Genomic DNA, 57,671 nt, shown 5'->3' with positions numbered 1-57,671 from the left:
AAGGGAAAAGTATCCCAGAGTTGAATGTTTCTATAAGTCGAAATTACGGAAAAGTGGTGGCGTCTATACATGAAGCTTCAGACAAAATGGAAAAATTAGAACGTTTTGAACTAAACATGGAATATTTGCTGGATACACCTTTAAAAAGTATACAACCATTTCTAAAACATCGAGAAGCTGATTTTAATTTTCTACAGACTACAGCGAATGCATTAAGCGCTAAAATTTCTGAGATAATGTCGGAGTCAAAGTTAGATTATGGCGTTTGTCATGGCGATTTTCATTATGGTAATATCTTTTCGGGTGAAAATGATGAAATTTCTGTTTTTGATTTTGATTGTTTTGGTTATGGATGGAGAGCGTATGATATTTCTGTTTTTTTATGGAGTTGCGTACCAGAAAATAACTGGGAACAGGATAATTTGGATAAAAGAGCACTTCTTTGGAAGGCATTTTTGGATGGCTATTTGAGTTTAAAACCACTTAGCGAAGCTGAAATAAAAGCTGCTTATGTGTTTGTTGCTATCAGACATATTTGGCTTTTAGGTATTCATGTCAATGGAGTTTCTGCTTGGGGAACATCATGGATACATGACAAATATTTTGATGAAGCAATCACTTTCATTAAAAAGTGGATCGCTCTACATAAAGTTTTAGATTAGAAATTTTACTTCTATCAAGAAATACCCATAAAAAAACGCTTTTATTCAACCTAAAAAAGGTGTCTAAAAGCGTTTTTTAATACGTATAAGAATTGAAATCAGACTATTTCTTGTCTAAAATTTCAAGAATAGGTTTTCCAGTTAATGCATTCGGACTCTGAAGATATAACAGTTGCGTTAATGTTGCTGAAATATCTGTAATATTCATACTGCGATGAATCTCTTGACTTGGAATATTTTTTCCGTACCATAACATCGGAACCTGAGTGTCATAATTGAATTGAGATCCGTGACTTGTTCCCATTCGTGCTTCTTTAATATCTACTGATTTAGGCAAATATCCTGGCTGCAGCACATATATTAAATCTCCGCTTTCTACATTGTAATGACCTCTTCTGACCATATCCATCCATTCGTCATCGCTTCCTCCAATGTATAATTCATCTTCCGTATACACACGTTTGATATGATCCCATTGTTTCACTTCATCCGATACAAAAGCAGCAACTTCACTGAGGTTTAAACCAAGTTTAGAAATCTCAGGTCTATTAAGATAAATGTTATTATTATCAATTTCACTCATCACATCCGCACCGTATTTGTAAACTAAAGTTTTGCGTAGCTCAGCCTCTGGTTCATCAGTGAAAAGATATCCTCCAGGAAGTTTATGATCAAGCATAAATTGAGGAACTGGAACTACTGCGTGATCGGCAGTAAGAAAAATGGTGAACTCATCTTCACCTACTGTTTCATTCAAATATTTAATTAATCGAGCAATCTCTAAATCGAGTCGGATGTACATATCTTGGAGCTCAACAGCGTAAGGTCCAAAATAATGTCCAACAATATCTGTAGAAGAAAAACTCATACAAAGCATATCAGTTTGATTATCTTTCCCCATTCCTTCCGACTCAATTGCTTTCATCGCTAAGTTTACTAAATGTGTATTTGCAAAAGGAGACGTTGTAAATATTAAATGCTTCGCTTCTAAGTATTCAGCTTCAGTTTTAAACTGATCTCTATCTATAATTATTTTTGTTAAATCGTATGGGAATACAGGTTTTGTGGTATTTCCTATTGGATACTCATAAGGTGAGTTATCCGGACCACTTGCTGTATATTGTTCAATTGGATAATACGTATCCCACGTTTTTTTAAGGCTTTCATCAGGATAATTCATTGCATTAAATTCTACAAGCCAGTTAGGTAGTTTCTCTTTGAAGAAAGAACTTGTTATAAAATTCCCCGTTTCATAATCGAGCCAATAAGAACCATCACTCAGATGTCCACCTGGTAGAATTGATCCTCGTTCCTTGATAGATATCGAAATCACTTTCGAAGTGGAATAGGTTAATTTTAACTGATCTGTAATTGTGTTTGCTTTCAAATTGAATGGAGAATAAATACCATTTTTCGTTGAAGAACCTATAGAATGAACCGTGGAATCTGCGACACAATTCTCAATTTCTCCTGAACTTCTCCGATACCAATCATTTGCAACAATTCCATGATTACTTGGTGTTGTACCTGTATATATTGAAGCATGCCCTGGACCCGTAAATGTTGGTACATAATTGTAATGCATATTGCGACAATTTGTGCCTTTATTCATCATCAACTTAAAACCGTCATCTCCAAACTTATCGTAAAATCGGTACAAATATTCGTAGCTCATTTGATCTACTACAATCCCAACAACTAATTTGGGAGATTCTTTCTGTTGCGCATTTAAGGAGAATACTACTCCAAAAATGATACTAAATAAAAAATGTTTCATGTTTTTTTGCATTGAATGTGTATATGTTGGTTGTTTCAAAATTGTTTGATATTTGGTAGTTAATAATAAGATACTAAAACAATTTAACAAAAATGACAATATAACTCTAAGGTTTTAAATTATTATCAAGTGAGATTTTATGTCAATACTTTTACACATTACTGGAAAAATAAAAGATAATGTTTGTTTATTAATATTTCACTTTACTGATAATCAGTAATTTTTTTAGCTGTAAAGTATTAATAATATTAAAATCAGTATTATTTAAAATACATAACGAGTTATTATAGAGTAATACTAGAAATTTTTATAAAATTGGTATTGATTTAATAAGCGCTTAAAAGGTTCGAATATTCCTCAAAAAACACATTAATTTCTTTCAAATCCTCCACCAAAAAGTTCGAACTTTGAAGGTTCGGGCTCACTAAAATTGCAAAAACATGTAATTTAAAAGATTACATGTTTTTTGTTTTTATACCCGAGCGGATAGTTTTATATAAGTTTTTTAATTTTAAATTTTTAAAAGTTAGATTTTTATGATAATGTTTCATCGAAAAAGTATCTTTCCCTGAAAGTAAAATTATGATTTTAAACATTATTATGATTAGTTTTCATCATCACGATGTAAGCTCAAACTGAGTTGAAAATTCATCAGATAAAACTCTGATTTTACGACCATCTTCACTAAAATTAATACTCCAATTTAAGGATTTGTCAATTTCTAGGGTTTTCTCACCAACTAGTTCTCCTGTATCTAAATTATAAAGCCAAATACTATTTTTATATCTGTACTCACCATCAATGGGTTTTTTTCTACCATTGAAACTAGAAACGATTGCTAATATTTTAACTTTAGGAGAAATAGTAAAATCATAATTGTCGCAATATGATTGAAAATAAGTTTTAGATCTCATTGTCTTATTGAATGTTTCAAAGACACAAAACCCGTAACGTGTTATAACAAGCAATTCGCGACCATCATCTAGTAATTTAAATACATCTGGGGATTTCCAGCTATGTTCCTCAAAATAAAAGGATTCAACAAGCTTGAACTTCCTCTTTGAAGAAAATAGAAAATTTCCTACATCAGCTATTACAGATATGTTAGTGCCTCCGCCTCCCATTGTAGCGGAAAAAGTTTGATTTGTTAACCAAAAACCAGCTCCTGCATAAACACATCCCCAAGTATAACCAATCTGTGATTCTGCACCAACAAGATATCCTATGATTCCTCCTAAGGTATCATATATTGGGTGTTTACTTCCATACCTTCCATTGTCTACTATAGGGTAACGAAGATTTCCTATTGAACTTGTGACTTCATTATACGATGTGTCAAACCAATCATCTTTCTTGATTTTCTCAGCGATTGAGAATTCAGAATCGGTTTCTTTAAAATGAACTTTAAAATCTGTCATTACTTAAATTTTATTAAAAAATTGTAAACTGGGTTCAATTTATTCCTGATGTTATGGGCACAATAATTTCTTACTAGCTAAATAAAAATACAATTCTTTCTCACAAAAATCAAGAAGCAATCAAAAGTTGGTAATATTCTAGACAAAAAGTATTTATTTTCTTCAAATCCTCCACCAAAAAGTTCGAACTTTGAAGGTTCGGGCTCACGAATAAATGAAAAGCAAGCTAAAATAAATAGCTTGCTTTTTTATTTTAGCGCATTTTTCATTTTCAAGGCGGAGCTTTCAGGAACTATAATCCAGTCGAGGGCACCACAAGAAATAAACCACATCAAATGACGTAGTTTTTTGTTTTTAGCTAGTTTTCTATTTATGACTAAACCGGTCTTCGTCAGGATACCAATAAGTGTCTAAAGCTGGTACCAAAGTTCCATTTTCATAAGCCTTGAATTGATCTTCTATTAGCCCAAAAGAGCCAAATTGCACAACTCTACCTTTTTCTTTTTCAACTAAAAATGGTCCATTTCCTCCGATTGATTTATTTAAATCACCTGTTTCAATATATAGCTTACTATTAAAAAAGTAAATATTACCATAGTCTTTTTTCGTAAAATCTGAATGCAACATTAACTTGATCGTTCCTTCATCTTCTAATCTTTTTAAATACTTTTCTGCTATTTCTAGCATTTCATTGTCTGTTAGCATAGTTTTTTTAATTTTTTACTGTTAGATATTTGAATCCATCTTTACCTACTATATTTAGGTATTCATGAGCCTTTCTACTTGATGCTGAAAATACAAAAAACTCACCTGTTTGAGGATCGCCTATATGTAGTTTCCCTTGAATTTTCTTGCCATAAAAATAATGTCCTATCGACTTTTCAGCTACTTCTCCTCTTGCTCCTTTTACTGTCTTTTTGTGCTGCATTCCATAGATCACAACTTCGTCACCGTTTTTCATTATTTGTTCTAGCCTAGGAATAGCTGATGTGTCAATCGTCTTATGTATGTCCACAAAGGAGCCATGTCCAAATTTTGGCGTAACTACATCAAAGGTTTGAAATCCAGATTTTCCTGCTTTATCTAATTTTCCGTGCCTTATAAAATCTTTCATTACCTCTACGGTATTACCGCAATTCGTTTTACTTATTTGAATAATTTCACCATCAACAACTTTGTGGTTAAAATGTGGCATAGCGTCTTCTAGATAATTTATGGCTTTTTCAGGATTCAAATGTAAGTTTAATTTTAAAAGTTTTTTATAACCTTCTTCAAACTGTTTTACTTTAACAGGGTCAGATGTAGCTATTATTGAATCTCCATAAGCTCCTCCTTTACCCTGTACTTGTTTAAGTTCATTTTTAAGTTGGATTTTTTCTTTGGGACTAAGCTTGCGTTTTTTTCCATTAGGTAAATCAATTTTTACCTCATCCAAATACTTTTTTAGATTTGGATGTTCCAAAACTTCTTTCGAGGCTTTTTTTAATCCATTACGAATAGCATTAGTCAGCTCACCTCCTAAAGACACCAATTCCAGATAAAAAAGAACTTCACTTAATGATTGCCCAAATTTAGTATCATTTAATCCACTAAGTTTTAATAAAGTGTTAATAGTTCCACTTGATATTTCTGCAAAGGCAGCAAATCCAGAAACAACTCTTTTAGCTTTATTTGCTAAAGTTAGTTTATGTCCTAATTTAGCAAGCTTACTCAAGTGTCTAAACTTAGCTAAGTTTCCAACACCTGAAAGTGTAGTAATAGCATCTATTAAATACTCTCCACCTGTTTGAATATTCTTCCAAAAAGCACTTTCTTGATTGGCCATAATAACAAAAGCAGGTAGTACTGTAAATTGTTGCCCTTCATTTTTGCTATACAAAAATTTAGGAACTTTACTATTTATGATGGCAATAGGATTAAAAATATGATAGATGTAGTCATAATACTTGTAAACTTTTTCAGTGCGAGGATATCCACCAGCTCCTGCTTCTATTTTTGTCTCCCCAGTATCTATTGCTAATAAAACATCTAAATCGGTTACATTGTTTGAAAACTTAATCGTTGCGTTGGTATGATAAAACCCTATGGTAGTATCTGATGTATATGGCAGTACTATAGGTGGAGCATCTTCTTCATTTTCATAAATAACTGGATTCTTTTTTGAATCAAAGCTAGCATACGAAGATTGACTCCAAACGCTCCAAAATAGATCGATAAACGATTTAAAATCATCTGTTTGTAATTCTTGGAATAACTTTTTAAATGGTCATTATAGTGCTATACACATTTGTTGATACAGAAATAATTTATGCTCAATTTTTGCTGCTCCTTAATATTAAAGAGATTTTCAAATAATAAAAATGGTGTGAAATTATCACAACGTAACGAGTAGCAGTAGAACGCAAAACATACAATGCAAATGCGGTCTCTATGGGAGTGAATGCTTCATCAATGCACACCAATGATGAGTAGTATATTATTTCCACAAATGGGGTTTTAATAGGCTAAGTATTTTATTTTTTCTGATCATCAGAAAGCAAAGCGTATAATTTGTAGGGCAGATTGACGTATGTTAGGAGACTGTCTCATGGTTATGAGGCAATCTTTTTTTAAACAATATTTTCCACTATGCAAACATCGGTGAAATAGCAAGTTGAAAATAATAATTCTAATGTTTAAAACAAACCCAAATCTCAATCCGCATATCGATACCCAAGATTCTTTGTGTTCAATACATCTTCAGCTTTCAATGCCGTTTCATCGTCGTCATCTTTGCTAAATGGGTTTAAACTCGCATTCAAAACAGAATCGGGCATCGTAGATTCGCCAAGATCTTTGCGCTTTGGTAGTCTTTGCCATTGATCCCAAAAACGATCTAACTGACAATGCGTAAACCAAAAAATAGGATCGTACGCTGTGCAATTAGTATTCGCAGACGAACCGCCTAAATAGATATGGCTTTTTATATCTGCTACATAAATTTTTGTACCAAAAGTTACAAAATCAATTGCCTTCATTGCTTTACGAGCTGAGTTTCGTGCTGACTTTAAAAATTTATTATTTGGCACATCATTTCTAAACGTGTATAAAGGAATGTTATATTCAGCCTTGTAAAATGGATTTGGATTTTTTGTGATTTTTTCAACACCATTTTTATCCTTTTTGGTGGTTTCATAATACTCATCTGCCAATAACGGAGGAATCCCTTCTTCTCTTGCTGTTTTGGAAGTGTAATCCCAGTAAGGCAACGTAATGACAGGTTTCGCATTAGGAATCGCCGCTTGAAGTGCTTTTTCAAAATCTGCAAAATAAGCGCGTGCCCATGGTAAAAAAAGCATATCATTTCGCATGTAATGACCGTCGTTGATGAGAATTCCGGCTTTTTCCTGATATACTCGGTTTTTATATAACTTTTCAAAAGCTTTTCGCAAATTCGATATTTCTCTTTCCGAAAGGTCATACACACTTTTCCGAACGTGAACGTCTTTTTTACTCATATTTTGGTTTTTTAAAGGTTAATAGTAATGATAAGAACGAATGCATCTTTTCAGTAAATCTTCAAGTAATTTACACAAAAAAATTAAGTAGTTTACGATCAAATTTTGAGTGCTATGCCTTTCCTCCTGAAATCTTTGGCCAAACAACCGTATCTGGCATCGTGCCTTTTTCAATCATTACTTTTGTCAATAGCTTATGCAATTCTTGACGTTTTTTCAGAACGAATCCTTTTTTAATTTTATCTTTTTTAGATCCGTTATAAAGTTTTATAACCTTCTTCAAGTCGCTATATGCTAAGTTGTATCTTTCTTCCGGATCGTTGGTCATGTCATACATTTCATATTCCATTTCCTGTCCATAATTAGGATCAAAATACACCGCATATTTCCATTTCTGATTGCCTTTCGTTTGAATAATACAACGAATACGGCAAGCGCCCATATCCTGAGGTGTGTCAGTTTCAAGATAACTATCATCAAATGTAAAATGAACATGATCTTGTACTTTTTTAGTTGGATTCTTTAAAATCCGCACCAAACTCTTCCCTTGAAATTTATAATTTTCAGTCTTAACACCCGCAATTTCAGCTATTGTTGGCATCAAGTCAATCAATCCTGCAAAAGATTCTGTCGTTTTTCCTGAAAACATCTTTCGATCGGTAAGGTGCGAAAATATCATGGGTACATTGATGGTTTGCTGATATGCATTGAACATTTTTTGACGTATCATACCGTGTGACATTGCCATATCTCCATGATCACTCACTCTAATAATTAAAGAGTTTCTTGTTTTTTTATTTTTTTTCAGTGCCTTTAAAACTTTATCTATTTCCTTATCAACCAAAGAAGTTAGGTATGCATAAAACTTCACATAGTTTGTAGCAACTTCTTCTGTTTTGATCGCGCCAAATCCTTGTAACATTTTTTGCCAAGTAGCCTGAATTTTGGGTTTTGTATCTAGTTTTTCATCCCATGTTGATGGCAATTTTACTTTAATACACTTAAAATCATCATCATATCCACCAAGTTTATACAAAGGTGGCTCTCTTGGAACTCCATAAGGATCTGTCATGGTTTCATTGCCTGGATACGACAATACATCATGAGGATTGACAAGCGAAACCACCAAAAACAAGGGTTTGTCATCTTTATAATTTTTGATGTATTCTAAAGCACTTGTTTTCAATCGTTCTGCATTTGATTCTTCAACGCTCATCCCTGGAAGTTTTTTACCATACAAAGCACTTTGACCTTCACCATCTACAAAGCGACCGTCATTATTGAAGCGTCCGCCACCAAAATTAAAAATATTAGCGTCGTCTCCAGCATCCGGATAACTCCATTCTTTCACACCATACAATTTATCTAACTGTGAAACATCTTTAGAAGTCCAATATAATTGATCGATATCTGGTTTTAGCGGCCCTTTTCCTTTCATTTTCACAAATTCCGTTGGTTTGCTAATATGCCATTTGCCTTTATACGCAACATTGTATCCTGCGCTTTCCATCATTTCAAACATATTGTCCATATTGTTTCGCAATTGCCCTTGCATTACTTGTGTATATCCTTTTGGTGGACTCTGCTTATTGAAAGGATCATCAAAGGCTAAAACTTGCGTTGCGGTGTGTGTCGCAGGAAAAGTTCCTGTAAAAAGTGTTGTCCGACTCGATGTACAGGTGCATGAATTGGTAAAAGCATTGTTGAATGCAAGTCCATTCTTTAACAACTTGTTCATTGCTGGTAAATTATTTTCTGTCCATACTTTATCCCAATTTTGTTTCCAAGTTTGCTGATCGGAAATAATAATGACAATGTTTGGCTTCTTAAGATTTTTTAATTTCCCCATGACTTTGTGTTTTATTTCTTTTAAAAATAGTTAATGATATGAATGCTAGCGGTTTTCCTCTTTCTATTTCTTATAATGATACAGTAAAACCAGAAGTTGTACTATTTAGATGTAGGTTGCCCGATTAAGACAACCTATACATCACTTTTTTTCGTATACTTTAGTAAGAATTAACCAATTTTTTAATACTTGGTGGAATCTAGTTTGTAGTATCAGTCTATCGTTCACCTTCGGAGTTGATAGGTCCTATAGTTCCTGAATGAAAATTTTCGAGACTACCTCCAAATATTTCAGGTCTATATTCACCCAACATTGGAGCTTCAACAGGATTTGCCATACATTCTTCAGGCGTTGCATAACACGGTAATCTTTCTGGACTTCCTTCCCACTCTGGATTAGGGTCACGATACCGAATTACAATAGCAGATTTTGGAGGTCCCAAAAGATATCCTTTAATGTTTCCCCAAGTGTACACTGGAGGTGTTCGCTGCTGCGGATCATCTAATTGTTCCTGTACAAAAGAAGTTGGCGCAAAGAAAACATAAGCATATCCATCATGAACATGATTGTAAAGCATGTGACTAGTTACGGTCCAAAAGTACAATACAGGATCTTGATAATTCGGATTACTAGTGCTATCTGGAGTATTTAAACTTACAGAAAGGTAACGGCATTCAAAATCTTCAAAAGTCTTTGGAGGATTATTATTTTCAATGAAAACATCGGGTAATTTTATACGTAGCACCAATACTTCTTGTGTTGGCGGGTTTTTCTCATCAGTTATCAAGTAATCTATACTACAACCAGGTGGAACTACACCTTCGAGCATTCTAGTTTCAGAACTCACTTTATCTGGTTTATACAGGTTAATTTTGTGATCGGAAGCTTGTGATTCTTTACCACTTTCTACATGTAATGTTGTTCCTTTATTGGAGTTAAAAGAAGGAAGTTCAATTTTTGATTGCTCAATTTTTGATGTAATTACTGATGGATCTGGATAGGAAAAAATACTAGGGTTTCCTTTAATATATGGATTTGGTAAAGGCGAAGAGACCATTTTTTTATCAATAATTTCGGTTTGAGATAAAAAAGTTTCGGTACTCGCATTGTAATAATACAACACTACACTAAAATAACCAGCCCATTGAAAAGTGCCAGAAACAGTTAAAGATTTTGAATTTCGATACTGAGAAGCAAATACTTTTGCTCCAAAATATTGTGCGTGCTGATCATATCCACCACCTTGTTGTCCATATTGGTAAGGTTTATATGTATATCCTCCAATATTAGTACAATTGGCAGAAAAAATATCAATCATGTTAATATCCATTTTACCATTATCCAAACGTAAAACGGGAGGTGTTACTGGTTGTTCCCATCCATCGCTTCCGCCATTGCTTCCATAAGCTTCATAAAAACGAGCAACTATAATAATTTGATCTGCATTTGTAGTATGGTCTATATCAAATGTGTGACTATAAGAGGGCATTTGCCCTTGTGCATTATCTTTCATATTCTATTCTTTAGTTTATTAATTTTTTATTTTAAATAATTATAAAACCTACTCTGTTTTTTAAGACTTTTCGGATTCCGCCTGTTGGTTCAAAATTTAATTGCAGCTACTCAATCGATAATTCTATTTTGAATCTGTACAAATGTCTACAAACTCATCATATTGTTTAAGAGTGGATTAGCCTGTTTCGAGAAATCAGGCTGAACTACTTGGTTGTATTCGCACACTTTATTTCGTGGTTGTTTCCTATGAATACCAATAGATTATGATGTAATAGCTTTCGTTTTAAGAAATGTAATCGTCGAAGTGACTTTTCATGTATATGTTACAGGTAATTTGACGGAAATAACTAGGTAATTCAACCTGTTTTGAGCGTAGAAACATTTTTATAGTAGGTTTATGTCCTATCTTCAACATGAAAAATGGATAAACCCTTAAACTAATAATTATGAAATCAACTATTAAATATGCTGTATTATTTGTAATGGCATTCACTTTGTTTTTATCATGTAATCAAGAAAAAACTGATAAAGAAAATCCAGTTACAAAAAATAAACTCACAAAAGAATCAAAGGATTGTAATAATGGAAGAGGTTACATAAAAAATCAAATATGCGAAAATGAAGCAATCGGTTATCTAGAAGATTATAAAACATATATAGATGATGTAGTCAATTATCTTGATGATCAAAAACATGGAACTCCTCTAGAAAATCGTAAAGCACTAAATTATGGTTCTGAAACATCTGCGCTAGAATTATTTGAAGTTCTTTTAGAGTTTAAGAAACACCGAGGAAATCTAACGGACGACGATAGAATATTTTTAATGAATGTTCGTAAACCAGAAACAAAATCAAAAAGTGACATGCTTGTAACCGAAGTTGTTTTAGTAATTCAACCCGCTGATGGAAGTGATAATTTTTATTTCGACTTTACACAACCTTGCCCAAATGGTTGTCCAGATTTACCTGGAATTACGTATCCTTCACTATAAGCTATTAAATACCTAATTATATAAACTTAATGGACACAGACGCTACATTATTACAGACTGTTTACTTTTATACCGTAAAAATTACATTGTTAATTCTGTGCATTAATGTAGCGTTCTGTATTTTTCATCGAAAAAAATTAAATATTCCGTTTCAACGCTTATGTTACTTTTTGATTTGGAATCTTCTTATTGAAATCCTAGCATATATAGTAATGAAATTAGGATATAATAATTTACCATTATTGCATATTTATACCTTGGGCGAATTTCTGTTGCTTTCTTATTTCTTTAAAAGTCTCCTTGAAAAACCTGTCTTTTTTAAAACAAGTTTTTGGTATTTTATCATTGGAGGAAGCTTTTTAATCATCATTAATTCCCTGTTTTTTCAAAGTATCTTTGGATTCAACACGTTTGCAAAAACCTTTGTTCAAGTTACCATTATTGGCTATGCCATCTTGTATTTTTACAATCTTGTGGAAAATCAATTGTTTTCTCTTGCTCTATCTAAAAGCTTACGACTGATCAATTCGGCGATATTGGTCTATTATTCAGGAAGTTTATTTATATTTATGTGCAGCAATGTGTATTTAGAAAACATGCAAATTTATGTCCCGTTTTGGGCTTTTAATGCCGTTTTAAATTTTCTATTTCAATTGCTTATCTTACTAGGACTATGGAAAGTATTTTTCAAGAAAACAACTTTATGACACTCATGGTCATTGGTATATTGATTATGCTAGCTTTCGCGATGGCATTCGTGCTATTTGTTAATCATTCACAAAAACGACTTCTAAAAGAGCAAATGCGCGTTCAGAAACTAGCTTATAAACATCAAGAAGAATTACTCCACGCGACCATTTTAACTCAAGAAAAAGAAAGACATCGCATCGCACGAGATTTACACGATGAAATTGGCTCAAAACTGAATGTGATTTTTTTAAATGTTTGTCGCTTGAAAAAATATGGCAAAGCAGATGAAGAAATTGGCGCAATTACCACCGAAGTAGAAACTGTTGTAAATACGACAATCAATTCCATCCGGTTTATTTCGCATGAATTATTGCCGCCAACTTTAGAAGAATTTGGCTTGATAGAAACGATCAGAGAATTACAACACAGTTACAATTTAATCGGAGATCTTCAAATAGATTTTACTGCTGAAGGTGAAAACAAGATTGATGATTCTTTAATTGAACTCAATCTTTTTAGAGTCTTGCAAGAACTCATCAATAATTCTATTCGACACGGAAAAGCAACCGAAATTGATCTTAAATTAAGTATTGAAAAAGAAGCAATTACATTTTCTTATCAAGATAATGGCATTGGTTTCGACAGTACAAATAAAGCACACAAAAAAGGGCTTGGAATGAAAAATATTGAAAGTAGATTGCGCATTATCAACGCAACATACGAAGTGAATTCGTCCTTAAAAAAGGGCATTCAGGTTGTCATTGAAATAGCGCAGCCCAACTCTAATTAAGACACTAAACCATGAAAACAATTTCTATTGCCATCGCAGACGACGAAGCATTATTCCGAAAAGGAATGAGTTTAATATTGAATGATTACGAGCATCTGAACGTAACTTTAGAGGCTGAAAACGGAGTCGATTTATTAGAAAAATTATTGCAGTGCGAAACCATACCCGATGTTTTATTACTCGATTTAAAAATGCCTGAAATGAATGGCGTTGAAGTCGCAAAAATAATACAGAAAAAATATCCGAGTTTAAAAATGATTGTGATTTCAACACATTTTAGCAGAGCTTTTATTATCAATATGATTGAATTATCTGCGGTAGCATATTTACCAAAAAACTCACAACCAGATGAGGTTGTAGAAACGATTGAAGCTGTCTATGAAAAAGGGTTTCATTACAATACCGAAGTGTTGGGAATCATTCGAGAAAATATCATCTCAAAGAAAAAACCCAAAGCATTATTTTCAACTGACCTCACCAATAGAGAAAAAGAAGTATTGCAACTTATTTGTGAGCAATATACAGCGCCAGAAATTGCCGAAAAACTATTTATTAGTGCCAGAACCGTAGACGGACATCGCAACAATTTATTATCAAAATTAGATTGTAAAAATGTCGCTGGCTTAGTCGTTTTTGTACTCCAAAATGAATTGCTCGATATTCCTTTGCTTCCTAAAAATAGGCATTAACCACTAAGAGAAAACCACGTAAAGTGAAATTGCCGAGTTTAATATTATTTTAGCGACAATTTTATTATTTAGGATCATTGCTCTCCTCTAAGTTTAGCTTGGTGAGTTCCGTAACTTTGTCATTTAGATCACCAACTAATTTCTGTACAGTAACATTCCGCATTCCATGATGTTGACCAGAATGAAGTACTTCATCATGAATTTCTATTTGCCTTTCTGTAGCTGGTCCTGCAGTTTTAATAGCTTGTATTCGCCGAATTGCAGTTTTTATGCTTCGCTTGAATCGTCTTCGCTTTTTCATACTATCTGCATGTTTATGTAAGACTGGCGCTCCGCTCCCTCTACGAACTAATTGTACTATAGATGTTTTTTGCACATCTAAATTGTCATTAGCCGTTTCTTGCATTTTGAGTTGCACAGCAGTTTTTTGACGATTGTCTGTAAAGTGGAAAGCTTGTGATTTGTCTTTCTTTTGGGCAACTGCATTTGCAGCAGCTTCAGTTTTATTTTTATTAGCTTTGTCTACGTGAGTGTTCATGATTGCTAGAGATTTCTTATGAAATATAATTAATTTTACTCTAGTAACGAACGAAGTGTCACACAAAAACACAACCTGTCTACGAATTGTATACGCTTGATTATGAATCTATTTAGATAGTTCTAAAAAACATCAAGACAAAATCTATTTAAAGTCAAATTTCCTTTGTAAAAAAAATAAAAAAATCTACTAAAATTATAAAAGCAAAAAGCCAGACAAATTTGCCTGGCTTTTCAATTGGATTGAGTTAGCAAAAATATGCGTATTGTCACAACAAGTGAAAACAGCAATTTTTATTGTATTGGATTGCTTCTAGGTTAGCTGAATGCAATACCAGTTTAATTTTTCTTTTTCAATTATTTTATGTTAAAAGCTTCCGCATTTAAGGTGAAATATTTGTGTCCTGTTTGCCAAAAAGCAAACGATAGAATATCTTGAAGCTCGGTTTTTCGTTTTTCTGAACTTGCATCAAAACCATGTCCGCTGTTAAAATCAACATTAAATAATATCGGTTTATCGGAAGCTGTTGCTTTTCGCATTCGCGCGATAAATTTCCCAGGTTGCCACGCCGGAACTCTGCTATCATTCATACCAGCCGTGAATAGTAATGCAGGATATTTTTCACCATTTTTTATATGATGATACGCATCCATTTCTAGCAAGTATTGAAATTCGGAAGCATCTTTTACGGTTCCATATTCTTTGATTCCGTTGAGTCCACTTGGTGTATTTTCAGAACGTAAGGTGTTTAGCTTCCCAACTCTTACAATGGCAGCCGCATATAAATCGGGGCGTTCTGTAATTGCGCGACCAATCAAAATTCCACCGGCACTTGAACTCCACGCTGCAATTTTACTAGAATTTGTATACTTTTCATGTATTAAATATTCTGTACACGCAATAAAATCTTTCCAAGTATTTGGTTTTGTTTTTTTAAAACCTGCTTTGTACCAAGTATCTCCTTTTTCTCCGCCGCCACGAACATGTGTTACTGCATAAATTCCGCCTTTTTTAACCCATTCCATCATCATGCTGCTCATTTCGGGAGTTAACGTGAAACCATACGTTCCGTAACCGTGCATTAATACATGATTGTTGCTGTTTTTCTGAGTTTTAACACGGTATATTAATGACATCGGAATAAGTGTTCCATCATGCGAAGGCACTTCTATTTCTTCTACCACAATATCGTCGTAGTTTGCTTGGGTTTGTTTTGGATATATATTTTCTTCTATAAATACTTTTTCTGTTGGATGGTACTTATAGCGTACTTCACTTGTGGTCCAACCACTAATTTCTATCCATAAATCATCATGATTCGCATCTTTTGCAATTAAATAGATCGCGCCCGCAGGTTTTGGAATTGGAATTTCCTCTATAACACCCGATTGTAAACTGTATAGTTTTGAAGACACTCCATTTTTGGTTTTTACGAAAAAGAGTCCTTGCTTGGTAATGATAAAGTCTGAAATGGTGGCATTTGGATCTTCTTCCACTAAAACCTCAGCGTTTCTAACGTCTGGATTTTTGAGTGATGTTTTACATATTTTAAAGTTTGATGCATCTTTTGCAGTCACAAAATACAGATCATCTTTATCGACAAAGAAATACGGAATTTTATCTTCTTGCGTAAATAATGGCTTCCAGTGTATTTTTTTATCATATAAGTTATCATATTCCGTATAGTAATATTCGTAGTAAGCGCTTGCGCCAGAGATGTTACTGAATAAATAGTTGTCATGTTGATTCTGAACTATTACTTCTGGAAAATCACCAACATTCATCGCTATTTCTGGATTGTTCTTTTTAGAAAAGTAAACGTTTCGTTTCTTCGGGTCGCTTCCTAATGTGTATAAAACCGTTTCTATATTTTGTAAATATTCATCTGAATCACTATTTGCGATTGGAATGTATTCGTAGAAAAACCCGCTATCATCCGACAACCATCGAACGCCGCCCAAAGCTGCTGCCCAAGTATTGTAGAGTGTTTGCGGATATTTTTTTTTGGTTTTTAGATCTAAAATGATCATTTCAGATATTTCTTCATCGTCTTTAGATAGACTGATCACTATTTTTGTATTATTCCAACTTGGATTAAAATAGTTGATGTAGTAATTGTTTTTTGATTGATTTTTGTAGGTTTCAGGATCAAAAACTAAGGTTTCTTCTCCTTTTGTTTGATGGATGCAATACAGTTTTGTAGCTTCTTCAGCAGGATCTTTTTTTAAGTAATAATAATAATTGTCATTTGTAATGGTGAGCTCTGTGATGACTGCGGAAGTATTATTTGTATTTGCTTGTAAAGATTCGCGTCCAGATATGTGTTTCAATATATTTTGCGCGTATGCTGCTTCACTTTTGTACCAATTGAGAATTTTGGCATCTTTCATGTTTTCAAGCGGCCTGAATGTATCTACAATCGTTGTTCCGTGATATACTTCGGAAGTGTTACTTTCTAGATACGTTGGGACTATTCTCTGAAATTGATTTTCTGTCGAACAGCTTAAAAAGACGATACATAAAATACACAGCACTTTTTTGCTCATAGTTATTGGGGATTAATAGAGTGCACAAGTCGTGGTAAGAGACTTGCACACTTTTAGCACTCTAAAAAAATCTAAAGAATTTCGATCTCATCTCGTACATGTAGTTGTATGTGTACTTGTATTTGCGATCTAGTGTCTCCTGTTTTTGAGTTGGGACGTTTTGTTCCGCGTCCGCCTCCTATAATCTTTTCTAGCTTCGTTACTTTTGCTATTTTTACTTTTGATAACAGCAATTTGTTTAGGGATTTGGTCTTGTTTCTCATTCTTCTTTGTTTTAATGTTATACTAAATGTATGAGATTATTACTATCAAATCCAAATGAAGTTATGTACTATTTATAAATTTTAAGTGATTAATTTTAATTTAATTAACTGAAAATCAATTAATTGAACTTTTTATTTTGTTTTTTAGCTGTCGCACAAAGAATGATGGTTTTATGCCTGTTTTTTTGTAAAAAGCGGCAGAAAACGACTGTTGCGTTTTAAATCCACACTCTTCGGCAATGGCTTTTATGGTGTATTCTCTGAATCGTGAATCGTTTGTAATACGCGCTACTGCATATTCAATTCTGAGTTGATTCAGGTAGTTTGCAAAATTTACTTGTTTGGTTTCATTGATGACTTTTGACAGATAGGTTCCATTGGTATTGAGTTCTTTAGCTAATTGTGGCAAGGTGTATTTTTTCTTTGCAAATTTATCCGTTGCTTCAAACTTCTTCAGTTTGGCCAAAATGTCATTGACCAAATCTTCGGGTAATTCCTTTATTGTGTTTTCAACAGTAGCAACTTGTTCATTTTTATTAGTAGATTTTTTTGATTGTTTTTCTTCTTGTGCTGCTAGTAGTTTGTGAAAACGTTTTTTGTGTATGACTTGTTTTCGGAAGAAATAATAAATCGCGCCAGCGAACGCTAATAATAAGGATAGCAATACAATAACAATAACATTATTTTTTTTATTAATCGTATCAATGAGTTCATCTTTTTCTTTTAAGAATTTCTCAACATCATAATCCTTTATATTTAGGATTAAGTCTTCATAACCTTTTGTATAAATGTCATTAAACTTTATTTGCTGCTCCAAATAGTGTACGCCAGTTTCTGGATCTCCTTTTGATTTGTAATACTTTTTTAAATCATCATATGTCTCTAACAATTCTGGAAATACATCTTCGGTTATTTCTAAGATAGAATCAACGCTTTTAAAATGTTGTATACCTTTTTTATTCATTGCCAAGTTATTTTTTCCAAGATATAGATGAGCAAAGGCTAACGAAGTTCTTCTGTTGCTATCACTGAAAAATAATTCTTTGGCTCGCATCAAGCTATCGTGTGCGGTTTTATAATCTTTTTCGAAATACGATTTAATTCCAGAATTCAACACAAAATAACTATAGCTAAAATCATCTTTAGTAGCAATACAATTTTTCATTCCTTTATCAATATAATACGCAGCAGAATCTAATTGTCCCGTATATGTATATGAATGCGAAAGTGCAAATAATGCTAAATTATAGTTTTGAGCAGGTTCTTTTTTTTGATCTACTTCTAAAAAATTGACATATCGTTTAAATATTTTTTTAGCTTCCACACGTTGTTTTGCACTATTTCTTATCAAGCCAATATTAAAATTAATGGTTTCATAAAGCAACGTTTTTTCTCTGGCGTAATCCAATGCATCTAAATAATTATTGAGTGCTGTGTTGTACTTACCGCTTTTATAATAATACCTCCCTTTTTGTTTGTAACCTTCAGCTGGAAACATGTCGTTTTTCTCTCCATATTTAGTTATTAAAATAATACTATCACAGTATTTTAAACATGTTTCATCTAAAGGATTCAGGTAAAACTCGGTGTATTTATAGTATGCATTTGCTATTGCTATTGGGTTTTTGGTTTGTTTTGCTTTTTGCAATTTATTCTCGAGTGTAGTCAGGTTTACGGGGTCAGTTTTGATTGTTTCCTTTTGTTGTTCGGATGAATCAATAGTACTTTTTGTTGTAGTATTTTGTGCAACTAGCGTTGTTCCAAAAATTAGTAATACGGCTATAAACACTAGGGTTCCGAAAACTTTCTTTTTATTAATCATAGGAAATTATTGTATACAATATAGGTAGTTTTTCAGTGTAAGATTTTTAACATTTTAAAGTTACTGAATTTTTGTAAGTATTTGTGAAAGATTTATAAATCATGAATACCTTCTCTTGTTTTTAGGTAAACTTTACACTTACATTTACAGTGTTGAAAAACAATAACGATTCAAAAAAGCACTGAAGTTTTTTGGTTATTTAAAACTTCTTAAAGATGATCTAAAATTATTGGCTTCTGTAATACAAACTAGAGTTTTGCCGATTTCTTTGCACTGTGTTACAGTTTTAAATATTTAGATCGAGAAATACTTTTTATTAAGTATGGTTGTTGATTACCTGCTACTAGTTGCCCTACCAGCCACTAGTAGCACTTCAACAAAGTAGTTGAAACGTATAAAATAATTTTTGTTCAATCTTAAGTATTCAAAGTATGAAATTTAATTCAATTATTTATTTTTTGATACTAGCAATTTTAGTTTTGTCTTTTGGGATTGTTTACCAAATAATTCTTTCAGCTACGATTGACGAAAATTCGGAAAAATTTAATAAAAGACACCAATTTCGAAGGAAATGGTTCATAAATATCTTAAAACCCGATCATAAAACAATCGGATATAGTATAGTTTTAGGACTATGTATTGCCATTTTAGGAATGAGCATTGCCGTTTTTGCACAACAGTTGATTGATAAAATTTTACCATCAGGAGATACAAATATGCTCATTATTAGCATTGTCATTGTTTCTGTATTGTTATTGATCAAAGTATATTTTACCACATTGCGCGATCATTTTTTGATTTCGCAAAGCAAAAACCTCAATAATCGTATCATTGATCGCTTCTATTCATCACTGCTAAGTTTACCTAAACCGTTTTTTGATACACAAAAAATTGGTGAATTAGTCGCAAGATTCAATGATACACAACGCATTCAGAATGTTATTAAAGTAGTTATTGGAAATGTAGTTACGCACACATTGGTGTCTATTGTTTCATTAGGATTTCTGTTTTATTATTCTTGGCAAATTGGCTTGATTGCTTCTATAAGTTTACCGTTTTATTTCCTATTAATTTATGGATTCAACACAAAAATAATAAAGGCACAAAAAGAAATCATGCGAAGCAGTACTGATACTGAAAGTAATTATATTAGTTCGATTCAAAATATTTCAAGCATTAAAAGCACCAATAAACAAAGTGTTTTTCAGAAGATGAATCAACGTATTTACGGAAATTTTCAAGATAAAGTATTCCTTCTTGGAAAGATTAATGTCCGATTGTCGCTGTTTTCGAGTGTATTTGGCGTGTTGTTTTTAATGGGCGTTTTAATTTATACTTCATTACAAGTATTTGACCAAACCATGCTTATTGGCGAATTGACAGCCGTTTTGTGCATTGCAAGTTCATTGCTTCCATCCGTAGCAAGTTTGGCATTAGTTGCAATACCTGTAAACGAAGCGCAAGTTGCTCTTGACAGAATGCACGAATTGATCGCGTTGGAAAAGGAAGAAAAAGAAAGAAAAGAAAAAGAAGAAGAATTAGAAAAAATACCCTTAACAAAGTTTGAAACTTTTCAGATGAATGAAGTTTCTGAACATGTATGAAAACGATATATACTATACAAATCGCTTCATTTGCGGAGTGATTTTTAAAGAAAAGCTGTTAAAAACAACATATAAATAGTTGGTTAGAATTCATGAAAAGTATTAGTTTTTAGCAGCTTTAAAAATTTTAGAATGGGAGTAAGAGTGCAACACATGGAGTTAGATTTTTTTCATTAAGTTTTTAATTTTCACGCTCAAGTATCTGGGAATCTGAGCATAATGAAATGTGTTGCCTCTCTTTGTCTTAGGTTTGGGGGAACCTATTAGTTTATTTAGGCAGGCAGAGTGGCGTGGTTGACAACCGTCACTTTGCCTTTTTTAAGTAAAATCGACTTATGTATAGGCTTCTATCATTTCAATGGCTTCCAACATGGAAACATTAAATTCCGATTCAGGAATAATCACAGGACTTCCAAAACGTTTTATATTAGTTTTCATCAAACCTTTAGCGAGATTACTTTTATCTTTAAAAAAATCATCTTCATCGTTAATGGTAATCACAATTGCTTTAAAGTTGATTCCTTTTTTGATTTCAAATCCAGTAATATATTTCCACGCAATAATCCCCATACCATTGGTTGTACTTCTAATACCTTCATCATTGACTATTACTGTTGGCTTATTGGCTGTGAAACTGTAGAATATAAAACTTCCCACTATAAAAAATAATCCGAAAATTATACGCACTGTCATTGTAGGTGCAAAATAGATGGTAAAACCAGAAGAAACCATAATAAGCATTGAAAGCATGATTTGCTTTCTCCTGAATTTTTTGTCTTTGTAAAAAAGTAATGGTGCTTTCATTTAATTCTCAATATTTTTTAGTTTCTCTTCAAACTCAGCTATAATAACATCAAATGCTGGATTTTGATGATGTCTAAATTCTTCAATCATTCGTAGTAGTGTTTCTGGAGCATCTTCGTCTTGAGCAATCGGAAAAAAACTTTCTTTTGGTGCTAAAGAGAAGAATAATTCATCCGACCAATCGTTTCTAATACAATCAATAACTAAATGGATCCGGTTTGTAGTTCCGTTATTTTCGACTCCATGTGGTAAATTTATATTCGTATACCATGCTTCGCCTGAGCGCATTTGCAAACGTTCCTCATTCAAAATAAAAAATACATGTTCATTGGTAATAATAGGAATGTGAACTCTAAAAACTCCATCTTCATAACCACCATTAAAATCAACATGCGTATTGACAATTTTCCCTGCTGGAAGATTCATCAATCGCACCGCTTCCTTTTCACATTGAAATGCATGTATGACTTCTTGAAAATACAAACATTCCTCCAATATAACAGTATCTTTAAATCTACTTGCCTGATTTGGAGCTGCAACTGCGGTATCTAAAGTTCCGTCAATAGAACGAAGTGGCAAAATATAATTCTTCCCTGCATAATTAGCTGGTACATAATTTTGCAAAAAAGGAAACTTCATACAGGTTTGTAAATCTGTTTGCAAAGCTGCTACATCAAACGTAAAAGGAAATAGCAAATACCCAGTTTCTGGAACATTTTGTTTCATCTGTTTAAAAATCAAATCAAGAATAAATAGCGGTTATCGTGTTAAAAATATAACTTATTTTGGAATCAGTAGCTGCAATCTTTATGTATCGGCTAAAAAATTTATTATTAAAATTTATATCCTAGATTTAATGTGTATGTATAATTTTATGTTGAAATTTACATTCTAAATTAATTCATATCATGAAAAATATAGTATTATCCTGCCTATTTATCATATTCTCTTTTGTATCTGTTGCACAAGAAGCACTTTTAAAATCGGGTCCAATGGTTGGTTATTCAGATTTTAGAGAAGCGCTCATTTGGGTACAAACTACAGAACCCGCAGCTGTTAAAATTGGATATGTATCTGGAAATGAGAATGAAAAATTTACGAAAACCGTTCAAACAACACTAGAAGGTGATTTAATTGCGAAATTAACGACAAACGAAGTTGATTATGGAAAAACCTACACATACAAACTCTATATCAACGATGTATATGTTCCGAGAAGTTACAAACTAGAATTTCAAACGCAAGCATTGTGGCAATTCAGAACGAATCCGCCCGATTTTAAAATTGCGATAGGTTCGTGTAATTTTATCAATGAAGCAAAAGACGATCGCCCAAAACCGTATGGAGCGAAGTATCAAATATTTAATTCCATACTTGACAAAAATCCTGATGCAATGGTTTGGGTTGGTGATAATACCTATTTACGAACGCCCGATTTTATGACAAATACAGGCATTCGCCATCGATACAGACATACGCGCGCAGTTCCTGAATTGCAAGCATTATTAGGAAGTGTGCACCATTATGCAACTTGGGACGATCATGATTTTGGTCCAAATGACTCCGATCGAAGTTATGTAAATAAAAAATTGACCGAAAAAGCTTTTAATGAATATTGGGGGAATTTAAACACAAATGCAGCTGGAAATGGCGGAGTTACACAACATTTTGCATGGAATGATGTAGAGTTTTTTATGCTAGACGATCGCTATCACAGAGCGCCAAACAGAGATCCAAACAAAGACAAAGCCTATTTTGGAAAGCAACAATTGGATTGGCTGATTGATGCATTAACAAACAGTAGAGCTACATTTAAAATCATTGTAAGTGGCGGACAAATCATTAGTACTGCAGCTAAGTATGAAAACTATGCAACGTATCCGACTGAACGCGCCGAATTGTTAAAACGACTGAACGATTCTAAAATTAACGGTGTCCTTTTTATTAGTGGCGACAGACATCATACTGAAATTTCGCGATTGGAACGTGAAAACGCGTATCCATTAATTGATATTACCTGTTCTCCATTAACCGCAGGAACGCACAAAGCAAGTAATGAAGGCAATACGCTTCAAGTGAAAGACAAAACATTTTACAATCGTAACTTTGGAATTATAGACATTTCTGGCGAAAGAACAGATCGCACATTGCTCTTAACTATTTATGATACGGACGGAAAGAAAGCCTTTGATTATACCATTAAAGCAAAAGAGTTGCGCTATCCGAGAAAATAGATTCGATATTTTTTATACAGATTATAAACCGTCAAACTAATATTGGCGGTTTTGTTTTTTAAATTTTTTAGCTTTACGCGATAACTCACAACAATGATATTAGCCATTGACATTCACTATAAAGAAACCTACGCAAAAGCTGTGTGCGTTGCGTTTGATTGGGCAGACGAAACTCCGAAAAAAGTATATATCGATACAATTTCGGAAGTTGAACCATACATTCCTGGTGAATTCTACAAGCGTGAGTTACCATGTGTGCTGAAAGTCTTAGCACAAACCGATTTAGATAGCATAGAAGCCATTATTGTAGACGGACATGTATTTGTTCATAATGACAAAAAGTATGGCTTAGGCGGCTATCTTTGGGAAGCGTTGGATAAAAAAGCACCTATCATTGGTGTCGCAAAAAAATCATTCATCAACACGGAAGAAGTTGCTACACCAATACTCCGCGGTTCAAGTGAAAATCCATTATATGTTTCGTGTATCGGAATTGACAAGGAAACGGTTTTAGAAAAAATGAAATTACTCCACGGCGAACATCGCATGCCAACGATTTTAAAGTTGCTAGACACGATTACGAAAACTGAAATGGAAGACTAAAACTGTTATAAATAAAAAGAGAATCCTTAGGGCAAAGGATTCTCTTTTTATTTTTTAATACAATTTATCAGATTGTTAAATACCGTAATACTAAATATTATGATATAAATATAGTCGTATAAATTTCAATGCACTTACAAAGTCGATCAATTATATATTTAATGTAGATGAATGGTGTTTTTTATTCGACGAAAGTGATGCTAAAGAAAAGAGGTGTCTCGTTGAAAGTAGTACAAATAAAAAAAGAACTTTCGGGGCACAAAAGTTCTTTATCTTTTTACAATTTACCAGATTGTAATTATCGTAATACTAAATATTCTGATGTAAATATAGCACTAGAAATAAAACCAATCCGTAAAAGTCGTTAAGTTATACTTACAGTATAGACGAATGACAGTATTCTGACGACAAGTGCTCTAACTTTTAATATTTAACTCAGATTATCAGATAGTTAAATACTTTAACGATGAAAATATCATTTGAAAGCGTTATCGATCCTACTGTAAAATAGGCTAATAAATTTCTCTTGGAAAACAATAGTATAAAAAGCGAAAGGAGTGTTCCCCAACACTCCTTTCTGTTTGTAGAATAATAAACCTCAATAAAATACTCATTGAAACTTGATCTAAAATAGTAAAAGTTATAATACCAACAGAAAATATTGTATAAGCGTTAAAAAAAATAAATAAGCGTTACGTTTTTGGTAGAAAAACAAAAAAGGAGCGTCCCCCAACGCTCCTTTTGCATAAGAAATATATTCTTCAATTTGCCAACTTAAAGTTTAAGTTCGTAAATTTTTAATGAAGAATAAATAACCTAAAAAACCTGTGGTAAACTTAGACAAACTGAACATAGCATAAAAGAAACACTACACGAAATTTATAAATTACGTACACATAAATAAAACACAACTACCTAACAATCAGTAATTAAAATATGAGAATCTTACAAATTCCATTCCTATTTATTATTTTTAAATAAATATGCTTTTTTGTTGTTTTTTGGAAGTATCAACACTAAAAAGGATAGGATTACATAAGTATATCATTGCCCTATTTTATTACTTGAGGACATTTTCCATAATAATAATTACGGAAAAACCGTAATCCGCAGCCACTTATTCTTCATAATTTTAGTTGAACTAAACATAAATATTATGAAGAAAAAAAGTCTTAAAAGTTTATCATTAAACAAAAAATCAGTGTCAAATCTTCAAAAAATATCTGGTGGTGACGGCCTTATACAAACATTCAATGATTGGCCAGACACTGCAAAATTATGCCCTTCAGATGTATGTCCACAGCAAACGGATTTTTGTACATTTACTTGTGGTGATTGTATTAATACTTGGGGAGATCCTGGTTGCATTACTGGAATCAATACACTTTGCTAAAAAGTAATTCATAAAATTATGATCTACTCAATTCATAAAGTAGATCATAATTTTATAACAATTCACTGTCTTTCAAGCTTTTTTCAATGGTATCTCTTACCATGCGATACACTTTTCTTTGTCCCAATAATCGAAATGCAAATGTGTAGAAACGGTTTTTAGTGAAACTTTGCACAATTTTACGAATACGTTTCTGAATGGGCTTTTTATAGGTAGTTTCAAATGTTTCCATGCTAAACTTAGGATACGTTGGATAAGGCAATTCAGCGTCAACTCCAAAGGTTTCCGTATCGTATTTTCTGTCTATTGCGCGCAATACACGAATATCTGGAATGATAGGAAAGTATTTAGGAACTTTATGTACATCATCTTTATCGCCATAACAAAAACGATTTTTAGTTGTTTCAGTAACTTCTGCGCCAAATCGTTTGGCAATATTCTCATTTTCAACCGCAAAATAATACCGTAAAAATGATTGGCAGTTTTTTCTTCCCAAATGAAAATCATGTTCACGGAACGATTCGTCTAAAAACCCGCCAAATCCACTTAATGGCGAAGATGCTAAGTCTTTTTGGGAGCGAATGATTCCTTTTGCAGAATGTTGTTTTCTCTTTGGTTCAACCAGAAATTTTGTACGATTGCTCAATGACAAGGCTTCAAAAATTCCATCTTGATTAAACATTACCTGATTTCGCAAGGCTTTAAACATTCCTTTGGCAATAGAAATAATATCGCTTTTTGCATCATACACGTCTGCATCATGATCCTGATTCGGAAAAGGATCTACCATAATAATGGCGTAATTATCTTTTTCTTTAATTTCTGGATTTTTCTCTAAGAGCACTTTCATGCAAATTCCAAACGGTTCATTGTTGATCAGTCCGCCATCGACAGAATTAAACGTATAAACATCATCTTTTTTTAAATCGACCTTAATACCTTCACTCCTATCGAACAAATATTTTGGATACCGCGCTACATATTCTTGTGCAATCGTAATTTTTCTTGATTTGAGTCCTATCGGAAACGCTGAGGTACTCAATGTTGCATCTTTCAAATAATTTACATGCGTAGAATCTTTCAAATCCAACACAAAATATAATGAATCTTTATCTTTTGGAATACCAGCTTCAAAATCCTCATTTTCAATTTTATACCGAAAAAAACCTCCATGATTCGTAATCACACTATCACTATCTTTAAAATCGATATTAAAATTAAGTCCGCGTAAGTTTGTAGTGGTCAACACCAAATCTAAACTTTTAGAAACATACTTCGGAAACGCTACATGATCATTGGTTTTCAACGCGTTATCCGCGATAATTTCAATTGGTGCAACATTCAATAATGATTCAGGATATTCTCCATCTTTCAAATCATCAACATTCAACAACTTCATCAATGACTTTTCAGTATCAGTGTCTGCCATTTTTACCCAAGATTGATAAAAAACGTTGTCTTCACCAGTTGGATTGTCCTTATTCACAAATCGATGTTCCTTATTTAACAAGCTTAAAACTGTCAATGTTCCAGTAATTCCTCCAGCCGAAGCACCACTCAACACTTCCAATTCCACATCATGCATCGGAATAGAATCGTCGTACTCAGGATGTTCCTTTCCCAACGTAGTATTACGCAACTTTGCTTTTTCCCACAAGTCTAATGATTCTAACAAATAATCAATAACGCCTGCGGTATAAGCTCCTGCGGAAACTGCACCTGCCATTGTGATGCATATTTTAAACTTTTTTGATGACATATTTTTATAGTATTTTCTGTATAAATATAGCGTTTTACGACTCTTTCTAGTGCTATAACTGTGTTAATCTGTGATTAATATTTATCACACAAATACAATGCGTGCACAGCATTTGTAACGTGAATCTTTGCTATATTTGTACCGTAAATTCAGAATTATGAAGATTGAACAAATATATACAGGTTGCTTAGCGCAAGGTGCATACTATATAGAGTCTAATGGTGAAGCAGCAATAATTGATCCATTACGTGAAACGAAAGTATACATTGACAAAGCAAACGCAAATGGTGTAAAAATTAAATATGTTTTTGAAACGCATTTTCATGCAGATTTTGTTTCTGGACATCTTGATTTGGCAAAAGCAAGTGGCGCAACCATTGTTTTTGGACCAAACGCAACGACTGATTATGAAATACATAGCGCAAAAGACAACGAAGAATTTACGATTGGAAACATTACCATAAAAGCATTACATACACCAGGACACACGCTAGAATCTACTACGTATTTATTAATTGACGAAACGGGAAAAGAACATGCTATTTTTTCAGGTGACACCTTATTTTTAGGTGATGTCGGCAGACCCGATTTGGCAATTAAGTCTGACTTAACAAAAGAAGATTTAGCTGGAATGTTGTTTGATTCACTTCGTACGAAAATTATGCCGTTAGCAGATGACATTATTGTATATCCTGCACATGGAGCTGGATCGGCATGTGGAAAAAACCTAAGCAAAGAAACCGTTGGATTATTGGGTGAGCAAAAACAAACCAATTATGCGTTACGCGCCGATATGACAAAAGAAGAATTTGTCAAAGAAGTATTAGACGGAATCGCACCACCACCACAATATTTTGCTAAAAATGCACTCTTAAATAAAAGTGGCTACGCAGCTTTTGAAACCGTTTTAGAAAAAGGAGATGTTGCATTAACGCCTGAAATTTTTGAAAACTTAGCGAATAAGGAAAATACTTTAATCTTGGATGTTCGTCATCAAAAAGATTTCTTAGCAGCACACATTCCAAATAGTATATTTATTGGACTCAATGGAAGTTTTGCTCCGTGGGTTGGTGCATTAATCACAGATTTGCAACAACCAATTCTATTAATTGTTCCCGAAGGGAAATCAGCCGAAACCGTGACACGACTTTCACGTGTTGGTTATGACAATACACTTGGCTACTTAGAAGGCGGAATAAACGCTTGGAAAACTGCTGGAAAAGAAACAGCAAGTATTACTTCTATCTCAGCAGAAGAATTTGCAAATCGTTTCAAAAATAATAAAATCAACGTATTAGATGTTCGTAAAGATGGCGAATACAAAGCAAAACACATTGAAGGTGTACAACATTTTGCCTTAGACTACATCAATAAAAACATGAATGAAATTGACGCAAAAAAAGCATATCACATCCATTGTGCTGGCGGATATCGTTCTGTCATTGCGGCTTCTATTTTAAAAGCACGTGGTTTTCATAAAGTAACTGATGTTGCTGGCGGATTTGGCGCGATCAAGAAAACAGACTTACCATTTACGGAATTTGTCTGTCCTTCTACGCTATCTTAAAGTAAACAATACACTTTTATACAAGGTAAAGTTTACAAGACTTTGCCTTTGTTAATTTAATTTGAGCACAATATAAAATTATCATCAATGTACTCTTTTCCGAAGTGTAGCAATCATTTTACGTTAAGAATTTTTGAAGCCTTGGAAAAAATTTAGTAAAATGAGTGCGGTTTTAGCTTTCAGGATAGAAAGCTAAAAACACCTCTGGAAAAGCGCACTTTCTTTTGTTTCTTTTCTTTGTGCGAGCAAAGAAAACGAAAATAAAAAACTTATTTCTAAATTTTTATTTTGTAGAAGTTATATTAATATATACTCACTAAACTTACTTAACCGAATTATAATGTCACAAAAAAAAGCTACCTATATTATTATTGGCGCAGGTTTATCGGGTTTGACAGCTGCATACGCATTGCATAAACAAGGTGAGACAGATATTTTAATTTTAGAATCGAGAGATCGTGTTGGAGGGAGAATTCTAACAAAAAATAAAATTGATTTGGGCGCGACTTGGTTTCAGAATTATCATGAAAATATATTTGCGCTTTTAGATGATTTGAAGCTTGAAAAATTTCACCAATATAGCGAAGGAAAAAGTGTGTTGGTTTACAGTTCCATGGCGCCGGCACATTATTTTGAGAACGATCCGAGTTATCCGTCTGCGTATCGTATTTCTGGCGGTTCTTCTGCATTGATTGAAAAATTGGCAGCAGTTCAGAAAGATCGAATTCATACAAATACAACAGTTTCTGAAATTGCAACAGCAGAAAATTACGTAACAATTACAACGAATACTGGCGAATATATCGCTGATAAAGTGATTATTACCATTCCGCCAAGGATTGCAACACAGATTCAATTTTCACCTAAACTTCCCGAAACATTGATCAAAATTATGTCGAATACACATACGTGGATGAGCAATGCGATAAAAGTCGGGTTGACCTTTGAAACACCTTTTTGGAAAGCAAAAAAGTTTTCAGGCACTTTAATTGGACAAGTTGGTTGCGTTACCGAATTATATGATCATTGCGATGCTGAAGAAAAAAAGTATGCATTAATGGGTTTTGTAAATGAAGCTTTGCGCGATGCAACTGCAAAAGAACGAAAATCACAAATTTTAGATTATTTACAAAAATATTTAGGCAATGAAATTTTAAATCATCTTAGCTACGAAGAAAAAGATTGGTCACAAGACAGCAATACTTCATGCGCAGCTATTAAATCTATTTACATGAGTCCACGCTATGGGAATCCTGCTTTTCAAGCATTTTATGGCAACGGAAAACTATTATTTTCAGGCGCGGAAACGTCGCCTATTCATGGCGGTTATATGGATGGTGCTGTGTATAGCGGTTTCAATGTGGTAAAGAAAATTTTATCGTAAAATAGCTGTTTTATTTATGATTGAAATTCAAAGTAGGTACTGTATTAAATCTACAAATTACTGTTTTCAAAAAGTATATAAATAGCAAAAAGGCGCTGGTTGGGCGCCTTTTCTGTGTTAAAAATCACTCGCGATTTTTATTATTTATTAATTACGATACTACTACTATGGTAATTAGTATAAGAAATTTAAAGCAGTAATGTCATTGTTGTTGAATTCTCCATCTTCACTAGAACTGAAACAAGCATTCATTAAAGAAGTTGAATCCCATCCTGTTGGTGTTCCTGGAATGTGAATTGCACCAACTCCAGCACTTCCTTCGTTAGAATTTTGTCCACAACTTTGTCTGCTAAAGTAATCTGAATGACGGAATCCAACTGAGTGTCCAATTTCGTGACAAATTACGTGCTCGTGTACGTTTGTGCTGTAACCTGATAATCCTGAGTTAATTCTAACCCACTTGTTTGGATTTCCTCCTGAAGGGAAACCTGCAGATCCACCTGCTCCACCAGCTACTTGGTATACTACCATATCTTTATTTTGATAGTCGGTACCAAATGTTAACTGGAAGCTAATATTTAAGCCTAATCTGTTGTAGTTTGCAACTGCCCAACTAAGTCCTGTTTGCATTGTAGATGTTAATCCATTTGAGTTGTTTCCTGTGTATCCAATGATGGTAATAACTCCAGGAGATACTAAGTTGTTTGTACGATATTGTTTGCTTGTAATATCTCCACCAAGTTCCATGTTCATCAACTGGTCACGTGTCATGAAGATATCATCTTCCAACATGTATCCTTCTTGGATTTTACCATTTGGTAATTCGAATGAAGCTTCTTGCATGTCAAATGTGTTAAAGTGCAGAGAGTTTGCTTTTGCAAGAACATCTTGTGGGATTCCGATTGCTGTATCTTGCTCTTCATCTACTACAGCTGTATCCTTACTACAAGATGTTACTGTGATTCCTATAGCTAGTGCTATAAAAAGGGTTAAGTTTTTAAAATTTTTCATTTTTAAAGTTTTTCTGGTTAATGTTAATTAAAGTTTGGAGCGATTTTTAACACTCACCAAAAGCAACAATAAGATTGAGATATTCCCAAAAAAATGTTAAAAAAACTGAGAATACTTAAAAAATTAACAGATTTCATGCGTATTGTTAAATAATCATCAAAAAAAATAACCACCTGTAAATTAGGCGGTTATTTCGTTAATGTGTTTATAATGTAGGAGTTACTTATATAATCTCTGCAGAAAGTCCAGCTTCAAGCAATTTACTGCATCTTGGTTTTAATTCTTCATACTGTCCCGTTTTTACGGTACATTTTCCTTTATAATGAACAATTATTGAACATTGTTCTGCTTGTTCGGCAGTATGATCACACGCAAAAATTAATGTCTCAATGACATGATCAAACGTGTTTACTTCATCATTGTACAATACAATCTCATTGTTTTTTTGTACATCTTCTAAGGTGGAAACTTCTTCCTTAACTTCTTCTTGTGTACTCATAGTCAATATTTTACTGCTAAATTACAAATTTTAAAGCAACCCAATTATTTTTTTGAAGTTTGTCTGCAAATTTTAACTTATTTTTAGCACATTCTTCAGTAATCAGTGGAATATCTTCTGTGTAAAATCCGCTTAGAAATAAGATTCCGTCTGCGTTTAAACACCGTGCATATTGATGAATGTCACTTAAAAGAATGTTTCTGTTGATGTTTGCAATAATAATGTCATACTTTTTTCCATCTAAAAGAGAAACATCACCTTCATATACAGAAATATGCTTGCAATTGTTGCGTTCTACGTTTTCTAATGAATTCAGGTAACACCAATTGTCAATATCAATAGCATCTAATGGTTTGGCGCCTTTCATTTCAGCCAAAATTGCCAATACACCAGTTCCACAGCCCATGTCTAAGACTTTTTTATCTTTTACATCTGTGTTTAAAATGTGTTGCAACATCATGTGTGTTGTTTCATGATGTCCCGTACCAAAACTCATCTTTGGTTCTATGACAATATCGTATTTTACGGCTGGTTTTTCATGAAATGGTGCGCGCACGACACATTTTCCATCAACTTCAATGGATTCAAAGTTCTTTTCCCATTCTTCATTCCAATTGACTTGCTCAATGACTTCTTCTTGATACGTTATTTGAAATTCCGTATTGCTTAATATTTGAATGTCTTCTAAAATACTTTCATGCCAATCATCTTTTTGAATGTACGCATTGACACCATCTTCATTTTCCACAAAACTTTCAAATCCTGCATAGCCCAATTCTGCAATTAAAATTTCAGTTCCTGGCTTTGCTGGTGCAACTTTAAATATATATCCAATGTAGGTTGTAGACATGCTTATATAGCGTTTATAATGGCTATAAAATCTGCTGCTTTTAAAGCCGCGCCACCAATTAATCCTCCATCAACATCTTCTTTGGCGAAAATTTCAGCTGCGTTTGCAGGTTTTACACTTCCACCATATAAGATAGAAACCTCATCTCCTACTTCACTCCCGAATTTATCAGCAATGGTTTTACGAATAAAAGCGTGCATTTCTTGCGCTTGTTCTGGTGAAGCTGTTTCTCCTGTTCCTATTGCCCAAACTGGCTCATACGCAAGCACAATACCTTTCCAATCGGCAACATCTAGGTGAAATAATGCATTTCTTAATTGACTTTCAACCAAAGAAAAGTGATTTCCAGAAGTACGATCTTCTAATTCTTCTCCAAAACAAAATACTATTTCTAAGTCATTTGCTAAGGCTGTATTTACTTTTGCTACTAACAATTCGTCCGTTTCTCCAAAATAAGCTCTGCGCTCGCTGTGTCCAAGAATTACTGTATTTACACCAACACTTTTTAACATTTTTGCAGAAATTTCACCTGTATACGCACCATTTTCTTCTTGGTGCATGTTTTGAGCAATAACTTCTATATCGTGTCCTTTTAAAACAGTAAATGCTTGAAATAAGTTTACAAAAGTTGGCGCCACCATAACACTTGCATGTGTACTTGGCATTTGTGCTATTAAATCATTTAGTAAAGCTTCCGTTTCCGAAAGATCGTTATTCATTTTCCAGTTTCCTGCAACAATTTTACGTCTCATCTTATTCTTTTTTTATAGTTTGATTGCTTCTAGCAATGCTTCATCACTTGTTTTAACTGCTTCGTAAAGCTTGATACTTCCGTCAGGATTGACAACCATGTATCTAGGAATCCAATCGACATCAATGGCTTTGCAAAACGCACTTTTAAATCCAGCTTTGAGAAAATAATGTTCTCCAACTAAATTGTGCTTTTCAATGCCTGCTTTCCAGCTAGTTTCTTTTTTGTCCAAAGATAAAAATAGGTATGTTAACTGTGGATTATTTTTTTGAATTTCTTTTACGCCTGGAATTCCTTTTAAACAATCGCCACACCAAGAAGCCCAAATGTCAATGAAAATTGTTTTTCCTTTGTGTTTGGCTAAGATTTCTTCAAACTTAATGCTTTTCCCATCTATGGTTCGCATGGTGTCTTGTAAGGCTTCTTTTGGAAATTCTTTTAAGATTTCTTTTTGACAACTTATAGAAAAGACTGCGATAAAAAGTACGCTTAGTATGTATTTCATTTTATGGTTGAATTTTAATTTGTGTTCGTTTTGTAATGTATGGATAGATTTCGTTGATGGCTGCATTTTTCATCGAAATACAACCTAATGTCCAATTGCGTTTGTCGTCAATCATGTGATCCATTCCGTCGGGAACACCATGAATCCCAACTTCTCCGCCAATAGTTTCACCGTCTTTGATGATTCCGTCCGCTTTTCGCTGATTGAATTTTTTCCACGAATCAGCATTTGGGTAATCAATCCATATAAATTTTGACCAATTGCGATGCGGATATTTGTCTCGCATTCCAAAAACACCTTCTGGCGTTCGCTTGTCACCTTCTTTGTGCTTGTCTCCTGTTGGATTTCCACCAAAAACAACAGCGTATTCTTTTACTAAGGTATCGGATGCAAATACAGAAAGTGTATAGTCACTTTTATCAATTAAAATCCGAATTGCCGTTTTCGTTGGCAATAATTGTTTTAGTGTTGTTTCAACAGTTTCTGCTTTTTTGCTTTCTGTTTCACTTTTACACGAAAACAACAATAAAAACATACCGAAATAGACGAAATATAGTGGTGTAACTTTCATGTGTTTCATTTATTGCAGTCGAATTTTAGGATCGAGCCAACCGTAAATGATATCGACCAGAATATTTATAATGATAAACATACTCGCAATGATTAATACTGCGCCCATGATGATTGGTAAATCTTGACTGTTTAAGGCATCAACAATTTCTTTTCCGAGTCCATTCCAACCAAAAATATATTCTACAAATACAGCACCCGCTAACATAGAAGCAAACCAACCTGATATTGCTGTAATTACAGGATTCAGTGCGTTTTTAACCGCGTGCTTTTTTATAATTTGAAATTCCGTTAATCCTTTCGCTCGCGCCGTTCGGATGTAATCTTGATTGAAGACTTCTAATAACGAATTTCGCATGAGTTGAATGACAACTGCTAACGGGCGAATTCCTAATACGATGGCTGGTAAGATGAGGTTTTTCCAGCGAATGCTGATCGATTCACCAAAATCATCTACTTCGTATAAGCTTCCCGTCATGTTAAGATTTGTGTATTCATTTAGAAGGAATCCAAAAATCCACGCAAATAGAATTGCGCTAAAAAACGACGGAACACTCATTCCTAAGGTACTTATGATTTGGATGCTTTTGTCAATAAATGTGTCTTTGTATAATGCCGAAATGATTCCGAAAATAATACCGAGTAACATCGCAATACTAATTGCCGCGACTGCTAACACAATGGTATTTGGCAAGGTTTCTTTGATAACTTGCGATACACTTTTTCCAGATTTTTGAAACGATTCACGCAAGTATGGAAATTTTAATACGGTCGTTGTATTTCCGATCGTAAATAGTTTGGCTGCGCTGTATTTATTGTTTGCTAAATATGTATAATCTTCTTCTTTTGTGGAATGAAATGATAGCGGCAGTAAATCATTCAAATAATATGCATACTGCGTTAAGACAGGTTTGTCGAAACCGTATTTTTTCTTCACAATCGCGACTTGTTCTTCCGTTTGATTTTGCCCAAGCATCATTTTTGCAGGATCGCCGGGTAAAATATTGAACAAGATAAATATCACTGTAACGACTCCGAAAAGTGTTAGAAATGCATACCCAATTTTATGTATGATGTAGCTTGCCAAGAATTGTTTTATATTTTATTTTTAGTATTTAGTATTTAGTATTTAGTATTTAGTATTTAGCTTTTAGCTTTTAGCTTTTAGCTTTTAGCTTTTAGCAAAAATCAGTTTATCGTTCACCAACTGCGGAATTTTTCATCTTTCATTCATTTTTTCTTGTTCTCGACTGCGCTCGAACTGACAGGTAAAATACGAACCAAAAATCAAGTTTGTCTTATAGTTTTATGTTGTCAAAATCGTTGTAATGCGCTTTGTCGATAATGGTACCTTTTTCAAGTTTTAAAATTCCGGGATTCGATCGGATGATGGTTTTTAGTGCGGTTTCATCTGATAGATAGAAATCAAAATTGAATTGCATCAAGTCTGCCAAATCTTTTAAATTTTGTGGATCTGAAGAAGATACTCCGATTACTTTGTAACCAGCGTTAATGGCTTTATCTGTAAACGATTTTACTTTTGAAAATCCAGCTTCTTTGGCTTTGTCCAAGTTGTACATTACTACCATGATGAGTTTTTCTTCTTGCAACATCATTTCAGTTAAATCGCCATCTTCCATACTTTCTATGGAGAAATCGTGAATTGGTGGCTCATAGCCTTCGCGAAGTACTCTACTATCAACTTTTACATACGTTCCGCCTTCTACCACAGGATATTCGGTTGATTGCGTTACTATTTCTTTCATTTCACCATTTACATCAAATGTCCAGATGTATTCAAAAACTGGTCGTGGCGCATCTGGCGGAACTGACATTCCTTCAGTGATATTTGCGCTGATTTTATACGGTCTGAAATCGAAAGTTGGTAAATGATTTAATACGTGCCTTCCAAATAAAATACATGCTAGTAAGCTCAAAACCGTAATTCCGATGTTTATTTTTTTAGGAAATATAGATTTGATATTGTTGATTCCTAAGAATAGGATAATGATAAAGAATAATAGAATGATGTCTTTTGTAAAACTTTCCCATGGTGTGAGTTTCCAGAAATCTCCAAAACAACCACAATCGGTTACTTTGTTGAAATATGCTGAATAAAACGTGAGGAATGTAAAGAAAATAATCAATCCGAGCAAACACCATAATACAGGTTTTTTGTAGAGACTTAAAAGAATCATCACGCCAAGTATTACTTCAAGAATAACTACAAAAAGTGCAATCCAAAGTGCATACGGCGATAAAAATTCTAGGTTTAAAACGTCTTCTGCGAAATAATCCGTCAGTTTAAACGAAAACCCAACAGGATCATTTAGCTTGATAAATCCTGAAAAGATAAATAATCCACCCACGAAGAGTTGTGAAAGTATCGTGAAAATTTTCCCTGCTGTGGTGTCAAAAATCTTCTGAATTATATTTTTGTTTTTAGCAGTTGCCTGTGATTCCATAGTTATTATATTATCCGATTAATGAGATTTTATGTAAATTTCGTCCAAAATAACCAATTTATAAAAAGAAACGGACATAACTTTGTTGTAAAGGTATAATATGCAAAATATAAACTGTAAAGGTCAATTAGTTTCCCTCGACACGCCAAAAGTAATGGGGATTTTGAATGTAACGCCCGATTCTTTTTTTGATGGAGGAAAGTACAAAGACGAAGCTGCTATTCTGACGCAAGTAGAAAAAATGCTGATTGATGGCGCGACTTTTATAGATATTGGCGCCTATAGTTCGCGACCAAATGCTCCAGATGTTTCTGAAACTGAGGAAAAACAACGCTTGCTTCCGATGGTGGAACTGATTTTGAAAAAATTTCCTGAAACTATCATTTCTATTGATACCTTTCGCAGTGAAGTTGCCAAAGAAGCTATTGCTATTGGCGCAGCGATGATTAATGATATTTCTGCTGGAAATTTGGACAATCAAATGATGAAAACTGTTGGAAAACTTGGTGTCCCATACATTATGATGCATCTACAAGGAACACCGAAAACCATGCAACAAAACCCTAATTATGAAGATGTTGTGAAAGAATTGCTTCATTATTTTTCGCGTAAAATTGCGGAAGCTAAATCACATAAAATTAACGACCTCATCATCGATCCTGGTTTTGGATTTGGAAAAACCATCGCGCATAATTACACCATTTTAAAACAATTAGAAGTATTCAAAATGCTCGATTTCCCAATATTGGCAGGTGTTTCCAGGAAATCCATGATTTATAAAGTGCTAGAAACTTCTCCGCAAGAAGCGTTGAACGGAACTTCTGTGCTACATACGATTGCTTTACAAAATGGCGCTTCTATTTTGCGGGTTCATGATGTGAAAGAAGCGATGGAATGTGTGAAGTTAGTGGGAATAATGCGTGCGTAAGTTTTGATTGGTTATTCTTGATAAAAAAATAAAAAGTTGCCTAATCATTTTCAGACAACTTTTTTTAATGTTGATACTAAACTAGTCAAAATACGACTCCTTTTAAGAAACTTCTAATACATGTTTCGTGGCCACGGAGAAGGAGCACTTTGACAATCGCGCTCGTTGCATTCGCTTCCGTAGTTTACACAAGATCCGCTGTGTTTGCAAACAGATCCACCTAAGATTTGTACTTGTTGGCTTTTTTCAATTTTTTTAACGCCTTTTAAATTTAAAATTTCAGTTAACATGATTATACTATTTTTGGTTAATAAATACAGAAAAATAAAAAACTTATAAATTAAATTGTTACGGTTTTACCATAAAAATAAAAGTTGCCCAAAATAATTTTTAGGCAACTTTTACAATTTTACTTTTTACTTTTCTTTCTAAAAGTCCAAACAATAACAACATTGTACTTCTGCGCAATGATGTCCACAATCTGTACAAACACCACCGTTAAAACATTTAGCGCGCCCGCCGTTAATTTTTTGTTGTTGACTTTTTTCGATTTCTTCGACTCCTTTTAGGTTTAAAATTTTGTGTAACATGATTATTTTTTTGGTTAATAGTCATAAGATAACTCATCTAATAATCAAACTATTACGGTTTTACCATAGAAATAAGTGATCGTTTTTTCCCTTGTTTGCAATTCCTCTACGCAATGGTAGAAAGCGTTTCTGTTGAAAAAAAACAGCTTTTACATCAACCTTGTATAATATTTGTTATTTTTACTCCAACCGTATATGCAACTACTTTGGATTTTATAGGCTTTTTAAATTTCGGATTGTTAGACTTCATCGAAATCATTCTCGTTGCGGTGCTTTTGTATTATGTATACAAACTTGTAAAAGGAACTGCCGCTATTAACATTTTTGTTGGAATCGTGATTATTTTCATCATGTGGAAAATAACGGAAGCACTAGAAATGAAAGTATTGAGTAATATTTTTGGCGGATTTATTAATGTTGGAATTATTGCCTTATTTATTGTATTTCAGCAAGAAATCCGAAAGTTTTTACTAATGATTGGTTCTACAAATTTTGCTACGAAACGTAGTTTTGTCAAACATTTTAAGTTTTTGAAACAAGATGGAAATACCGAAACTGATGTAGAAGCTATTTTGGAGGCTTGTGTAAAAATGGCTGCCACAAAAACCGGTGCTATTATCGTCATTGAACGTAGCAATTCATTAGATTTTGTAAAAGATTCTGGAGATACAATGGGAATGGATGTGAATGTTCCGACCTTGGAAAGTATCTTTTTTAAAAACAGTCCATTGCATGATGGTGCCATTATTATTGAAGGTAATCGTGTGACTGCTACACGCGTTATTTTGCCTGTTTCCAAAGAAACTAAAATTCCGCAACGTTTTGGCTTACGTCACAGAGCTGCCGTAGGAATTACGGAAAAAACAGATGCGTTGGTATTGGTTGTTTCGGAAGAAAGTGGACAGATTTCATATATCCGCGATGGCGAATTTGTATTGTATGAAGATATTGCCATGCTACAAGAAATGCTTCAGAATGACTTAAATTAATTCTTCAAATTACCACAGATGAAAGTGAAATTTACCCTGCTTTTTTTAATTTTTAGCACTTTTTTGTTTGCTCAAATTTCTAAAGAGAAGCTTTATGACGAAATGATGGCTTACGGCAAAGAAGCGTTTATGAAGAAAGTTGCCGAAATTGGAGATGGAAAACTAGAAAATACATTTTACAATTCTAAAAATTTAGAATACTCATATACCATTAAAGATGGAAAGCTTAATGGTTCATTTACGCACTATTTTAAAGATGGAAATATTCGTTTGCAAGGCTCGTATCTTGATGATGAATTGCATGGAATATTGACAGAATATTACGGAAATAAACAAGTAGAATCTGTTCGTAACTTTGAGAAAGGAAAATTACTTCCAGGCTTGAAGGCTTATTTTGAGAATGGAAAATTGAAAGTTAAAGAAATATATGACAAGGTTAGAAAACTTCGAGTTGGAGAAGAATATTACGAAAATGGAAAGCTAAAATCAACCATTGAATATGTATTGAATGATGAAAACTTGTTGAGCGGAGTTGAAGAGCGTTTTTATGAAAACGGAAAAATAAAGTCAAAAACTTCGTATAAAAATAGCGAACGTGTCGGAACTTATGAAGAGTTTCACGAAAGTGGAAAGTTATTGCAAACGGCACAGTATAATGATGAAGGAGAAGAACACGGAGTTTCGAAAATATTTTATGAAAATGGAAAGCTTCGAACTGAAGAAAATTATAAAAACGGAGAACAAATTGGTGTAGAGAAACAGTATTTTGAAAATGGAAATTTAAGAGAAGAGAACCGATTTAATGAAAATGGTGAACAAGAAGGAATTGAAAAATCTTATTTTGAAAACGGAATAGTGTCATTTTCGGGAATGTATAAAAATGATGAACCTGTTGGCGAACATATAACATATCGTGAAAATGGGAACGTAAAATCTTCTATTGTTTATACTGATGAAGGAAAAGATATTGAATATAGAGATTTTGATGAAAATGGAATGCTTAAGGCTTCTATGATCGAAATTAGTGATGCAAAAACTGCTTTTAAAGAATATTTCCCTAACGGAAAGCTTAAATCTGTTGAAAACCAAGTACACAATAAAAAAGATGGCGAATGGAGTACGTATTATGACAACGGTCAATTGCGTCAAAAGTTAATCTATCAGAAAAATAAATTGATTGAAAATGTAGCCTGTTTTGACAGAAATGGAAAAAAAATCAACAACGGTAATTTTGCCAATGGAAATGGTTTGGTGAAATTTTACACCGAGAATGGAAAGGTATACAAAGAAGCAATTTATAAAAATGGTCGTATTGATGATGTTACCAATTATGAAGTAGATTAATTAAGTTGGGTAACATTCCTTCTTGAATGTAACTTTTAGCAAATAAACAGATTCCCTTAAATAGCAAATCCATGCAATGCAAAAACTGTGAATATTCATTAGAAACTACCAATAAATTCTGCGCAAATTGTGGCGCAAAAAAGATTCATAATCGATTGACAATAAAAAGTTTATGGAGTGATTTTTTTGAGCGTTTTTTGAATTATGACAATACATTACTTAAAACGGCTCGGCACATGTTTACAAAGCCCGAAGTTGTCATTGATAGTTTTATTCAAGGAACACGAAAGAAATATTTGAATCCTTTCAACTTCTTTTTGGTGAGTTTGGCAATTACCGGATTGTACAATTTTTTATATAAATCATTCTTATTGGAAGAAACCATTGCTTTCTATCAGAATTCATTTAAAAGCTTTGGTCAGGATGAATTGTTTTCCGATAATGGTTTTGATGGTTTTACGTTCTTTCTAGAATATTTTAACTTATTTGCTTTCGCTTCTATACCAATCAATGCCTTCGTCACAAAGGTTACTTTTTGGAAAAACAAAAAATATAATTTCACAGAACATATCGTTATAAATCTTTATACGGTTTCTCAGTATCAACTTATAATATATACGATTTCTATTCCGCTACTCTTTTTATCTCTTGAAGCACAAACAACAATAGGCATGTTATTTTTCTTATGCTTTATATTTTACTTCTTCTATGTGTTTGTTAGATTGTATAAACTAAACGGAATTCAGCTGTTTAAAAAACTAGTTACTGTCTTTTTCATCGCCATAGGATTTTTTATCTTACTACTTATCATTACAATACTCGGTGGTTTTTTATATGCTGCATATAATAATTAAACTTAAAAAATTATGACGCTTCTTGCTGAATAAACTGTACTTCGTATAAGTTTTTGTAATAGCCATTATGAATTTGAAGTAATTCGTCGTGAGAACCTTGCTCTACAATGTTTCCAGCATCCATTACAATAATGGTATCTGCCTTTTTAATAGTTGCCAATCGATGTGCAATCACAATAGACGTTCGTCCTTTTGTAATGGTATCCGTAGCATTTTGAATGAGTTGTTCCGAATACGAATCTATCGAAGAAGTTGCTTCATCTAAGATTAAAATTCTAGGATTCGTAACATACGCACGCAAAAACGATATTAATTGTCGTTGTCCAGAAGATAACATGCCACCGCGTTCTTTTACGTTGTAATCGTAATTATTTGGCAAACTCATGATGAATTCGTGCACGCCAATTTGCTTGGCAGCTTTTTCTACCGTTTCTCGTGTAATTGTTGGATCTTGTAAGGTGATATTATTTAAAACAGTATCTGCAAACAAAAACACATCTTGTAAAACGACTGCAATTTTAGTACGCAACGCCTCTAATTTCACATTTTTGATATCAATATCATCAATACAAATAGTTCCAGAATTTATTTCGTAGAAACGATTTAATAAGTTGATAATCGTAGATTTTCCTGCGCCTGTTGCACCAACAATTGCTACCGTTTGTCCTTGTTTTACTTCAAAAGAAATTCCGTGTAATACTTCTTCATCTTCAATATATGAGAAATGCACATCTTTAAATGCTATATTTCCTTTGATATCAATGGAAGCTAATTTTCCTTCATCGTCAATAGTGCTTTCAGTATCTAAAACTTCAAATACACGTCCGGCAGCAACCATTCCCATTTGTAAGGTATTAAATTTGTCCGCAATCTGACGTAAAGGTCTAAACAACATTCCTATCATCATAATGAAAGCTGTAATTTCTCCAACCGTAATTTCGCCACCAGTAGCAGCCATTAATCCTCCATACCAAACCACTAAACCAACAGCAATAGCATTTGCCAGTTCTGGAATTGGAAAGAATATAGAGTTATACCAAACGGTTTTTAACCATCCTTTTTTGTGTTTTTCATTGATTGCTTCAAAGTTTTTATATTCGGTTTTTTCTCTTGAAAATAATTGCACGATTTTCATTCCTGTTACACGTTCTTGCACAAAGGAATTTAAGTTTGAAATTTGCGCACGTACATCTTCAAAAGCAGATTTCATTGCCTTTTGGAATACGCGTGTTGCATAAATGATTAACGGAAGTATCGCAAATACAATTAATGATAATTTCCAACTCATCCACAACATAACGCCCATCACCACGAGCATTTTTAGTAAATCTGCAATGATGACAAATAATCCTTCACTAAAGATACTTGCGATGGTTTCAATATCACTTACAGCTCTCGTTACCAAACGTCCGACCGAAGATTTATCATAATACGCCATTTTGAATTGCAACATGTGATGAAACAATTTTTGTCGGATATCTTTAATGATACTTTGTCCAAGCCAATTGGCATAAAATACAAATAGAAACTGGAATACAACCTCCAATATTAACACACCAAGCATTAGAAGTATGTATATCAATAATCCGTGTTCGTCTTTGGTTATAATGTAATCATCAACCGTAATTTTTAATAAAACTGGGCGTGCCACTGAAAATACAGACAATAATATTGCCGCAATTGCTACAAAATATAAGGTAAGTTTGTACGGATTGGTATAGACCAATAATCTTTTAAAAAGACCGACGTCGAATACTTTTCCAGTTACTTTAGCCATGTGTTATAAATGTTTCTTCAGGATACGTTACCGCCGTTAAATATAGTGCTTTTCCGGGCACCGAAGTTCCTGCGTTGTTTCGATCTCTCGATTCAATAATTTGTTTAAATTCTTCTATTGATAATTTCCCTAATCCTACTTCTAGCAAAGTTCCAACAATGGCTCTCACCATATTTCTGAGAAAACGATCGGCACGAATAGTAAATACTAAGAGTTCATTTCGTTGTTCCCAAACTGCTTTTTCAATCTTACAGATATAGGTTTTTACATCTGTGTGCGTTTTGGAGAAAGATTTAAAATCTTCGTAATTGAATAATTCTTTTGCAGCAGCATTCATCAAATCAACATCTAGTTTTTTATAGACTAAATGTGCGGATTGATTGTGAAACGGATTTTTCTCTGTAACTATCCAATATTCGTAGGTTCTTCCTGTGGCGTCAAATCGTGCATGTGCATGCTTTTTCACGGGATGAATGTCATAAACAGCGACATCTTTTGGCAAAAACGAATTGAGTTTTAAGGTTAATTCTGATCGATCAAATACTATATCTGTATCAAAATGCGCAAACATTTGCTTGGCATGTACGCCTGCATCTGTTCTTCCTGCGCCTAAAATTGATATTTTTGATCGTAATAAAGTTGTGATTGCTTTTTCGAGAACTTCTTGTACTGAAATAGCGTTTGGCTGATTTTGCCAACCGTGATATTTTTCGCCATTATAAGAAAGTTCAATGAAGTATCTCAAGGTAATATTTGCTACTTTTGTTTCAGACTCACAAAGATAAGTTTTAATTCAGTATTTTAATTGAATTCACAATTATTTAGGAAAGTTTTACCAACTATAATTCATGAAGAAAATTTTATTGTTATCCGATACGCACAGTCATATAGACGATCAGATTTTAAAGCATGTCAAAAATGCCGATGAAGTATGGCATGCAGGCGATATTGGCGATTTGTCAGTGACCGATACAATTCAGAAATTAAAACCATTGCGTGGAGTTTACGGAAATATTGACAACGATAAAGCACGCATGGAATTCCCTGAAAATAATCGGTTTATGTGTGAAGGTGTTGATGTTTGGATCACGCATATTGGCGGATATCCAAATAAATATAATGTGCGTATTCGCGAAGAAATTCGTCAAAATCCACCTAAATTATTTATTTGTGGGCATTCACATATTTTGAAAGTGATGTTTGATAAAAAACTCGATCTACTTCACATGAATCCTGGTGCCTGCGGAAAACACGGTTTTCATAAAGTCAGAACCATGCTGCGTTTTGTGATTGATGGAGATAAAATTAAAGAGTTAGAAATTATTGAATTGGCGAATCGGCATTAATTATTATAAATCCTATTTTTTCCTTTTTCTGCAGTATAGCAACTATTTTTCGTTAAAAATTTTTGAAGCCTTGGAAAAAATTTAGAAAAATTGATGTGGTTTTAGTTTTCCTTAGAAAACTAAAAATACCTCTAGAAAAAGCGCCTTTTCTTTTGTTTTTGTTTTCTTTGGGCGAACAAAGAAAATGAAAAAATGAAGGTAAGAATGGTTATTGAGATTACTTCCTTGTGATTAATATAATTAAGTTAAAAAAACTAAGAAAAATCTATTTCCTCCGCCATCACACGCAACACATCCGAACGATTGACCATGGTTAAGACCTTTGTCATACTCGCCTTGAGTTGCTCGTGACTTTTAAACATTTCAAAAATCCCCATAATATATGTATTGAAATCTATGTTGGCTTCATAGCGAATCATGCCAGCTTGTTTTGCCAATTGCATTAATTGTGTAATAATTTCTCGTGCTTGATTTACTTTAAATTCAATTGGTTCCAACACCGAATGCAATACACTTTGCGCTGGATATAATATGGTAGAAGCAACATAGAGTTGTTCTTTTCGTTTGGACGAATTTTTCTCAGAGGATAACAAAGGAGTCATGAGCTGACTCCTAAATCCTGCTATCTCTGAACATTGTGCGTAGTTGTATGTTTTTAAGAATTCTTCTGATTCTTGCAACCATTTGGTCAGTTCCGATATGAAATGCACATCTTTTTCTCCTAATTTATCTGCCAATCCGGAAACTTGAAACAATAGGTTTTTACATTTTTCTACGATATCTACTAAAGACTTGTTCATGGGTATTGTTTTACATTTTTTCTCTGAATGCTATTCTGGTGAAAGCCTTGATATGCTATCTCCATTTTCGTTTTCAATGGTGTGCCATTCCATACTTTCTTCAAGAACGGTCATTTTGATGAAAACCATATTTTCTGTTTTTTGCTCTCTAAGCCTACTTGCTTCTACAATTACATTGGCATTTTCAATGTTGCGTTGCATTTCTTTTGGCTTCACTTCTGGTTGTAATCGCGCTAAAATTTTCTGACTCATCACATCTCTTGTAATGACTGCCTTTTCTTTAGGTGCCGACGCTTCCGCAGATACTACTCCTGATGTTAGTGATGTTGTTGATACAGAAGGTGTTTTTATTCGCAGTGTTTGATCTGCAATTGTATCTGAAAAATTACGCAATGCATTTTCAATTGTTTCTCCCGATTTTAATTTTGCTTCGAGCAAATCAGCTTCTTTATACAATGCTTGTCGAATTTTGAGAGAGGAAGCTCTGTCAAAACTTTTTATCTGATATATATTAATTAATTCGTCATACGCTCGTGATACAAACGTTCTATTATCAATTGGTTGATAATCTGCTGGCTCGGTAGTTTCTACATCTTCTATTGCTACAGGAATTGTAAATTCTACATTTTGCATTTTCATTCTTGGAATAGAAAAATGCTTTAACAAACGATGCTGTGCATATTGTTCAGCAATGTTGGCGGATTCAATATCCGCCAATACTCTTGCTTGATTTACACTAGCGACTAATGTCCCTAAATAATCTTGTAAATTTGCCATTGTTCTTCCTTGTTAAATTTAAGCTGCTGGTATAGCAGTTGGAGTTGAAACAATTGCATTTTCTAAAATTCCTAACAGTTTTTCCATACCTGCTGGCATTTCATCTTGAACAGCTCTTACGTGTACAGCCATAGAATATGTTTTTTCTATGTTGAATCCTTGTTGCGATTTACGCTTGTAGGATGCAGATACACTTAGTTTTGCTGATCCGCCTGGCCAACGTTGTTTTACTGTTAAATCTCCTTTGATTCCAAATTCAGTTTCTACGTTTCTAGATTCTACCGAGTTGATTTTCGCGTTGAAATCTACCGTAGTTTCATCAATACGAATAAAAGGAATTGGCAACATCGTTAAGATTGGCACTTCAATTTTCATATCTTGAAATTGTGCTGCTCTTGCAACTTGTGTTCCTAAAGCACTTACCGCAGCTGCTCCACTACCATCACCACCTGTAAAAGCTATGGTTGGAGGCGATGTATAACCACTTCCTTGATTGGTAATATCTATACTATCAACGACTCCTGAGCCATTTATAAATGCTGTTGCAGTTGCTCCAGTTCCGTCACCAGTAAGTGTTACTGTTGGCGCAGATGTGTAACCAGTTCCGCCATTAGAAATCGTAATAGATACGACTTGATCTGTGTTTCCTTCTTGATACGGTGCAACTTGTTTTGGATATTTAAAAGATACATATATTGGATCTTTGTCTTCTGTGAATCCTACTTTTTGGATAAAATCAACCGAACTCATCGATGCTTGTGCTTGCGCATTCACCACTGAGATTAATGGACCTCCAATCATGGATTCAAAATCGATACTTGCCAGTTCTTGTCCTGGGTTATATTTTGATAAACTCATAATATTGTTTTTGTTTCACCTACTCTATTCAAAAGGCTTTTCGGTATTCGCCTGTTCAGTTTCGAAATTGTACAGGACAAATTTGACATTATTGTAAGAGAAGAACCCTAGGAAGAAAACTAGAAAGACACGGGGAAAACACTATTTAATTTTTAGTGAAACCACTAAAAACAACAAACCTCAGTATTTCGCTGAGGTTTGTATCGTGCATTATGTAGTATTTTTTAACTTAATCCATTTAAAATGGCGTCTGCATAACTTTGTGGATCATTTCCGCATTTTTCAATATCGTCATACAACCAAATAAATCCTCCGGTGATTCCATCATTTTTCCAACCTGAAAAATAACCTTGAATTGTACTCGCGTCCATTCCTTGCGTACAACCAGTACCATTTTTACACCAAAGTCCCGGATCTATAAATGCTGCTGCATCAAACCCGCTTGGCATTGCTTTTTGTAATGGATCAATCCATCCTTGCTGTACATTGTATAAATTTGGTGCACCTCCAGCATAACATTGCAAGTTAAACCCTGTTACCAATCCTGGATTTGTTCCTTCTAAAGCAGTTAAACAATCAATCCAAAAAGAACTGTTTGTATATGGACAAAAGGTAACTTCTTTATACCCAATAGTTGAAAGCATTTGGCTTAATTGTACAATCGTATTTTGATCATAGTTTCCTTCATCATCGTAATCAATACCATCAATTACAGGAATTTCTCTTAATAATGCTTCAAAGTTTTTATATAATATACTTGATGATGATGTTCCATCTCGTTGAATTAGACTCATGATATGGTAGAAATCATTTGTTTCCCAACCTCCGATAGAGAATAAGATTCGGTTTACACTTCCATACTGTTTTACGTTTTCAAGCATTGCGCCCCAAGAAGAATCTCCGATGTATGTACCGTTGGAAACTATAGGCGTATCGTTGTATACTAAATCGCCATTAGATTTTACGTGAACTGCCCAACAAACTACGGTTGTAAAACCTGTTTGATTTAATGTAGGTAATGCAGAACTTGGACCTGGATAAAAAGGTCCTCCGCCATAAATTGATGCTGTAAGTTTCATAATTAGAATATGTTTAGGTTATTAATTATATAAACTTACAATTGTATTTCCTTGATTTTTAGCGTATTATTTTTGGTTTTTAAATTCCCGTATTTTCACTTGATTCTTTACTTTTGGATTGAAAACGTGTAGATTTTGCTTTTCAGCGGGATGAATTCAACTTACAATTTTGAATGCGCCTTAGGTACTGAATCAAGTTCAGCACAAGCTTTTCTAATGAAGGAAATATGAAATTGAGATCCCGCTATACAGCGGGATTAGTTCAACTTACAATTTTGAATACGCCTTAGGTACTGAATCAAGTTCAGCACAAGCTTTTCAAAATTGAGTTTTACTAAAAAAAACTCCAAAGTTTTGACACTTTGGAGTTTTCTACGCACTAATATTACTAAGATGTTAGGTTTATCGTAATCGATCTACAGATTTTACAAGATCTTCATCCTTCTTAATTGCTCGGTTAGCGAGCACTAATAAAACGATAGAAATAATCGGAATAATGATCCCAATACCTTTCTCCGAGACTTCCGTCTCTCCAGATAACGTTAGCATTCGATATACAAATACTCCTAATAAAGTAAGGTTAAATATGATGTTGAAACGATTCAACACAAATTGTAATTTTCTATTTTTGAATAAAAAGATAGTGATAAGCGCTAAAATTGCTGATGCCACAAACAAACCTATATATATTGGATCGTCTTTTGCAAAAATTTCTACGCCTTCAATAGTTGTATACAAACCAAATATAAATGTTAGACCGCCAGCAATTGCAGCGACTAATAACATATAAATACTTTGTATTCTTTGAATCATACCTTAAAATTGGAACACAAAAATAATAGTTCTTTTCATAAAATACTATTTTGTTTATTAAAATAAATTTGTATTATTGCATAGACAATTCATAATCTATTGTTAATAATAGATTTACACACTTCATTAGAGTACTTTATCACTCACTTTTTCAAAAAAACAATTCATTACACGAAATAAATGTTAGAAATTTCAGAATTAAAAACAAGAAAACTCCCCGAATTACAAGAAATAGCCAAGACTTTAGCTGTTCCAAAGTACAGGACTTTAAAAAAACTAGATTTAATTTATAAAATATTAGATCACCAAGCTATAAATCCTGAATCAGTAGCACCTATAACAAAAGCAGAACCAAAAGCTACCGAAGAAGATTCGACTTCAAAAAGAAGACGCATTAAGAGAGATCCTAATCAACGAACTGAAAAGAAACCTTCAACGCACCAATCTTCTTCACCACAGCCTTCCACTCAGCAACCTTCTCCTGTAAAACCTTCTACAGCAAAAAGTCAACCTGAGCCTAAAACGGCAGAAAAGCCAAATACGCCAGCACCGAAACAAAATAAACCGATTCATAAAGCATCTGACAAAAATCAAAAGAACATCCCTTCTCACGTAAAGAAAGATGATCCAAAGAAATCAGGAAATGATCAATCGGATACAAATACAAAACCACAACACACCAATAAGAAAGAGCATACGCCAAATCCGAAACCACAACACTCCAATAAAAAAGAGCATTCACCAAATCCGAAACATTCTAAAAAAGAGCATTCTCACAAGAATAACGGAAATAAAGATCAACGTAATCGCTACCGCGAGCCTGATTTTGAATTTGATGGAATTATTGAAAGTGAAGGTGTTTTAGACATTATGCAAGATGGATATGGCTTTTTGAGATCATCTGATTATAATTATTTATCATCACCTGATGATATTTATGTTTCACAATCTCAGATTCGCTTGTTTGGATTGAAAACTGGAGATACTGTTTTAGGAATTGTAAGACCTCCGAAAGAAGGTGAAAAATATTTCCCTTTAATTAAGGTTAGTAAAATTAATGGACTAGATCCACAAGTAGTGAGAGATAGAGTTGCTTTTGAGCACTTAACACCATTATTCCCTGATGAGAAGTTTAACTTGGCAGAACGTCAGAGTACAATTTCTACACGAATCATGGATTTATTTTCTCCTATTGGAAAAGGGCAAAGAGGAATGATTGTTTCGCAACCAAAAACTGGTAAAACCATGTTATTGAAAGATGTTGCGAATGCTATTGCTGCAAATCACCCTGAAGTATACCAAATTGTGTTGTTAATTGATGAACGTCCAGAGGAAGTTACAGATATGCAACGTAATGTTAAAGGTGAAGTTATTGCTTCTACTTTTGACAAAGAAGCTACAGATCACGTAAAAGTGGCAAATATTGTTTTAGAAAAAGCAAAGCGTTTGGTAGAATGTGGTCATGATGTAGTGATCTTATTAGATTCTATCACAAGACTTGCTAGAGCGTATAACACCGTGCAACCTGCTTCTGGAAAGATATTAAGTGGTGGTGTTGATGCGAATGCTTTACACAAACCAAAACGTTTCTTTGGAGCTGCTAGAAATATTGAAGGTGGCGGATCATTATCAATCATTGCAACTGCATTGACTGAAACTGGTTCTAAGATGGATGAGGTAATTTTTGAAGAATTTAAAGGAACTGGTAATATGGAATTACAGTTGGATCGTAAGATTTCTAACCGTAGAATTTTCCCTGCTATCGATCTTACTTCTTCAAGCACACGTAGAGACGACTTGTTATTAGATGAAAAAACGATTCAACGCATGTGGGTATTACGCAAATACTTAGCAGATATGAATCCTGTAGAAGCGATGGAATTCATTAACCAACGTATTAAACAAACAAGAAATAACGACGAATTCTTGATTTCTATGAACGCATAGAACAAATAGAATTTCAACATATACGAAAAGCTGCTTACAAATTGTAAGCAGCTTTTTTATTTAGGATGAGACCGTTTTATAATATGTAAAAATTAAGCACAAAAAAAACTCCAACTGAGTTGGAGTTCCATATTTTGTAGATAAGTTACTTTACTATAAAGTACTTACGTGCTTAGCAAGCTTTGATTTTAAGTTAGCAGCTTTATTATCATGGATAATGTTACGCTTTGCTAGCTTATCAATCATAGAAACTACATTAGTAAATAAAGCTTCAGCCTCTTTCTTCTCTGTAAGACTTTTTAATTTCTTAATAGCATTACGAGTAGTTTTATGCTGATATTTATTTCTAAGACGCTTAGTCTCGTTACTTCTGATTCTCTTTAATGCTGACTTGTGATTTGCCATTTTCTTTTCTTAATTAACTTTTTAAAACTTAATGTTTCGTAGCCCGTAGGGGATTCGAACCCCTGTTACCAGGATGAAAACCTGGCGTCCTAACCCCTAGACGAACGGGCCTTCATTTTTCAATGAGGGTGCAAATCTAATTTATTAATTAGTATTTGCAAAATAAACTTACAGAAATAATTTAGTAGCCCGTAGGGGATTCGAACCCCTGTTACCAGGATGAAAACCTGGCGTCCTAACCCCTAGACGAACGGGCCATTATTCCTATTAGCGGATGCAAAAATACAATTATTTTTATATGCTCCAACTATTTTTAAAAGTTTTTTTAGTTTTTTTAATACGCCTTAGCGAATAGTACTCTTTTACTTGATTGCTGACCCGAATATACACATTTTCCTTCTTCTTCCAAAGCATCTAAAGGAATACAACGAATTGTTGCTTTTGTTAACTCTTTTATTTTATTTTCTGTTTCTTCAGTACCATCCCAATGTGCAGAAATAAAACCTCCTTTGTTTTCTAATACATCTTTGAATTCTTCAAACGTATCCACGACCGTAGTGTGCTCATTTCTGTAATCCTTAGCCTTGTTAAACAATTCTTCTTGAATTGTCTCTAAAAGGCTTACAACTGTCTCTACAGCGTCTTCTTGAGCTACTGATTGCTTTTCAAATGTATCTCTACGTGCAATTTCAAGTGTTCCATTCTCTAAATCACGTGCGCCCATTGCAATTCGTAATGGAACTCCTTTTAGTTCCCATTCTGCAAATTTAGCACCAGGTCGCAATGTATCTCTTTTGTCAAATTTAATAGAAACACCTTTTGCTTTTAGTTGATCTGCTATTTCAGTTACTTTCTCCGCGATTGCTTCAAATTGCTCTTCATTTTTATAAATTGGCACAAATACAACTTGTATTGGCGCTAATTTTGGAGGCAACACTAATCCGGCATCATCACTGTGTGTCATTATCAATCCACCCATTAATCGTGTAGAAACTCCCCAAGAAGTTGCCCATACTAATTCTTGTTTTCCTTCTTTGGTTACATATTTTACATCAAATGCTTCTGCAAAGTTTTGTCCTAAAAAGTGTGATGTTCCAGCTTGCAACGCTTTTCCATCTTGCATTAGTGCTTCGATAGTATGTGTTTCTAAAGCGCCTGCAAAACGTTCGCTTTCTGTTTTTGCACCTTTTACTACTGGCATTGCCATAAAATCTTCTGCAAATTCAGCATATACTCTTTGCATTAGTAATGATTCAGTAACTGCTTCACTTTCTGTTGCGTGTGCTGTATGTCCTTCTTGCCATAAAAATTCGGCCGTTCTTAAGAATAAACGCGTACGCATTTCCCAACGAACTACATTTGCCCATTGATTGATTAAGATTGGTAAATCTCTATACGATTGAATCCAGTTTTTATACGTACTCCAAATAATTGCTTCACTTGTTGGACGGACAATAAGCTCTTCTTCTAGCTTTGCATTTGGATCAACTATTAGCTTTCCTTCGTTATCTGGGTCTGATTTTAATCTGTAATGTGTCACTACTGCGCATTCTTTTGCGAAGCCTTTTGCATTTTTTTCTTCGGCTTCAAAGAGACTTTTGGGTACAAATAATGGAAAATATGCATTTTCATGCCCAGTTTCTTTAAACATTTTATCTAATTGTGCTTGCATTTTTTCCCAAATTGCATAGCCATACGGCTTGATTACCATACAACCTCTAACCGCTGAATTCTCCGCTAGATCAGCCTTTACGACTAACTCGTTATACCATTTTGAGTAATCGTCACTCCTCTTTGTTAATTTCTTGCTCATTCTTAGTAGTTTGGCACAAATATTGTGAATATGTTAAATATAAAATAGTTTCGACAAAACTAACTATTTTTGTATTGTTCAACAATTAATTCTAGGAGATATGCGAGTAATTTACTATTTAAAAAACAAGATAAGCGCTATACACGTTTTAGCCATCACTTTTTTAGCACTAACATCATGTGGTACATACCAACAAGCTACATATGATGACGGTATTTATAGTTCTGATCAAGAAAGAACACAAACAACTGAGGTTGTAAATACTGGTAATGATCCATATCAAAATTATTTTGAACAAAAATCACTTGAAGCGGAAGATCGCTACGGAGATGTTTTTACAGACGTAGAATCATACTCTAGTCAAGACTATGTTGATCCTGAAGTAAATGTTGACGATATAGGATATACAGAAAGCTATTCTCCATGGGGTCAGACTACTGAAGACATTACTATTAATGTCTATGCTGGTACTGGCTTAGGATTTTCTCCTTTTGGAGTTGGATTGTGGAACAGAGGTTTTGGAAACCGATGGGGTTGGAATAACTGGGGCTGGAACAACTGGGGTTGGAACGGTTGGGGATTAGGTTGGAACAACTGGGGCTGGAATGCTGGACTTTGCGGACCTTACGGTGGTGGATTCTACGGATCTTATGGTTACGCTGGTTTTTATAGCCCATACTGGAGATCTCCTTATTATGGAAACTACGCATACAACAGAGGAAGAAGAACATACGCCAATAGAGCTTTAGCAAGCAGAAGATCTAATTATTACTCAAGAACTGCAAATAGAAATAGCAATACACGCTATTCAAACTCTCGTTCATCAAGAAGAACAAATAGTACGGTGCGATCGACAAGAAATACGCGTAACAGCAATGTGCGATCGACTAGAAATACGAGAAACACTAGAAATACCACAAGAGCTACAAGAAACAATCGTCAAGTACGTTCTACTATTACACGATCTAACAGCAATTCTCGATCACGAGTTAACAGCACAAGATCATCATCATCTAACAGAGGTTCTTCAGTAAGATCATCTGGTGGAAGTAGATCAAGTGGAGCTAGCAGAGGCGGTTCAAGAAGAGGTGGAAGATAAAATTATCACACATTAACATATTCCTAAAGAAATATTAAATAAAATTATGAAAAAAGTATTTATACTATTCATAGGTGTGCTTACTATGTCTGTAAGTAATGCCCAAAATATAAACGATGTTGTTCGATATTCTTCCGAAAGTTTAAACGGAACAGCTCGTTTTAGAGCCATGAGTGGAGCTTTTGGAGCACTTGGAGGTGATTTCTCAGCTTTCTCGATAAACCCCGCAGGATCGGCTATTTTTACAACTAGTGAGGTTACAATTTCATTAAGTAATTATAATAACGATAACGATACTTCATATTTCGGAACAGTTGCCAACAGAAATGAATCAGAATTTGATTTGAATCAGGCAGGAATCGTTTTTGTCTTTAATAATATGGGCGATAGCGACTGGAAAAAAATATCGTTAGGTGTAAACGTTCAAAATAATGATAATTATTACAACAATGTTTTTGCCACTGGACGGAATCAATCTAGCGGAATCGGAGATTACTTTACATTTTTTGCAAACGGACAAGAAACAGGCGTAATTGCACAACAACCTGGAGAAAGTGATACAGATACATATTTAATACTTGGAGAAGATTTTGGATTTGCAGCTCAACAAGGATTTTTAGGATATGAAGGTTTTGTAATTAATCCAAATAATCCTGGAGATGATAATATTTCATACAGTCCTAATGCAAACTATGCTGCTGGAGCCGATCATGATTACATCTTACAAACTTCTGGATTTAATAGAAAATATACATTCAACGTAGCAGCACAATACAGAGACAACTTATATTTAGGTTTAAATATCAATTCACATGATGTTGATTTTAGAGAACGTAGAGTATTGATTGAAACACCTGTTGATGCTACTTCTGGATTGCAATATGCCGAATTTTCTAACGAATTATACACGTACGGAACTGGTATTTCTTTTCAAGCTGGAGCCATCTTAAAATTGAAAAATATTCGTTTAGGAGCTTCGTATCAATCACCAACATGGTATAGCTTAAATGATGAATTAATTCAAGGTTTAAGCACGGATTTTAGAGATCCGGGTGTTCCATCTGATATATTAAGAAGAGATATTTTCCCTAACGTGATAAACGCTTACAGACAGCACAGAATTGTTACACCTGGAAATATTACAGGAAGTTTTGCTTATATATTCGGAAAGAAAGGATTGATCAGTTTTGATTACTCTTTAAAAGATTACACACATGCAAAAATACGTCCGACAAATGATTTCATTGTCACGAATAATGATATCGAAAATCAATTACAAGCAGCTTCTACATATAGGGTTGGTGGAGAATACAGAATCAAACAATTTAGCTTACGTGGTGGATATCGCTTTGAGCAAAGTCCATACAAAAATGGAACTACTATTGGAGATTTAGAAGGATATTCTTTAGGATTAGGATACAACTTTGGAAGTATGTCTGTTGACTTAGCGTATGACAGAAGCGAGCAAGCAAGAAATCCACGACTTTTACAAGCTGGTTTAGTTGGGTTAGCCAACATTAATAATATAAACTCAAACGTTACTTTATCAGTTGCGTTTAAACTATAAATAATATACAACCGATTAATCTCACCGTAAAAAACCTCATTTCCATAATGAGGTTTTTTTTATGCTTTATTTTGTTTGAATTTCCTCAGATGCAACTAAATTATTTTGCAAATTAAATCATTCATGATCAAAGTGAATTACAATATCAATAGTCAAATGGTTTTTCTCGTAGACACATAAATACGCTTCTTTTTGAAAAACAATAATTTGGGCGTTACCACAACACTTCCACTACGCTCAGTGTAAGTGGTCAGGCTTTCCACTATATCTTTTGCGAAAAGCAAAAGGATGCCGTTGCAAATGCGTAGCATTCACGATTTCTTAATCAATAAGTATGCATGAGTAATCCTTAACGCAGAAGCAGATTAAAATACCTTACGCTAGCGCTCGTTTATAACGAGTACTTAATAGCAACAAACGTTCACTTCATAAAAAACCCGAAGAACAGCTGTTCTTCGGGTTTTAGTATGTTTTATTTTTTCTGTTTAATTTATCGCTTCAATGTAAAATGATTGATAAACTCTTTTGGATTTCCATCAAATGGATCTACATATTCTACTCTGAACCAGTAATCTGCTGATGGCATTGGCGTTCCGTTGTAGGTTCCATCCCAACCTTGTCCTGCAGGACTAATCTGTTTGAGGAGTTTTCCATAACGATCAAAGATGTAAATCTTCGCTGCTGGCTGATTCTGTAATCCGATGATATTCCATGTTGGATTAAACGCATCACCGTTTGGTGTGAAGAATTCCATAAAGTCTATCAGTCCAAAAGTCCGTACCAGTTCTCCACAACCATTGGTATCTCTTACCGTAATGGTATGCTGTCCTGGTTGTAAATCGAAGAACTCTCCTGTGGTTTGCCACTGCCCATCATCCAATTGATATTCATAGTTCCCTGAACCTCCTGTTGCCGTTGCTACCACATTGTGTGTATCTGAAAAGGCGGGTGTGGTTACTGCAATATCAAGTATGCTTGGTGCTGATGATGCTGTATAAGTTACACTATCACTAGAGTTACAATTCGTTGGATTGTTCTGATCGGTAACTATAACCGTATACGTTCCTGCTTGATCTACTGTCACTGTTGCACTGCTTTCAGTTCCACTTGGCGTGGTCCACTGATAGGTGAATCCTGCGCCAAAGTCTACCCCAATTGTTCGTGGATCTAAAGCTTGTCCTGTGGTTGCATCCACACATAAGATATCATCTTCTGGTAAGCTAAACACAGGTAATGGATTGACTTGTAAATTCACTAAGATCGGATCTGAAAGACAACCTGTAATGGTTTGTCGAACGCGTGCAAACAAAGTCTGCGGATTCGATGTGTTCGTATACGTTGTTGTGTTTGCAATCGCATTGCTATCTGCATCAGCATCTGCGGCTGTTTCATAATACGATACTGCCATATCTGCTTGTCCATTTATGATGGTAACATCAAGTGAAGTTAAATCAAATACGGCTGTATCCTGATCTGCCTCATTTGTTGCACATTCCTGATATGTTGGTGGCGCTGTCGCTGTTGGAATTGGTTCTACACTAAGCTCTAAACTTGCAATGTTATTGGTGTTCACACATCCAGTAATGGTATTCTCCACACGGATAAAGACCGTTTGTGGATCGATGGTGTTTTCAAAAC

53 protein-coding genes and 2 tRNA genes (1 of these 55 running past the window's edge) are annotated in these 57,671 nt (G+C 33.9%); 19 read left to right on the top strand and 36 right to left on the bottom strand.

Annotation, left to right across the window (positions count from 1 at the left end):
• Nucleotides 1-662 carry the 3' portion of a phosphotransferase enzyme family protein gene (locus H2O64_RS17930; protein WP_187563595.1) on the top strand. The gene continues 346 nt to the left of window position 1, outside the view, so only the last 662 of its 1,008 coding nucleotides appear in the window; the start codon falls outside the window, past its left edge; its stop codon occupies nucleotides 660-662.
• Between the two features lie 103 nt (nucleotides 663-765).
• Here H2O64_RS17930 and H2O64_RS17925 read toward each other — a convergent pair whose 3' ends face one another.
• The 7 genes from H2O64_RS17925 to H2O64_RS17895 all read right to left on the bottom strand — a co-directional run bounded on the left by H2O64_RS17925 (nucleotide 766) and on the right by H2O64_RS17895 (nucleotide 10,716).
• Nucleotides 766-2,439, bottom strand: coding sequence for an alkaline phosphatase family protein (locus tag H2O64_RS17925; RefSeq protein ID WP_187563594.1), 1,674 nt, complete (start codon nucleotides 2,437-2,439; stop codon nucleotides 766-768).
• A gap of 617 nt (nucleotides 2,440-3,056) precedes the next feature.
• Nucleotides 3,057-3,857, bottom strand: a complete 801-nt coding sequence (locus H2O64_RS17920) for a hypothetical protein (RefSeq protein ID WP_187563593.1) — start codon at nucleotides 3,855-3,857, stop codon at nucleotides 3,057-3,059.
• A 366-nt stretch (nucleotides 3,858-4,223) separates the two neighbouring features.
• On the bottom strand, nucleotides 4,224-4,562 hold the full coding sequence (locus tag H2O64_RS17915) for a YrhB domain-containing protein (RefSeq protein WP_187563592.1): 339 nt from the start codon (nucleotides 4,560-4,562) through the stop codon (nucleotides 4,224-4,226).
• 7 nt (nucleotides 4,563-4,569) lie between these two features.
• Nucleotides 4,570-5,736: a hypothetical protein gene (locus H2O64_RS17910; RefSeq protein ID WP_187563591.1), complete on the bottom strand. Its 1,167-nt coding sequence runs from the start codon at nucleotides 5,734-5,736 to the stop codon at nucleotides 4,570-4,572.
• 814 nt (nucleotides 5,737-6,550) lie between these two features.
• Nucleotides 6,551-7,354, bottom strand: coding sequence for a tyrosinase family protein (locus H2O64_RS17905; protein WP_187563590.1), 804 nt, complete (start codon nucleotides 7,352-7,354; stop codon nucleotides 6,551-6,553).
• 112 nt (nucleotides 7,355-7,466) lie between these two features.
• On the bottom strand, nucleotides 7,467-9,203 hold the full coding sequence (locus H2O64_RS17900) for a sulfatase-like hydrolase/transferase (RefSeq protein ID WP_187563589.1): 1,737 nt from the start codon (nucleotides 9,201-9,203) through the stop codon (nucleotides 7,467-7,469).
• Nucleotides 9,204-9,420: 217 nt separating this feature from the next.
• Nucleotides 9,421-10,716, bottom strand: coding sequence for a hypothetical protein (locus H2O64_RS17895; RefSeq protein WP_187563588.1), 1,296 nt, complete (start codon nucleotides 10,714-10,716; stop codon nucleotides 9,421-9,423).
• A gap of 448 nt (nucleotides 10,717-11,164) precedes the next feature.
• On the opposite strand from H2O64_RS17895, the gene H2O64_RS17890 reads away from it, so the two are divergent.
• The 4 genes from H2O64_RS17890 (at nucleotide 11,165) to H2O64_RS17875 (ending at nucleotide 13,879) form a co-directional block, all read left to right on the top strand.
• Nucleotides 11,165-11,710: a hypothetical protein gene (locus H2O64_RS17890; RefSeq protein ID WP_187563587.1), complete on the top strand. Its 546-nt coding sequence runs from the start codon at nucleotides 11,165-11,167 to the stop codon at nucleotides 11,708-11,710.
• A gap of 212 nt (nucleotides 11,711-11,922) precedes the next feature.
• A complete protein-coding gene (locus H2O64_RS17885) occupies nucleotides 11,923-12,417 on the top strand; it encodes a hypothetical protein (RefSeq protein WP_187563586.1) in 495 nt (164 codons plus the stop codon).
• Complete coding sequence (locus tag H2O64_RS17880) at nucleotides 12,384-13,190, top strand: sensor histidine kinase (protein WP_187563585.1); 807 nt, start codon at nucleotides 12,384-12,386, stop codon at nucleotides 13,188-13,190. The genes H2O64_RS17885 and H2O64_RS17880 overlap by 34 nt, the downstream gene beginning before the upstream one ends.
• Before the next feature lie 11 nt (nucleotides 13,191-13,201).
• Nucleotides 13,202-13,879, top strand: coding sequence for a response regulator transcription factor (locus H2O64_RS17875; protein WP_187563584.1), 678 nt, complete (start codon nucleotides 13,202-13,204; stop codon nucleotides 13,877-13,879).
• Nucleotides 13,880-13,943: 64 nt separating this feature from the next.
• Here the strand turns inward: H2O64_RS17875 and H2O64_RS17870 are convergent, their stop codons facing one another.
• From H2O64_RS17870 to H2O64_RS17855, 4 genes are all read right to left on the bottom strand, one after another.
• Complete coding sequence (locus tag H2O64_RS17870) at nucleotides 13,944-14,417, bottom strand: hypothetical protein (protein WP_187563583.1); 474 nt, start codon at nucleotides 14,415-14,417, stop codon at nucleotides 13,944-13,946.
• Nucleotides 14,418-14,773: 356 nt separating this feature from the next.
• A complete protein-coding gene (locus H2O64_RS17865) occupies nucleotides 14,774-16,963 on the bottom strand; it encodes a prolyl oligopeptidase family serine peptidase (protein WP_187563582.1) in 2,190 nt (729 codons plus the stop codon).
• A 71-nt stretch (nucleotides 16,964-17,034) separates the two neighbouring features.
• Nucleotides 17,035-17,226: a hypothetical protein gene (locus tag H2O64_RS17860; protein ID WP_187563581.1), complete on the bottom strand. Its 192-nt coding sequence runs from the start codon at nucleotides 17,224-17,226 to the stop codon at nucleotides 17,035-17,037.
• A 115-nt stretch (nucleotides 17,227-17,341) separates the two neighbouring features.
• Nucleotides 17,342-19,048, bottom strand: coding sequence for a helix-turn-helix domain-containing protein (locus H2O64_RS17855; protein WP_187563580.1), 1,707 nt, complete (start codon nucleotides 19,046-19,048; stop codon nucleotides 17,342-17,344).
• A gap of 431 nt (nucleotides 19,049-19,479) precedes the next feature.
• Here H2O64_RS17855 and H2O64_RS17850 point away from each other — a divergent pair, with 431 nt between their 5' ends.
• A complete protein-coding gene (locus tag H2O64_RS17850; RefSeq protein ID WP_187563579.1) occupies nucleotides 19,480-20,652 on the top strand; it encodes an ABC transporter transmembrane domain-containing protein in 1,173 nt (390 codons plus the stop codon).
• Nucleotides 20,653-20,985: 333 nt separating this feature from the next.
• Here H2O64_RS17850 and H2O64_RS17845 read toward each other — a convergent pair whose 3' ends face one another.
• Together H2O64_RS17845 and H2O64_RS17840 are read right to left on the bottom strand one after the other, a co-directional pair.
• Nucleotides 20,986-21,456, bottom strand: coding sequence for an STM3941 family protein (locus H2O64_RS17845; protein WP_187563578.1), 471 nt, complete (start codon nucleotides 21,454-21,456; stop codon nucleotides 20,986-20,988).
• Entirely contained in the window at nucleotides 21,457-22,182 is a 726-nt protein-coding gene (locus tag H2O64_RS17840) for an aspartyl/asparaginyl beta-hydroxylase domain-containing protein (protein WP_187563577.1), read from the bottom strand. It abuts the gene before it with no gap.
• 182 nt (nucleotides 22,183-22,364) lie between these two features.
• Here H2O64_RS17840 and H2O64_RS17835 point away from each other — a divergent pair, with 182 nt between their 5' ends.
• The 3 genes from H2O64_RS17835 to H2O64_RS17825 all read left to right on the top strand — a co-directional run bounded on the left by H2O64_RS17835 (nucleotide 22,365) and on the right by H2O64_RS17825 (nucleotide 25,686).
• Nucleotides 22,365-23,690: an alkaline phosphatase D family protein gene (locus H2O64_RS17835; RefSeq protein WP_215907192.1), complete on the top strand. Its 1,326-nt coding sequence runs from the start codon at nucleotides 22,365-22,367 to the stop codon at nucleotides 23,688-23,690.
• 93 nt (nucleotides 23,691-23,783) lie between these two features.
• Nucleotides 23,784-24,293 (top strand): endonuclease V, encoded by a 510-nt coding sequence (locus tag H2O64_RS17830; protein WP_187563576.1) that lies wholly within the window; start codon nucleotides 23,784-23,786, stop codon nucleotides 24,291-24,293.
• 1,156 nt (nucleotides 24,294-25,449) lie between these two features.
• On the top strand, nucleotides 25,450-25,686 hold the full coding sequence (locus H2O64_RS17825; protein WP_187563575.1) for a hypothetical protein: 237 nt from the start codon (nucleotides 25,450-25,452) through the stop codon (nucleotides 25,684-25,686).
• Nucleotides 25,687-25,738: 52 nt separating this feature from the next.
• Here H2O64_RS17825 and H2O64_RS17820 read toward each other — a convergent pair whose 3' ends face one another.
• Nucleotides 25,739-27,445, bottom strand: a complete 1,707-nt coding sequence (locus tag H2O64_RS17820; RefSeq protein ID WP_187563574.1) for a patatin-like phospholipase family protein — start codon at nucleotides 27,443-27,445, stop codon at nucleotides 25,739-25,741.
• Between the two features lie 157 nt (nucleotides 27,446-27,602).
• On the opposite strand from H2O64_RS17820, the gene H2O64_RS17815 reads away from it, so the two are divergent.
• Together H2O64_RS17815 and H2O64_RS17810 are read left to right on the top strand one after the other, a co-directional pair.
• On the top strand, nucleotides 27,603-29,012 hold the full coding sequence (locus tag H2O64_RS17815; RefSeq protein WP_187563573.1) for an MBL fold metallo-hydrolase: 1,410 nt from the start codon (nucleotides 27,603-27,605) through the stop codon (nucleotides 29,010-29,012).
• A gap of 340 nt (nucleotides 29,013-29,352) precedes the next feature.
• Complete coding sequence (locus H2O64_RS17810; protein ID WP_187563572.1) at nucleotides 29,353-30,396, top strand: flavin monoamine oxidase family protein; 1,044 nt, start codon at nucleotides 29,353-29,355, stop codon at nucleotides 30,394-30,396.
• Between the two features lie 174 nt (nucleotides 30,397-30,570).
• Here the strand turns inward: H2O64_RS17810 and H2O64_RS17805 are convergent, their stop codons facing one another.
• The 8 genes from H2O64_RS17805 to H2O64_RS17770 form a co-directional block, all read right to left on the bottom strand.
• Entirely contained in the window at nucleotides 30,571-31,407 is an 837-nt protein-coding gene (locus H2O64_RS17805; RefSeq protein WP_187563571.1) for a M57 family metalloprotease, read from the bottom strand.
• A 223-nt stretch (nucleotides 31,408-31,630) separates the two neighbouring features.
• Complete coding sequence (locus H2O64_RS17800) at nucleotides 31,631-31,906, bottom strand: ATP-dependent Clp protease adaptor ClpS (protein ID WP_187563570.1); 276 nt, start codon at nucleotides 31,904-31,906, stop codon at nucleotides 31,631-31,633.
• Nucleotides 31,907-31,922: 16 nt separating this feature from the next.
• On the bottom strand, nucleotides 31,923-32,756 hold the full coding sequence (gene prmA, locus H2O64_RS17795; RefSeq protein ID WP_187563569.1) for a 50S ribosomal protein L11 methyltransferase: 834 nt from the start codon (nucleotides 32,754-32,756) through the stop codon (nucleotides 31,923-31,925).
• 2 nt (nucleotides 32,757-32,758) lie between these two features.
• On the bottom strand, nucleotides 32,759-33,508 hold the full coding sequence (gene tpiA, locus H2O64_RS17790) for a triose-phosphate isomerase (protein WP_187563568.1): 750 nt from the start codon (nucleotides 33,506-33,508) through the stop codon (nucleotides 32,759-32,761).
• A 12-nt stretch (nucleotides 33,509-33,520) separates the two neighbouring features.
• A complete protein-coding gene (locus tag H2O64_RS17785; RefSeq protein WP_187563567.1) occupies nucleotides 33,521-34,012 on the bottom strand; it encodes a TlpA family protein disulfide reductase in 492 nt (163 codons plus the stop codon).
• A 1-nt stretch (nucleotide 34,013) separates the two neighbouring features.
• A complete protein-coding gene (locus H2O64_RS17780; protein WP_187563566.1) occupies nucleotides 34,014-34,583 on the bottom strand; it encodes a L,D-transpeptidase family protein in 570 nt (189 codons plus the stop codon).
• Nucleotides 34,584-34,592: 9 nt separating this feature from the next.
• Nucleotides 34,593-35,669: an ABC transporter permease gene (locus H2O64_RS17775; protein WP_187563565.1), complete on the bottom strand. Its 1,077-nt coding sequence runs from the start codon at nucleotides 35,667-35,669 to the stop codon at nucleotides 34,593-34,595.
• Between the two features lie 211 nt (nucleotides 35,670-35,880).
• Nucleotides 35,881-37,047: a BT_3928 family protein gene (locus tag H2O64_RS17770; protein ID WP_235982934.1), complete on the bottom strand. Its 1,167-nt coding sequence runs from the start codon at nucleotides 37,045-37,047 to the stop codon at nucleotides 35,881-35,883.
• A gap of 100 nt (nucleotides 37,048-37,147) precedes the next feature.
• Between H2O64_RS17770 and folP the strand changes: the two genes are divergently transcribed.
• On the top strand, nucleotides 37,148-37,975 hold the full coding sequence (folP, locus tag H2O64_RS17765) for a dihydropteroate synthase (protein WP_235982932.1): 828 nt from the start codon (nucleotides 37,148-37,150) through the stop codon (nucleotides 37,973-37,975).
• A 113-nt stretch (nucleotides 37,976-38,088) separates the two neighbouring features.
• On the opposite strand, the gene H2O64_RS17760 is transcribed toward folP, so the two are convergent.
• Nucleotides 38,089-38,265 carry a hypothetical protein gene (locus H2O64_RS17760; protein WP_187563564.1) on the bottom strand — a complete coding sequence of 59 codons (177 nt, stop codon included), beginning with the start codon at nucleotides 38,263-38,265 and terminating at the stop codon, nucleotides 38,089-38,091.
• Between the two features lie 138 nt (nucleotides 38,266-38,403).
• Nucleotides 38,404-38,565, bottom strand: coding sequence for a hypothetical protein (locus H2O64_RS17755; protein ID WP_187563563.1), 162 nt, complete (start codon nucleotides 38,563-38,565; stop codon nucleotides 38,404-38,406).
• Nucleotides 38,566-38,771: 206 nt separating this feature from the next.
• On the opposite strand from H2O64_RS17755, the gene H2O64_RS17750 reads away from it, so the two are divergent.
• The 3 genes from H2O64_RS17750 to H2O64_RS17740 all read left to right on the top strand — a co-directional run bounded on the left by H2O64_RS17750 (nucleotide 38,772) and on the right by H2O64_RS17740 (nucleotide 41,752).
• Nucleotides 38,772-39,554 (top strand): diadenylate cyclase, encoded by a 783-nt coding sequence (locus H2O64_RS17750; RefSeq protein WP_187563685.1) that lies wholly within the window; start codon nucleotides 38,772-38,774, stop codon nucleotides 39,552-39,554.
• A 129-nt stretch (nucleotides 39,555-39,683) separates the two neighbouring features.
• Nucleotides 39,684-40,898: a toxin-antitoxin system YwqK family antitoxin gene (locus H2O64_RS17745; RefSeq protein WP_187563562.1), complete on the top strand. Its 1,215-nt coding sequence runs from the start codon at nucleotides 39,684-39,686 to the stop codon at nucleotides 40,896-40,898.
• A 71-nt stretch (nucleotides 40,899-40,969) separates the two neighbouring features.
• Nucleotides 40,970-41,752 (top strand): DUF3667 domain-containing protein, encoded by a 783-nt coding sequence (locus H2O64_RS17740; protein WP_187563561.1) that lies wholly within the window; start codon nucleotides 40,970-40,972, stop codon nucleotides 41,750-41,752.
• A 10-nt stretch (nucleotides 41,753-41,762) separates the two neighbouring features.
• Here H2O64_RS17740 and H2O64_RS17735 read toward each other — a convergent pair whose 3' ends face one another.
• Both H2O64_RS17735 and truA read right to left on the bottom strand, forming a co-directional pair.
• Entirely contained in the window at nucleotides 41,763-43,529 is a 1,767-nt protein-coding gene (locus H2O64_RS17735) for an ABC transporter ATP-binding protein (protein WP_187563560.1), read from the bottom strand.
• Nucleotides 43,522-44,274 carry a tRNA pseudouridine(38-40) synthase TruA gene (gene truA / locus H2O64_RS17730; protein ID WP_187563559.1) on the bottom strand — a complete coding sequence of 251 codons (753 nt, stop codon included), beginning with the start codon at nucleotides 44,272-44,274 and terminating at the stop codon, nucleotides 43,522-43,524. The genes H2O64_RS17735 and truA overlap by 8 nt, the downstream gene beginning before the upstream one ends.
• Before the next feature lie 103 nt (nucleotides 44,275-44,377).
• Between truA and H2O64_RS17725 the strand changes: the two genes are divergently transcribed.
• On the top strand, nucleotides 44,378-44,875 hold the full coding sequence (locus H2O64_RS17725) for a metallophosphoesterase family protein (protein WP_187563558.1): 498 nt from the start codon (nucleotides 44,378-44,380) through the stop codon (nucleotides 44,873-44,875).
• Between the two features lie 254 nt (nucleotides 44,876-45,129).
• Here H2O64_RS17725 and H2O64_RS17720 read toward each other — a convergent pair whose 3' ends face one another.
• From H2O64_RS17720 to H2O64_RS17700, 5 genes are all read right to left on the bottom strand, one after another.
• Nucleotides 45,130-45,675, bottom strand: coding sequence for a hypothetical protein (locus H2O64_RS17720; protein WP_187563557.1), 546 nt, complete (start codon nucleotides 45,673-45,675; stop codon nucleotides 45,130-45,132).
• A 30-nt stretch (nucleotides 45,676-45,705) separates the two neighbouring features.
• Complete coding sequence (locus tag H2O64_RS17715; RefSeq protein ID WP_187563556.1) at nucleotides 45,706-46,452, bottom strand: hypothetical protein; 747 nt, start codon at nucleotides 46,450-46,452, stop codon at nucleotides 45,706-45,708.
• An 18-nt stretch (nucleotides 46,453-46,470) separates the two neighbouring features.
• Complete coding sequence (locus H2O64_RS17710; protein WP_187563555.1) at nucleotides 46,471-47,310, bottom strand: DUF2589 domain-containing protein; 840 nt, start codon at nucleotides 47,308-47,310, stop codon at nucleotides 46,471-46,473.
• A gap of 224 nt (nucleotides 47,311-47,534) precedes the next feature.
• Nucleotides 47,535-48,389 carry a lysyl endopeptidase gene (locus H2O64_RS17705; RefSeq protein WP_187563554.1) on the bottom strand — a complete coding sequence of 285 codons (855 nt, stop codon included), beginning with the start codon at nucleotides 48,387-48,389 and terminating at the stop codon, nucleotides 47,535-47,537.
• A 402-nt stretch (nucleotides 48,390-48,791) separates the two neighbouring features.
• Nucleotides 48,792-49,202 (bottom strand): DUF4293 domain-containing protein, encoded by a 411-nt coding sequence (locus tag H2O64_RS17700; RefSeq protein ID WP_187563553.1) that lies wholly within the window; start codon nucleotides 49,200-49,202, stop codon nucleotides 48,792-48,794.
• A gap of 180 nt (nucleotides 49,203-49,382) precedes the next feature.
• Between H2O64_RS17700 and rho the strand changes: the two genes are divergently transcribed.
• Nucleotides 49,383-51,149, top strand: coding sequence for a transcription termination factor Rho (rho, locus tag H2O64_RS17695; RefSeq protein WP_187563552.1), 1,767 nt, complete (start codon nucleotides 49,383-49,385; stop codon nucleotides 51,147-51,149).
• 153 nt (nucleotides 51,150-51,302) lie between these two features.
• Here the strand turns inward: rho and rpsT are convergent, their stop codons facing one another.
• The 4 genes from rpsT to proS all read right to left on the bottom strand — a co-directional run bounded on the left by rpsT (nucleotide 51,303) and on the right by proS (nucleotide 53,367).
• The gene (gene rpsT, locus H2O64_RS17690; protein WP_187563551.1) at nucleotides 51,303-51,554 is read right to left on the bottom strand and encodes a 30S ribosomal protein S20; all 252 of its coding nucleotides are present in this window, start codon (nucleotides 51,552-51,554) and stop codon (nucleotides 51,303-51,305) included.
• Between the two features lie 39 nt (nucleotides 51,555-51,593).
• Nucleotides 51,594-51,665: transfer RNA gene (locus H2O64_RS17685), tRNA-Glu, on the bottom strand.
• A gap of 74 nt (nucleotides 51,666-51,739) precedes the next feature.
• Nucleotides 51,740-51,811, bottom strand: a tRNA-Glu gene (locus H2O64_RS17680).
• A gap of 77 nt (nucleotides 51,812-51,888) precedes the next feature.
• On the bottom strand, nucleotides 51,889-53,367 hold the full coding sequence (proS, locus tag H2O64_RS17675; protein WP_187563550.1) for a proline--tRNA ligase: 1,479 nt from the start codon (nucleotides 53,365-53,367) through the stop codon (nucleotides 51,889-51,891).
• 100 nt (nucleotides 53,368-53,467) lie between these two features.
• Here proS and H2O64_RS17670 point away from each other — a divergent pair, with 100 nt between their 5' ends.
• Both H2O64_RS17670 and H2O64_RS17665 read left to right on the top strand, forming a co-directional pair.
• On the top strand, nucleotides 53,468-54,466 hold the full coding sequence (locus H2O64_RS17670; protein WP_187563549.1) for a hypothetical protein: 999 nt from the start codon (nucleotides 53,468-53,470) through the stop codon (nucleotides 54,464-54,466).
• 46 nt (nucleotides 54,467-54,512) lie between these two features.
• On the top strand, nucleotides 54,513-56,033 hold the full coding sequence (locus H2O64_RS17665) for an OmpP1/FadL family transporter (RefSeq protein WP_187563548.1): 1,521 nt from the start codon (nucleotides 54,513-54,515) through the stop codon (nucleotides 56,031-56,033).
• 490 nt (nucleotides 56,034-56,523) lie between these two features.
• Here the strand turns inward: H2O64_RS17665 and H2O64_RS17660 are convergent.
• Nucleotides 56,524-57,671, bottom strand: a 1,148-nt coding sequence (locus tag H2O64_RS17660) for a T9SS type B sorting domain-containing protein (protein ID WP_187563547.1), incomplete at its 5' end; no start/stop codon positions are given.

Origin of the sequence: Kordia aestuariivivens (assembly GCF_014397005.1) — a bacterium.
Classification (GTDB): domain Bacteria; phylum Bacteroidota; class Bacteroidia; order Flavobacteriales; family Flavobacteriaceae; genus Kordia; species Kordia aestuariivivens.
This window is presented reverse-complemented; position numbering and strand designations above follow the sequence as displayed.

Excerpts from the sequence above, each read along its gene's own strand:
- H2O64_RS17830 (WP_187563576.1), top strand. The coding sequence starts at position 23,784 with ATGATATTAGCCATTGACATTCACTATAAAGAAACCTACGCAAAAGCT.
- H2O64_RS17805 (WP_187563571.1), bottom strand. The coding sequence starts at position 31,407 with ATGAAAAATTTTAAAAACTTAACCCTTTTTATAGCACTAGCTATAGGA.
- H2O64_RS17900 (WP_187563589.1), bottom strand. The coding sequence starts at position 9,203 with ATGGGGAAATTAAAAAATCTTAAGAAGCCAAACATTGTCATTATTATT.
- H2O64_RS17920 (WP_187563593.1), bottom strand. The coding sequence starts at position 3,857 with ATGACAGATTTTAAAGTTCATTTTAAAGAAACCGATTCTGAATTCTCA.
- H2O64_RS17740 (WP_187563561.1), top strand. The coding sequence starts at position 40,970 with ATGCAATGCAAAAACTGTGAATATTCATTAGAAACTACCAATAAATTC.
- H2O64_RS17840 (WP_187563577.1), bottom strand. The coding sequence starts at position 22,182 with ATGAAACAAAATGTTCCAGAAACTGGGTATTTGCTATTTCCTTTTACG.
- H2O64_RS17835 (WP_215907192.1), top strand. The coding sequence starts at position 22,365 with ATGAAAAATATAGTATTATCCTGCCTATTTATCATATTCTCTTTTGTA.
- H2O64_RS17860 (WP_187563581.1), bottom strand. The coding sequence starts at position 17,226 with ATGAGAAACAAGACCAAATCCCTAAACAAATTGCTGTTATCAAAAGTA.
- H2O64_RS17825 (WP_187563575.1), top strand. The coding sequence starts at position 25,450 with ATGAAGAAAAAAAGTCTTAAAAGTTTATCATTAAACAAAAAATCAGTG.
- H2O64_RS17895 (WP_187563588.1), bottom strand. The coding sequence starts at position 10,716 with ATGAAAGATAATGCACAAGGGCAAATGCCCTCTTATAGTCACACATTT.
- H2O64_RS17715 (WP_187563556.1), bottom strand. The coding sequence starts at position 46,452 with ATGGCAAATTTACAAGATTATTTAGGGACATTAGTCGCTAGTGTAAAT.
- H2O64_RS17670 (WP_187563549.1), top strand. The coding sequence starts at position 53,468 with ATGCGAGTAATTTACTATTTAAAAAACAAGATAAGCGCTATACACGTT.
- H2O64_RS17875 (WP_187563584.1), top strand. The coding sequence starts at position 13,202 with ATGAAAACAATTTCTATTGCCATCGCAGACGACGAAGCATTATTCCGA.
- H2O64_RS17665 (WP_187563548.1), top strand. The coding sequence starts at position 54,513 with ATGAAAAAAGTATTTATACTATTCATAGGTGTGCTTACTATGTCTGTA.
- H2O64_RS17905 (WP_187563590.1), bottom strand. The coding sequence starts at position 7,354 with ATGAGTAAAAAAGACGTTCACGTTCGGAAAAGTGTGTATGACCTTTCG.
- H2O64_RS17880 (WP_187563585.1), top strand. The coding sequence starts at position 12,384 with ATGGAAAGTATTTTTCAAGAAAACAACTTTATGACACTCATGGTCATT.
- H2O64_RS17800 (WP_187563570.1), bottom strand. The coding sequence starts at position 31,906 with ATGAGTACACAAGAAGAAGTTAAGGAAGAAGTTTCCACCTTAGAAGAT.
- H2O64_RS17760 (WP_187563564.1), bottom strand. The coding sequence starts at position 38,265 with ATGTTAACTGAAATTTTAAATTTAAAAGGCGTTAAAAAAATTGAAAAA.
- H2O64_RS17845 (WP_187563578.1), bottom strand. The coding sequence starts at position 21,456 with ATGAAAGCACCATTACTTTTTTACAAAGACAAAAAATTCAGGAGAAAG.
- H2O64_RS17870 (WP_187563583.1), bottom strand. The coding sequence starts at position 14,417 with ATGAACACTCACGTAGACAAAGCTAATAAAAATAAAACTGAAGCTGCT.
- H2O64_RS17815 (WP_187563573.1), top strand. The coding sequence starts at position 27,603 with ATGAAGATTGAACAAATATATACAGGTTGCTTAGCGCAAGGTGCATAC.
- H2O64_RS17890 (WP_187563587.1), top strand. The coding sequence starts at position 11,165 with ATGAAATCAACTATTAAATATGCTGTATTATTTGTAATGGCATTCACT.
- H2O64_RS17785 (WP_187563567.1), bottom strand. The coding sequence starts at position 34,012 with ATGAAATACATACTAAGCGTACTTTTTATCGCAGTCTTTTCTATAAGT.
- H2O64_RS17850 (WP_187563579.1), top strand. The coding sequence starts at position 19,480 with ATGAAATTTAATTCAATTATTTATTTTTTGATACTAGCAATTTTAGTT.
- H2O64_RS17885 (WP_187563586.1), top strand. The coding sequence starts at position 11,923 with ATGAAATTAGGATATAATAATTTACCATTATTGCATATTTATACCTTG.
- H2O64_RS17780 (WP_187563566.1), bottom strand. The coding sequence starts at position 34,583 with ATGAAAGTTACACCACTATATTTCGTCTATTTCGGTATGTTTTTATTG.
- H2O64_RS17720 (WP_187563557.1), bottom strand. The coding sequence starts at position 45,675 with ATGAACAAGTCTTTAGTAGATATCGTAGAAAAATGTAAAAACCTATTG.
- H2O64_RS17855 (WP_187563580.1), bottom strand. The coding sequence starts at position 19,048 with ATGATTAATAAAAAGAAAGTTTTCGGAACCCTAGTGTTTATAGCCGTA.
- H2O64_RS17810 (WP_187563572.1), top strand. The coding sequence starts at position 29,353 with ATGTCACAAAAAAAAGCTACCTATATTATTATTGGCGCAGGTTTATCG.
- H2O64_RS17915 (WP_187563592.1), bottom strand. The coding sequence starts at position 4,562 with ATGCTAACAGACAATGAAATGCTAGAAATAGCAGAAAAGTATTTAAAA.
- H2O64_RS17710 (WP_187563555.1), bottom strand. The coding sequence starts at position 47,310 with ATGAGTTTATCAAAATATAACCCAGGACAAGAACTGGCAAGTATCGAT.
- H2O64_RS17705 (WP_187563554.1), bottom strand. The coding sequence starts at position 48,389 with ATGAAACTTACAGCATCAATTTATGGCGGAGGACCTTTTTATCCAGGT.
- H2O64_RS17925 (WP_187563594.1), bottom strand. The coding sequence starts at position 2,439 with ATGAAACATTTTTTATTTAGTATCATTTTTGGAGTAGTATTCTCCTTA.
- H2O64_RS17820 (WP_187563574.1), bottom strand. The coding sequence starts at position 27,445 with ATGTCATCAAAAAAGTTTAAAATATGCATCACAATGGCAGGTGCAGTT.
- folP (WP_235982932.1), top strand. The coding sequence starts at position 37,148 with ATGCAAAATATAAACTGTAAAGGTCAATTAGTTTCCCTCGACACGCCA.
- proS (WP_187563550.1), bottom strand. The coding sequence starts at position 53,367 with ATGAGCAAGAAATTAACAAAGAGGAGTGACGATTACTCAAAATGGTAT.
- H2O64_RS17735 (WP_187563560.1), bottom strand. The coding sequence starts at position 43,529 with ATGGCTAAAGTAACTGGAAAAGTATTCGACGTCGGTCTTTTTAAAAGA.
- tpiA (WP_187563568.1), bottom strand. The coding sequence starts at position 33,508 with ATGAGACGTAAAATTGTTGCAGGAAACTGGAAAATGAATAACGATCTT.
- rho (WP_187563552.1), top strand. The coding sequence starts at position 49,383 with ATGTTAGAAATTTCAGAATTAAAAACAAGAAAACTCCCCGAATTACAA.
- H2O64_RS17755 (WP_187563563.1), bottom strand. The coding sequence starts at position 38,565 with ATGTTACACAAAATTTTAAACCTAAAAGGAGTCGAAGAAATCGAAAAA.
- H2O64_RS17770 (WP_235982934.1), bottom strand. The coding sequence starts at position 37,047 with ATGGAATCACAGGCAACTGCTAAAAACAAAAATATAATTCAGAAGATT.
- H2O64_RS17700 (WP_187563553.1), bottom strand. The coding sequence starts at position 49,202 with ATGATTCAAAGAATACAAAGTATTTATATGTTATTAGTCGCTGCAATT.
- H2O64_RS17725 (WP_187563558.1), top strand. The coding sequence starts at position 44,378 with ATGAAGAAAATTTTATTGTTATCCGATACGCACAGTCATATAGACGAT.
- prmA (WP_187563569.1), bottom strand. The coding sequence starts at position 32,756 with ATGTCTACAACCTACATTGGATATATATTTAAAGTTGCACCAGCAAAG.
- rpsT (WP_187563551.1), bottom strand. The coding sequence starts at position 51,554 with ATGGCAAATCACAAGTCAGCATTAAAGAGAATCAGAAGTAACGAGACT.
- H2O64_RS17865 (WP_187563582.1), bottom strand. The coding sequence starts at position 16,963 with ATGAGCAAAAAAGTGCTGTGTATTTTATGTATCGTCTTTTTAAGCTGT.
- H2O64_RS17745 (WP_187563562.1), top strand. The coding sequence starts at position 39,684 with ATGAAGAAAGTTGCCGAAATTGGAGATGGAAAACTAGAAAATACATTT.